Here is a 55,306-nt window from a genome sequence, read left to right as displayed (position 1 = left end):
TCCAGCTGGCCGGAAAGCGCTCCGTTTCGATTGATGCGAAAAAGATTTCGTGTTTTGGCTTGCGCCAAAAAGAGTCCCTATTTTGGCTAGCGCCAAAAAGGGGAGGTGCCCGGCGAGGACGCATTCGGGGCTGGGGTTTAGTCGATGCGCCCCGGCCGGGCCGTTTGGCGCGGCGGCGCCAAACGGCCCTCTATACTTCCTGTAAATTAGGCGTCCTTTTGACTGAAATGCGGCGCTGTCGAGATGCTTTCAGGCGCGGGAAAAAAATTGTGAGCTGTCAGCCGTCTTGCAATTTGGTGTGGCTGAGGCAAACTGTCATTCTCCTGTCATGAGATAACCGCTGGGGGATTGATGACTGATCAGCCGGATTTGCGACACGGCGAAAGCCGTTCCGTCGATACGAATTCCTCCGTTGTCGTCGATCTCAAGGAGTACAAGCAGAGCAAGGACCCGCTACCGGTCACCTTCCAACGCCGCGAACTGGATGCGATTCTCTGGATCTACGGCCGCATGGTCGGCGAGGGTGAGTGGCGCGACTACGCCATCGACCATCTCAAGGACAAGGCGGTTTTCTCCGTCTTCAAGCGTTCCGGCGAGATGCCGCTCTTTCGCATCGAAAAGAACCCGAAATTGTCAGCCAAGCAGGGCGCCTTTTCGGTCATCAACACCAACGGCATGACCTTGAAACGCGGACATGACCTGAGCCAAGTGCTGAAGGTCTTCGACAAGCAGCTGAAGCTGGTGGAGAAGTAAGTCTTTTAAAGCTGGCCGTGTAGCATGAGGGGGTGCCACAGGCTCAAAACGACAGCAGATCTACCCTCCAAACAACGTCCCCGGATAAACAGACGGATCCGGATCGGTGCCGTCTCCTTCGCCCAGCGACTTCTGCATCAACATGGTATCCAGCCATCGGCCATGCTTGTAACCGGCGCCCTTCAGCAACCCGAGCTCGGAAAAGCCCGCCGCGCGATGCACGGCGACGGAGGCCGGATGCGCGCCGCCGATGACGGCCACCATCTGGCGGAAGCCCAATGTCTGGCAGGTCTCGATCAAGGCGCTCAGCAATAGCCGGCCGACGCCGCGTCCGCGGGCCTCCGGTGCCAGATAGATCGAATCCTCCACCATCCAGCGATAGGCGGGCCGTGTGCGAAACGACGAGGCATAGGCATAACCAAGGAACGCGCCGGCCTCGTCTTCGGCGACGAGATAGGGGTAGCCCTTGTCACGGATCGCTTGAAAGCGGCCTGCCATCTCCTCTTCGCCCGGTGGCGTGATCTCGTAGCTTGCCGTGCCGTTCAGCACGGAATCGCGGTAGACGGCGGTGATGTGGGGAAGGTCGTTCAGAGTAGCGCTGCGAAGGCTGACGGACATTGTTTTCATTGCCTGATCTGCGGTTTGCGGACGTCGCTATCAAATAGCAGGGTTGGCCACCAGGCAAACGAAAAAGGCGGCCGAAGCCGCCTTCCGATATCTCGTTCAAACCGTGCTGTTAACGGCGGTCGCCGAGGAATTGCAGCAGGAACATGAACATGTTGATGAAGTCCAGGTAGAGCGACAGGGCGCCCATGATCGCCTTGCGGCCGGCTACCGCCACGTCGTCGGCATCAAAGTACATTTCCTTGATCCGCTGCGTATCATAGGCGGTGAGGCCTGCGAAGATCAGGACGCCGATCACCGAGATCGCGAACTGCACGGCGGACGACGCCAGGAAGATGTTGACCAGCGAGGCGATGATCAGGCCGAAGAGACCCATCATCATGAACGAGCCCATCGCGGAGAGATCACGCTTCGTGACGTAGCCGTAGAGCGACAGCGCGCCGAACGAGGCGGCGGTCACGAAGAAGGTCTGCACGACGCTCTGGCCGGTGTAGATGATGAAGATCGACGACAGCGACAGGCCCACCAGCGCGGCGTAGACCCAGAAGGTCGTCGTCGCGGCGGCCACGCTCATGCGGTTGATCCTGAAGCTCAGGAAGAAGACCATTGCGAGCGGGGCGAAGATAACCACCCACTTCAGCGGGCTCAGGTAGATCGCCTGGCCGAAGGCCGTCAGATGTCCGTTAGCGAAAGCGAGCGAGAAGGAGAGATAGGCGGCAACACCCGTGATCGCCAGACCCAGCGCCATCAGGTTATAGACCTTGAGCATGTAGGCTCGAAGGCCCTCATCTATCATCGCACCGGATTGCGCGCCGCTCTGCGCCCGGTTTTGGTAGTTGCGAAAGTCAGCCATGTTTTCCTCTTTTAAGCTCCGATGTGAATACGGTGTCGGGCCGTTCAGGCCCAGGCGCCGCTGCGGAGCTCCAGCATGCCTGTAGAGAATATGAGGCTTTCGAGCCTTGTACACAAGGGTCCAGCGGGCGGACCCATGTTAAATCGATGTAATATCGGGCCGTTTTCGCGGCATTCGGTTAATTTGCAGAAGGGCTCACAGCTCGCGCAGAACGGGAGCCGCTTTCTGGCCGAGGATGCGCCAGGTGCCGATGAGACCTATTCCGACCGTCAGTATCAGGGCGATGACGAGGGTGGAGATGGCGACGTCGGGCAGGAAGGCCGAAGGCAGGTGCATGATGCGGCTGACGATGTACCAGGCGGAAGCGGAGCCGGCGATGAGCGCGAAGACGGCGGTTGCCGCGCCCAGGATCAGATATTCATAGCTGAAGGCGCGAATCAACGTCGCCCGCGTTGCGCCGAGCGTCTTGAGGATGACGGCATCATGCGTGCGGGCGCGATTGCCGGCTGCCAATGCGCCCGCCAGTACCAGCACAGAGGCAATCAACGCCACCGAAGCGGCGGCGCGGATCGCAGCGGCGAGCTGTCCTACAAGCGTGTTGACGACATCGAGCGCATCCTTGACGCGGACGCTGGTAATGGTCGGGTAGGCATTGCTGACCTTCCGCAGGATCGCAGCCTCCTGCTCCGAGGAGGCGGAAGCATCCGTCAGGGTCGCGAGCCAGGCATGCGGCGCGCCCTTGAAGCTATTGGGCGAGAAGATCATCACGAAATTGATCGACAGCGATTGCCATTGCACCTTGCGGAAGCTGGCGATCTTGGCGGTGACGTTGCGGCCAAGCACGTTGACGGTGACCTTGTCGCCGAGCTTCAGGCCGAGCGCCTTGCCCTCCTCATCGGAAAACGACACCAGCGGTTCGCCGCCATAGTCTTTGTCCCACCATTTGCCTTCCGTGACCGAGGCGTTTTCCGGCATTGTATCGGCATAGGTGATGCCGCGATCGCCGCGCAGGACCCATTGACCTGCGGCCGGCACCTTCATCTTGGTGACATCCTCGCCGTTGAAGGCGATGATACGGCCGCGCAGCATCGGTGCCTCGACGAGTTTGCCCTTGGGGTCGATGTCGAGGACGATCTTGCGGAAGCCTTCGAGCTCCGGTCCCTGGATGTCGACGAAGAAGAAGTTCGGTGCCTGTTCGCTCATACGGCCCATCAATTCGCGGCGCATATTGCCGTCGATCAGCGTCAGGGTGACCAGCAGCGCGAGACCGAGGCCGAGCGACAGCACGACGGACGAGGTGAGCGCACCCGGTCGGTGGATATTGCCGATCGCCAGCCGCAGCGCCGGCGATCGCACGCGCGGGCTGCGGCGGGCAAGCCAGGAGAGCAGGGCGGCCACCAGGCGCAGCACGACGAAGGCTCCGGCGATCGACACGACGAAGACGACTGCGATGAAGCGGTCATAGGCGGTGACGATCGCCAGAGCCGCAAGTGCCGCCATCAGCAAGGCGGCGGCAAGCAGATAGGGCCAGCCGGGCAGGCGGCGCGCTTCGAAGCCTTGTTCCCGGAACAGTGCCGTCGCCGGCACCTCGCGGGCGTGGCCGAGCGGCGGAATAGCAAAGGCAAGCGTCGTCAGCAGGCCGAAGAGGGCAGCCAGCATCAGCGCGCCGGGATAGAGCCGTGGCGCGGTCGAAATCGGCAGGAATTCGGCCATGAACTGCGAGGCGATGATCGGCGCAATAGCGCCGAGAACAAGGCCGATCGCAATGCCAGCCAGCGCAATGACAGAGATCTGGATGAGATAGATCAACACCACGACGAAGGCCGGTGCGCCGAGGCATTTGAAGGTGGCGATGGTGGTGCGTTTCGAATCGAGAAAGGCCCGCACCGCATTGGCGACGCCGACGCCGCCGACGATGAGCGCGGCGAGGCCGACGAGCGTCAGGAACTGCGAGAAGCGGGTGACGTTGTCGGCAAGTTCGGGGGCGGCACGCGCACTGGTGCGGATCGACCAGCCCGCCTGCGGGAAGGCGGCATTGGCGCGATCGCCGATGTTGCGCAGGCCGGCTGCGGGATCGTCCATACGGAGCCGATAGGCCTGCTCGACGAGGCTGCCCGTTGCAATCAGGCCGGAGGAGGAGAGCGCGTCGCGGCTGGTGATCAGGCGGGGCGCAAAGCCGAAGCCTTCCGAGACGGCATCCGGTTCGGTCTTTATGGTGCCGGTGATCCGCAGTTTCGTATTGCCCAGCAGCAACTCGCCGCCGACCTTGAGGTTCAGGCGCTCGAGCAGCAGCGGCGCGACGATGGCGCCATAGCTACCATCCTTTCCGGCAAGCAGGGTCGACAGCGGCTGATTGGGCTCGGCTTCGAAGGTGCCGTAGAGCGGGTAGGCGCCATCGACCGCCTTGACCTCGACCAGCGCCTGATCGGAGCCGTCGGGCAGGCGAGCCATGGAACGCAGGCTCGTCGAGCGAGAGAGTTTGCCGAGACCCTGGAGATAGGTGAGCTCCTCGGGAGTGGCCTCGCGATTGCGCAGCACGAAACGGGCGTCTCCGGAGAGTAGCGACTGGCCCTGCGTCGAGATGGCGTCGGTGATCGAGCGGGAAACGGAATTGACGGCGGCGATCGCGCCGGTGCCGAGCGCGATGCAGGCGAGGAAGATGTAGAAGCCGCCAAGGCCGCCGCGCAGCTCGCGCAAGGCGAGGCGGAAGGCGAGTGTCAGGCGCATTCGCGCCGCGCTTGTCATGCGATTGCCGCCTGATTGACTCGCGTCCGAGCACTGTCATTCTCGATCTCGCCGGAGCGAACGCGGATCTGCCGCGAGCAGCGGGCGGCAAGCGCCGGATCATGGGTGACGAGCAGCATGGTGGTGCCGCGCTCGGCCTGCTGGGCAAAGAGCAGGTCGGCGATCTGCCGGCCGGTATCCGTATCCAGATTGCCGGTGGGTTCGTCGGCGATCAGGACGGCAGGCGAAGGCGCCAGCGCGCGGGCGATCGCCACCCGCTGCTGTTCGCCGCCGGAAAGCTGTCCGGGATAGTGGGTGAGCCTTTCGCCCAGCCCCACCGCTTCCAGTTCGCGCCGGGCGATGTCGAAGGCGTCGCGCACATTGGCAAGTTCCAGCGGCACGGCGACGTTTTCCAAAGCCGTCATATTGGCGATCAAATGGAATGACTGGAAAACGATGCCGATATTGCGGCCGCGAAAATCGGCGATGCGATCTTCGCTCAGGCTATGCAGCGGTGTGTCGCGGATCAAGAGTTCGCCGCTATCGAGCTTTTCGAGGCCGGCCAGCACCATCAGCAGGGTGGACTTGCCGGAGCCGGACGGGCCGACGATACCAACGGCTTCACCCTCCATGACGGTGAGGTCGATGCTCTTCAGCACATGGACCGACGCAGCGGCATTGCCGAGGGTCAAATCCGCCTTCTTCAGCTCGATGATGGTTTTTGCCAATGCGAACGCCCTATATATCAGAGAACATCAGAGACAATGGCGGGCGATGAGCCCGAGCAGCGAATCTAGGGAATGGATCATGGGTTTTAAAGTTGCTGCGTTTCAATTCGCTGTCATCACTTTCGGTCTTTTGTTTGGCGCGGTGGGCGCTGCCGAGGCGCGGACGATCCAGCTCGTCGGTTTCGGCGACAGCCTGATGGCGGGCTATCAGCTGCCACCCGGCGACGGATTTCCCGCCAAGCTGGAGGCGGCACTGAAGGCCAAGGGATTGGATGTGGCGGTCGCCGATGCCGGCGTTTCCGGCGACACGACCTCCGGCGGGCTGTCGCGCATAGACTGGTCGGTGCCCGACGGCACCGACGGCGTGATCCTGGAGCTTGGCGCCAACGACGCGCTTCGCGGCATCCCGTCGGAAGAAACGGAAAAGAACCTCGAGACGATGATCGAGCGGTTGAAGGGCAGAAAGATCCCGATCTTCTTCGTCGGCATGCTGGCGCCACCGAATATGGGGCAGGACTATGCCGACAAGTTCAACCCGATCTACAAGCGCCTGGCCGACCAATACCAGCTTGCGCTCTATCCGTTCTTCCTCGACGGCGTCGCCACGCATGCGGATTTGCAGCTCTCGGACGGCATGCATCCGAACCCCAAGGGCGTCGATCTAATGGTCGAGCGCATCTTACCGGCCGTTATAAGTTTTGTAGGGATGATTGACGCAGGTGCGAAATAGATGCTTGCACCGACTGCAAATGCGTGATTCCCTACGTATTACCTGCAAGAGATTCGGGGAGTGCTCGTCATGCCGAGACTTTTTACCGCCCTCGAAATTCCGCGCAACGCGGCCATGAGCCTGTCATTGTTGCGCGGTGGTCTCCCGGGAGCCAGGTGGATCGACGTTGAAAATTATCACATCACTTTGCGCTTCATCGGCGATGTCGATGGCCGCACTGCGGATGAGATCGTCGACCGGCTGGACCGGATAGATCGCCCTGAGTTCCAGCTTCGGCTGGAGGGCATAGGTTCCTTCGGGTCCAAGAAGCCGCATTCGGTTTGGGCCGGTGTTTCGCAGACGCCGGACATGTTCGCGCTGCAAGGCGAGATCGAGCGTATCTGCCAGCGCATCGGCCTGCAGCCCGATCCCCGCAAATTCACGCCGCATGTCACGCTCGCCAGGCTGAAGTCCTCGCGGGTCGACGATGTCGTGCACTATCTTTCCGGTCGCGGCAACTTCTATACTGCGCCGTTCACGGTCGGGCGTTTCGTGCTTCTGTCCTCGCGCGAATCGGTCGGCGGTGGTCCCTATCTCACCGAAGAGATATTCCCCCTTCACGAACCGCGCAGCACCTTCCCGACCTTGGGTAAAAGTGCCATGCAGCCAGCCAAGAGCATGGTATAAACAGCCTCGAAATCCTCGCGGTCGCCATAATAGGGGTCTGGAACGTCCCTGTTGTCGCCGCGCGCAAGGGCATTGAAGAGGTGCAGCCTGCCGAGAGCATCGGCAGGCGCGGCCTTGCGCAAGTTCTTCAAATTGTCTTGATCCATCGCCAGGATCAGATCGAACCGGCCGAAATCGGCTGGTTCGATGCGGCGGGCGCGCTGGCCTGAAATGTCGATTCCATGTCCGGCCGCAACGGCGATCGAGCGTCGATCGGGCCGCTCGCCCTGATGCCAGCCGCCGGTGCCGGCCGAATTGATTTCAAACTCCGCCGAACGGCCAGCCTGTGCAACCAGGTGCCTGAAGATGCCTTCGGCAAGGGGCGACCGGCAGATATTGCCGGCGCAGACGAAAAGAACCCTGTGACGATCCATGCTATCGTTCAACCGCTAGAGAGCAATTCCAGGAAAAGTGCGTAGCGGTTTTCCGTCCGGAATTGCGTGAAAATAATAAAGTAGAGCGGTTCGGAGATTCCGTGAAGAGTTGAACCGCCCCGGAGAGGAGTGACGTGTCATGAAATACGAGAAGCTGGACCGTGCGGCAATCGATCAAAACCTGTCGGAACTCGGTGGCTGGACGCTTGCGGCTGACGGGCTTTCGATTTCGAAGACCTTCAAGTTCCGCAATTTCGTCGAGGCCTTCGGCTTCATGACGGAAGCCGCACTTGCCGCCGAAAAATACAACCATCACCCGGAATGGTTCAATGTTTATTCCCGCGTCGACGTGAAGCTGACGACGCACGACGCCGGCGGCCTGACCGATCATGACATCAAGCTGGCAAAGGCGATGGAGAAGGCTGCTGCCCACAGGCTCGATTGAATAGCGTCAAGCGATCACCATATGTTTACACGGTCCGGGCGACGGGTCTCGATAGAGGTGAACGGAATGGATGACATCAAGTACGGGGAAATCCTGATGCCTGGTGACGAAGAAACCCAAAAAGAGCAGGAGACATCGGTGCGGCGGAAATTCTGGCCGACCTTGCGAAAGGCGGCTCGTCATATTCCGTTTTCGCGCGATGTCGTGGCCGCCTTCTATTGTGCGCTCGACCCGCAGACGCCGACCCGCGTTCGCGGCATCCTGCTGGCGGCGCTCGGCTATTTCGTCATGCCCGTCGATATCATCCCCGATTTTTTTGCCGTCATCGGCTATACGGACGACGTCGCGGTGCTGACGCTCGCCTTCAGCATGATCAGGGGCCATATCCGCCAGGAGCACTATGATGCCGCCGACCGGGCTTTGGAGAATGAGCCCGAAGCCATGAAGACCGCCTGATGGCCGCTTTGTGCGGTTGATCTGAATCCTCTCGGCTTTCCAGAGCTTTATGAGGCTTCCCTGATTTAAGCGAGGTCAAATTCTTGCCTGAATCTTTCTGTCTTAAATCGAATCCGTAGGGTGGTATTTCGCCATCCGGGTTTTCCAACTCCTTCTGATGCGTTTCAAACTCCGTTCGATACCTGGATTGAAATGGAACGGAGCCAAGAGTGGTCAGCGCTCCGTTGACGGTTTGGTAACCTGAATAAAGTCAAAATAGAGCAGCTCACGAGCACGGGCGTGCGTCAATCGAATCGCCATGAGCTCTGGACCGCAAGAAATCGGCAGGAAACCATGTTTGTAAAAAGCTTCGCAATCGCCCTCTCGCTCGTTCTGGCCGGAACCGGCATCGCGTCCGCGCAGACCAAGAAGCAGAAGCAGCCGCAGGCACCTGCAGCAACAGCAGCAGCGCCGGCCGCTCCTTCGCGTATCCAGCAGTTCGATGCCTGGGGCGCCTATTCATACCAGTCCGCCGGTGGCAAGGTCTGCTACGTTCTTTCGGTGCCGACGGCCAAGGCACCGCCGTCGGGCATCGACCATGGTGAGAATTTCTTCATCGTGTCTCAGCGTCCAGGCCAGAACATCTCCTATGAACCGCAGGCGATGATGGGCTATCCGCTCAAGGAGAACTCCAAGGTCAACGTTGTCATCGACAACAAGACCTTCGTGATGTTCACGAAGGAAAAGGCCGCCTGGGTCGAGAATGCCGCGCAGGAGCCTGCACTGGTTGCCGCCCTGAAGTCCGGCCACTCGCTGAAGGTTACGGCGACGTCGAAGAAGGGGACGGCGACGTCCTATACCTATTCGCTTAAGGGCGTCAGCGCCGCGCTGAAGCAGATCGAGAACTGCAAGTAAGATCGAGGACCGCGGGATCACGCTACTGCATAATTCCTTAAATCGACATCGATTTAAGGGAAAATTATGCAGCACTTTAAGGCGCTACAGCGTCCTTGGCGCGTCTCAAAAGACGCGTGGCGCTGTAATGTGATCCTCCCGTTGCCGCGACCGCGATGAACAAGGCCGGCCAAGACGACCGGCCTTTTGCTTTTGAGGGCCAATCCTCGCTTTTAAGGGAAAGGGATGACGCGAGCGGAAATTAATGCTAAAGGCCGCGCCAACAGCAGGTGTCCGGCAGACCGCGTGTCCCGCCACCGCGCGAATCTTCAGATTTCCGTGCCTTGCCCGCATCCGCGGCTTTCGTCAGCTTTTGCGGCATCGCCGATGTGAACCGTTGGAATGATCCCATGTCCGCCACTGATGTCATGACCCCCTCCAAGCTTAAGCCGATGCCCGTATCGCAGCCGGTCGAGCTTGCGCCGAAACCGTCGCTGATCGGCCTGACGCGCGAGGAAATGGGCGCCGCTCTCAAGGAGAAGGGCGTCGCCGACAAGCAGATCAAGATGCGTGTCAGCCAGCTCTGGAACTGGATCTATGTGCGCGGCGTCTCCGATTTCGATGCCATGGTGAATGTCTCGAAGGACATGCGCGAGATGCTGAAGACGCATTTCACCATCGCTCGTCCTGAGATCGTCGAGGAGCAGGTCTCCAACGACGGCACCCGCAAATGGCTGCTGCGCTTCCCGCCGCGCGGCGCTGGCCGTCCGGTCGAGATCGAGGCCGTCTATATTCCGGAAGAGGGCCGAGGCACGCTTTGCATTTCGAGCCAGGTCGGCTGCTCGCTCACCTGTTCCTTCTGTCATACCGGCACGCAGCGGCTGGTGCGCAATCTGACGGCAGAAGAGATCCTGTCGCAGCTGCTGCTGGCGCGCGATCGGCTCGGTGATTTCCCGGATCGCGAAGCGCCGCAGGGCACCGTCATGCCGGCTGAGGGACGCAAGGTCAGCAACATCGTCATGATGGGCATGGGCGAGCCGCTCTATAATTTCGACAGCGTCAAGACGGCCCTGCTTATCGCCTCCGACGGCGACGGCCTGTCCCTGTCGAAGCGCCGCATCACGCTTTCGACCTCCGGCGTCGTGCCGGAAATCTATCGCACCGGCGATGAGATTGGCGTCATGCTGGCGATCTCGCTGCATGCGGTGCGTGACGATCTGCGCGACATGCTCGTGCCGATCAACAAGAAATATCCGCTGAAGGAGCTGATGGACGCCTGCCGCGCCTATCCCGGTCTCTCGAATGCGCGCCGCATCACCTTCGAATATGTGATGCTGAAGGGCGTCAACGACAGCCTCGAGGACGCCAAGGGGTTGATCCAGCTCCTGAAAGGCGTTCCGGCCAAGATCAACCTCATCCCCTTCAACCCCTGGCCCGGCACGAACTACCAGTGTTCGGACTGGGAGCAGATCGAGAAGTTCGCCGATTTCATCAATTCGGCCGGTTACGCCTCGCCGATCCGCACGCCGCGCGGGCGGGATATTCTCGCCGCCTGCGGCCAGTTGAAGTCGGAGTCGGAGCGCATGCGCAAGACGGAGCGATTGGCTTTCGAAGCCATGATGATCGCCAATCATGGCGAGGATTGAGATTGATGCTCGTCGGACTGCGCAAGCCGATACGCCTCTTGTGGGGCTATGTCGCCGCTTGCGCTCTGATGGGGTTCGTGCTCGCCTGTGTTGCCGCGTGGACGATGCCGGATACGGCGGCGCCTGAGCTTTTCGCACTGACGATCGCGCTGACTAAACTCGCCATGATCGTCAGCATTCTGCCATCCATCGTGATCATCCCGATCCTGGAATGGCGCGGCATGCGCCGCTGGTACGGTTACGCGATCTACGGCGCCGTCCTGTCGGCCGTGGCTTCCATTTTGATTTCAGGCAGCATGGAGGGGCCGCGGACCCTCAATGTGATCACCATCGTGGTCTGCTTTGCTTTCCTGGGCGCCGTCAGCGCCACCGTCTACTGGTGGATCGCCGGACGCTTTGCCGGGCGTAGCACTGCTCTCAGCGAGCCTGGGTGAAGAAGATCTTCACTGCGAAGATCGAGAAGACGCTGGCAAAGGTGTAATCCAGGCCGCGCATCACACCGCGGTTTCTCTGCAGCCAGGACGACAGGCCGTCGGCGGCGAGAACGACGAGCATGTTCACCGGCATGCCGATCACGATGAAGAAGAAGCCGAGAAAGAGCAGTTTGTGCGTGACGGCGGGGTCGCCGGCGGTGACGAACTGCGGCAGGAAGGTCATGAAGAAGATGATGACCTTCGGGTTCAGCAGATTGACCCAGAAGCCGTTGGAGACGTTGGCGAGTGGCGTTCCGCCGACCGCATCGACCTTCTTGACCGACAGGCTGGAGCCGAAGCGGATCGCCTGGATCGCCAGCCAGAGCAGATAGGCAGCGCCGCCCGTCTTCAGGATGGTAAAGGCAACCGGCGAGGCCGTGATCAGCGCGGAAATGCCGAAGGCCACCAGGCAGGTGTGAACGATAACGCCGAGCGTGGTGCCAAGCACGACGAAAAGTGCTGCCTTTTTGCCCTGCGCCAGCGCGCGGCTGATCGACAGTGTCATGTCGGGGCCAGGCGTCATCGCCAGCAGCAGGCTCGCTGCAGAAAAGGCAAGAAGAGTCGGCAGGCTAGGTATGAAGTCCACGAGAATGCTCCGAAAGCCGGAAGGGGGTTGGCTTTTTCTATCCGGCTTTCGGTGGATTGCAAATCAATCCTTCTTTTCGAGGAATGCCTTGAATTGATCGGTGTAATCGGGGTGCCAGCGCGACAGCGGCGGGCGGTTCTCGACGATGTCGCCGGCCGCCCAGAGCATGCGGCGTTCGTCGACTGGGCGCGCCACGTCATTATCTGGGCAGAGAATGTAGAAATCGCCGCGCTTCAGGCTTTCCACCATGAAATCGACCGTCTGCTCCGGCGTCCAGGCGCCGGCGGGTTTTTCCTTGCGCTCGCCTTTGGTCAGGCTGGTGAAGACGAAGCCGGGAATGAGGAGATGGGCCGATATTTTCGCACCTTCCGTATTGCGCAGCTCATGCTGCAGCGCTTCGGTAAACACTTTTACGCCGGCCTTCGAGACATTGTAGGCGGGATTGCCGGGAGGTGTGGTGATGCCCTGCTTCGAGCCGGTATTGATGATGACGCCCGGTTCGCCATGCGCAATCATGCCGGGTCCGAAAGCGCGCGTGCCGTTGATGACGCCAAGCAGGTTGACGCCGAGGATCGCGTCCCATCCCGCCTGGGCGCTGAAGATCGAGGTTTCCGGGCCGATGCCGGCATTGTTCATCAGCACGTGTACGCGGCCGAAGCGCTGCAGGACGGTGCGCTCCAGCGCTTCCAGCGCCTCCTTGCTGCCGACATCGGTCTCGACGGCCATGACATACTCTTCGCCAGTGATCGTCTTGAGATCGGCGGCCGCTTGCGCCAGCCGGTCGCCGCCGAGGTCGGCAATGACGACGCTCATGCCGAGCGAGGCGAAATATTTCGCAGCGGCAAAGCCGATGCCGGATGCGCCGCCGGTGACGACGGCAACATTGGATTTCTTGAAAATGTCTTGAATATCGGTCACGAGCGGCGCCCTCCTCAGGCATTGTTCGGTCGCCGCCGAATATGGTACTTTCGGGAGGCAAGTCAAACGGCCGGAGGTCGCGCCAATGACAAAACATGTGTCCGTAGAAATCGACGAGCAGATGGATGCGTTCATCGGCGAGCAGATCAGCCACGGCAACTACGGTTCGCCCAGCGAGGTCATTGACGCAGCGTTGAAATTATTGCGCAGCCGGGCGGAAATAGAGGCGATTGCTGAGGCGATTGCCGAGGGCGAGGCCTCAGGCGAGGCGGAGGAGTTTGACGGTGAAGCGTTTCTGACGGAGCTGCATCGCAAATATGTCCGTTAAAAGCCGATCCTGTAAGCTCTTGCCGAAAGCACGACAGGATCTGGAGGCTATTTGGCGATATACATTTGAGACTTGGTCTCTTCAGCAGGCAAATACCTACTACAGCGAGCTGATTGGTTGTTTTCCGGAACTGGCAGCCGGGACCGCGCGCGGTCGCAAGGTCAGCGGTATCAAACCAGATTATCTCGCTCTCGCCTGCGGCTCTCATTTCATCATTTACAAAGGCGATGCTCAAACGCTCACAATTATCCGTATCCTGCATCGGCGTATGAATATCGCTGCGCATCTTTGATGCTGCCCTGGGAAACAGCTGCCCGCGCGCTTCCCCTTGCGCCTTACGATAATCTCGCTAAAAGTTCCGCGATACAGGTTTGTGGGCCTCTCCCCTGGCTCGCCTTGAAACGGAACTCATCATGGCATCACATAAAGACGTGAAGAAAGTCGTTCTCGCCTATTCCGGCGGCCTCGACACCTCGATTATCCTGAAGTGGCTGCAGACGGAGCTGGGCGCCGAAGTCGTCACCTTCACCGCCGATCTCGGTCAGGGCGAAGAGCTGGAGCCGGCGCGCAAGAAGGCCGAACTGCTCGGCATCAAGGAAATCTACATCGAGGACGTGCGCGAAGAATTCGTGCGCGATTTCGTCTTCCCGATGTTCCGCGCCAATGCCGTGTACGAAGGCGTCTATCTGCTCGGCACATCGATCGCTCGTCCGCTGATCTCCAAGCATCTGATCGAGATCGCCAAGAAGACCGGCGCCGACGCCATCGCGCATGGCGCGACCGGCAAGGGCAACGACCAGGTTCGCTTTGAACTGTCGGCCTATGCGCTGAACCCGGACATCAAGATCATCGCTCCCTGGCGTGACTGGTCGTTCAAGAGCCGTACCGACCTGCTCGAATTCGCCGAGAAGCACCAGATTCCGGTCGCCAAGGACAAGAAGGGCGAAGCGCCGTTCTCCGTCGACGCCAACCTGCTGCATTCCTCCTCCGAAGGCAAGGTTTTGGAAGATCCGGCCCAAGAAGCACCGGAATACGTGCATATGCGCACCATTTCCCCGGAAGCTGCGCCCGACAAGGCCACCGTCATCAAGGTCGGCTTCGAAAAGGGCGATGCCGTTTCGATCAATGGCCAGCGCCTGAGCCCGGCAACCCTGCTTGCGAAGCTGAACGAGTATGGACGCGACAACGGCATCGGCCGTCTCGACCTCGTCGAAAACCGCTTCGTCGGCATGAAGTCGCGCGGCGTCTACGAGACCCCCGGCGGCACGATCCTGCTCGCAGCCCACCGCGCCATCGAATCCATCACGCTTGACCGCGGTGCCGCGCACCTCAAGGACGAGCTGATGCCGCGCTATGCCGAGCTGATCTATTACGGCTTCTGGTTCTCGCCGGAGCGCGAAATGCTGCAGGCCCTGATCGACAAGAGCCAAGAGCACGTCGAAGGCGAAGTGACGCTGAAGCTCTACAAGGGCAATGTCATGGTCACCGGCCGCGAAAGCCCGAAGTCGCTCTATTCCGACAAGCTCGTCACCTTCGAGGACGACCAGGGCGCCTACGACCAGAAGGATGCGGCCGGCTTCATCAAGCTCAATGCATTGCGCCTGCGCACCCTCGCCAAGCGCAACCTGTCGAAGTAACCGATATCCGGATACAGAAGAGTCCGCTTTCGGTCGCCGGAAGCGGGCTTTTCTTTTGCAAGCGCTGCCGCTGGAATTAATCCACCGGCCTCAATTCGCGTTCGACTTCTGCAGGCGCTTCGGCTTTTTGAAGATTGCTGCGGAAAGCGCAGAGCGCGTCATGCAACTGAGTTTGACGATCCTTGTCGAAGCCCTGCGTCGCATTGCGCTCGACTTCGCAGACTTCTCTGTCGATCTGCGTCAGTTTGGCTTCCGCCGATTCCGAAAGTACGATCCGCTTGGCGCGGCGGTCGAGCGGATCGGGTTGACGTTCGATCAAGCCCCGTGCTTGCAGTTTGTCCAGAAAGGCGCTGACTGTCATCGGCTCCAACCCCATCCTGGAGGCGATATCAAGCTGGCGACTTCCATTGATGGCGGCAACCTGCATCAGAGTTCTTGCTTCTCCCGCCGTCAGGCCGAGCCCAGCGACAAGAATGCGTCGCTCAAAGGCCGTTCTGATCAAACGGGCGCAATCGCTCACAAGAAAAGCGAGCGAATCCGTATTAATCCTGCTGTTCATAAGCGTTTCCCTACCTACGCTTTTTCAGTTTTAGGCCCCACCCATGTTCATATTGGTTTAGACCTATGAACACAACGCCTTCTTGGGCCATAAATAAGCGGCAGCTTGACCGGAATCGGGATATTGCTACTCTTGCGCGATCAGCAGCAGGGACCTCCAATCATGACGCAATCGCTTGTTGTCGGCGCTTTTCTGGCGGCGCTTTTCTATGTGCTGATTCCCGGCCCTGCCTTCCTGGCGCTGCTCGGCATCGGTGCTGGACAGGGACGCAAGGCGGGGGCGTTTTTCGTCAGCGGCCATCTCTTGGGCGATCTCGTCTGGTCGACGCTTGCGCTTGTTGCCATTGTCGGCGCCAAGACCATCGGCACCTTCGTCTTCGACCTTTTGGGATTGCTGTGCGGCTTCTATCTGGCCTGGATCGGCTGGAGCGCCGTCACTGCCAAGCCGAAGGGCGATGGTAAATCGCTCGTCACTGTCGACCGGCCCTTCCGCCGCGGCCTGATCTTCGGTGTGACCAATCCAAAGGGATATCCCGTCGCGCTGGCGACCTTCACTGCCCTTGTCGCCGGCTCGGCGAGTGCGCTGACGTTCAGCGCCTTGCCGCTGCTGCTCATCGTTTCCTTCGTTGGCTTCATCACGGCGGATCTCATCCTGATCAGCATCATCGGCGCGAGCGCCGTGCGGCGCTTCTACCGGTCGCATGAGCGGCTGATCGTGCGTTGCTCGGGCGTGCTCTTCATGGGTTTTGCCGTGCAGGCGCTTTGGCACGCCACTCCGGGCCTGCTTGGCTGGCGCAAGGCCTGATTGCCCCTCTCTGAATTTGTTCGGCTTGCGCCATACCAATTCGGCGGGGGTCGTCTTATATCGTGCTTCGATCAGATGTCTGTCGAAAGGATGCCCTGAATGTCTTCTCTTGCCGCCGTCAATCCCGCCCTTATCGAATGGACCGGACATCAGGGGCTGCCGCGTTTCGATGCGGTGAAGGATACGGATTTTGCCGTTGCTTTCGATGCAGCGCTCGCGTCGCATGAGGCGGAGATCGATGCGATCGCCGGCGATAGCGAGGCACCGACTTTCGCCAATACGGTGGTTGCGCTCGAACTCGCCGGCGACGAGCTGTCGCGCATCTCGGCGCTGTTCTGGAACAAGGCCGGCGCTCACACCAACGAGACCATCCAGGCGCTGGAGCGCGAGATTGCGCCGAAGATGGCGCGGCACTATTCGAAGATCGGCACGAATGCCGCGCTCTTTGCGCGCATCGACACCCTCTGGGAGGGCCGTGACAAACTTGGCCTGACGCTGGAAGAGACCCGCGTGCTGGAGCGGCACTGGAAGGGTTTCGTCAAGGCGGGTGCCAAGCTGCCGAAGGCGGAGCAGGAGCGGCTTTCCGCCATCAACGAAAAGCTCGCCGGTCTCGGCGCGCAATTCGGCCAGAACGTGCTTGCCGATGAAAAGAGCTGGGCGCTTCTACTGTCGGAAGAGGCCGATCTTGCCGGTCTCCCGGACTATCTGCGCGATGCGATGGCGGCCGCAGCGCGCGAGCGCGGCGAAGAGGGCAAATATGCCGTGACGCTGTCGCGCTCGATCATCGAGCCGTTCCTGACGTCGTCCGAACGCCGCGACCTGCGCGAACAGGCCTTCAACGCCTGGGTGGCGCGCGGCGCCAACGGCGGCAAGACCGACAACCGCGAGATCATCCGCGAGACGCTGGCGCTGCGGGGGGAGAAGGCCAGCCTGCTCGGCTATGCCAACTTCGCGGAGCTGAAGCTCGACAACACCATGGCGAAGACGCCGACGGCGGCGAACGATCTGCTGATGGCCGTATGGTCCAAGGCGGCGGCCCGTGCCGGTGAGGAAGAAAAGGATATTGCCGCGCTGATCACAGAGGAAGGCCGCAATCACGAGGTCATGCCCTGGGACTGGCGGCATTACGCCGAGAAGATCCGCACACGGAAATTCGATTTCTCCGAAACCGAGCTGAAGCCTTATTTGCAGCTCGAAAAGATCATCGCCGCCTGCTTCGACGTCGCCGGCCGCCTCTTCGGCATCAAGGCTGTCGAGCAGAAGGGCATTCCCGCCTATCATCCCGACGTGCGCGTCTTCGAGATCCGCGACCGCTCAGACAAGCTCGTCGCCTTGTTCCTCGGCGATTATTTCGCCCGCAGCTCGAAGCGCTCCGGCGCCTGGATGAGCTCGTTTCAGTCGCAGCACAAGTTGACGCTGAAAAACGGTCACGTCGGCGAACTGCCGATCATTTACAATGTCTGCAATTTCGCCAAGCCGGCCGAAGGCAAGCCGGCGCTGCTGTCGCTCGACGATGCCCGCACGCTGTTCCATGAGTTCGGCCATGCGCTGCATGGAATGCTCTCGAACGTGACCTATCCTTCCGTTTCCGGCACCGGCGTTTCCCGCGATTTCGTCGAACTGCCGTCGCAGCTCTACGAACACTGGCTGACGGTGCCCGCCATTCTCAAGGAATATGCCGTCCACTATGAGACCGGCGCGCCGATCCCGCAGGCGCTGCTCGACAAGGTTCTGGCGGCCCGCACCTTCAATGCCGGGTTCAACACCGTCGAGTTCACTTCCTCGGCCCTAGTCGACATGGCTTTCCATACCCGTGGCGTCGTCGAAGACCCGATGGCGGTGCAGGGCGAAGTGCTTGCCGAGATCGGCATGCCGAAGTCGATCGTCATGCGCCATGCGACGCCGCATTTCCAGCATGTGTTTTCAGGCGACGGCTATTCGGCCGGCTATTATTCCTACATGTGGTCGGAAGTGCTCGATGCCGATGCCTTCGCCGCTTTCGAGGAAACCGGCGATGCCTTCAATTCGGACATGGCCGCAAAACTGAAGGCCAATATCTATTCCGTCGGCGGCTCGATCGACCCGGAAGAAACCTACAAGGCCTTCCGCGGCAAGCTGCCGAGCCCGGATGCGATGCTGAAGAAGAAGGGTCTGGCTGCCTGATCTTCGCGCTCGGGTTCAGCAGTTCCGGCCCTGTATCTATGGGACGGAGAGGCGCGTAAGCGAGCTTTCGCGCCTCCCCCCTTTCGCATTCGCGAAAAAAAGGGTATGAGCGCGCCAAATGCAATTGGCGTGTTTACTAGACACTGCGCCCCAGCCTCAGAGATTAAGACATATGGCACTTCGCAACATCGCGATCATCGCGCACGTTGACCATGGGAAAACCACCCTCGTCGACGAGCTCCTAAAGCAGTCCGGCTCCTTCCGCGAGAACCAGCGCGTTGCCGAACGCGTCATGGACTCGAACGACCTCGAAAAGGAACGCGGCATCACCATTCTCGCCAAGGCGACCTCGGTCGTCTGGAAGGATACCCGCATCAACATCGTCGACACTCCCGGCCACGCCGACTTCGGCGGTGAAGTTGAGCGCATTCTCTCGATGGTGGATGGCGCAATCGTTCTCGTCGACGCTGCCGAAGGCCCGATGCCGCAGACCAAGTTCGTCGTCGGCAAGGCATTGAAGGTCGGCCTGCGCCCGATCGTTGCGATCAACAAGATCGACCGTCCGGACGCCCGTGCCGACGAAGTCATCAACGAAGTCTTCGACCTCTTCGCCAATCTCGACGCCACCGACGAGCAGCTCGACTTCCCGATCCTTTACGGTTCCGGCCGTAACGGCTGGATGAACTATTCGCCTGATGGCCCGAAGGAAGAGGGCCTCGGCCCGCTTCTCGATCTCGTCGTCAAGCATGTTCCCGAGCCGACCGTCGGCGAAGGCCCGTTCCGCATGATCGGCACGATCCTGGAAGCCAACCCCTTCCTTGGCCGCATCATCACCGGCCGCATCCATTCCGGCTCGATCAAGCCGAACCAGGCCGTCAAGGTTCTGGGTGCCGACGGCAACCTCATCGAAACCGGCCGTATCTCCAAGATCCTCGCTTTCCGCGGCATCGAGCGCCAGCCGATCGAAGAAGCGCAGGCAGGCGACATCGTCGCTATCGCCGGCCTTTCCAAGGGCACCGTCGCCGACACCTTCTGCGATCCGCAGGTCTCCGAGCCGCTGATCGCGCAGCCGATCGACCCGCCGACCGTCACCATGTCCTTCATCGTCAACGACAGCCCCTATGCAGGCACCGAGGGCGACAAAGTCACCTCGCGCGTCATCCGCGACCGTCTGTTCAAGGAAGCCGAAGGCAACGTCGCGCTGAAGATCGAAGAAGCCGAAGGCAAGGATTCGTTCTACGTTTCCGGCCGTGGCGAATTGCAGCTCGCAGTTCTGATCGAAACCATGCGCCGCGAAGGCTTCGAGCTTGCCGTTTCGCGTCCGCGCGTCGTCATGCACAAGGACGAGAGCGGCCAGCTGCTCGAACCGATCGAAGAAGTCGTCATCGACGTCGATGAGGAGCATTCCGGCATCGTCGTGCAGAAGATGTCCGAGCGTAAGGCTGAAATGTCCGAGCTGCGTCCTTCGGGCGGCAATCGCGTTCGTCTCGTCTTCCTGGCGCCGACCCGCGGCCTCATCGGCTACCAGTCGGAACTTCTGACCGACACGCGCGGCACGGCCGTCATGAACCGTCTTTTCCATGACTACCAGCCGTACAAGGGCGAAATCGGCGGCCGTGTGAACGGCGTGCTGCTCGCCAACGAAGCCGGCGAAGCCGTCGCCTACGCCCTGTTCAACCTGGAAGACCGCGGCCCGATGATCATCGACGCCGGCGAGAAGGTCTATGCCGGCATGATCATCGGCATCCACTCGCGTGACAACGACCTCGAAGTCAACGTGCTGAAGGGCAAGAAGCTCACCAACATCCGCGCCGCCGGCAAGGACGAAGCCGTGAAGCTGACGCCGCCGATCCGCATGACCCTTGACCGCGCGCTTTCCTGGATCCAGGACGACGAACTGGTCGAAGTCACGCCGAAGTCGATCCGTCTGCGCAAGATGTATCTGGACCCCAACGAGCGCAAGCGCTTCGAGAAGGCCCGTCTGGCCTGATAGCCATACCGCCTTGAATCAAGCGACCCCGGCCATCGTGCCGGGGTTTTTATTTTGTGTGTTCGGTTTTTGAGCCCTTGTCCTAAAGGTTAAAAAGTCGTTAATTTTTAATGATGATCCACGGATAAAGCCTGTGGGCAAGTCCGCCATCTTTATGAATGAGGATGGTTAATTCGCGTTCGCGAGACCAGAGTAGACGTTATGAAGACGTTGTCGATTGATGTTCGGCGGGCAGAACCCCATGATGCCCGAGCCATTTCGGAGGTGCACCGCCAAGCGTGGCAGTATACCTATGCCGGCATCATTCCGCATCGCGCCCTTGGCCAGATGATCGAGCGCCGCGGCGAAGGCTGGTGGCGCAAGGCGACCAGCGGGCCAGCCACGCTTCTGGTCCTCGATGTGGCCGGCGAGATTGCCGGTTACGCCACGCTCGGGCTCAACCGCGCCCGCGCGCTTCCGCAGGAAGGCGAGATCTACGAACTTTATCTGCGCCCGCAATATCAAGGCCTGGGGCTGGGGCGCATGCTGTTCGGCGAGGCACGCCGGCTTTTGAAGTCGCTCGGCTGCAAGGGACTGGTCGTCTGGTGCCTCGAGGAAAACGAGAACGCGGATCGCTTCTATCGCGGCCAGGGCGGCGTCGATTTCTGCGAAGGCATCGAGACCTTCGACCATAGACAGCTGAAGAAGATCGGCTTCGTCTGGCCTTAAGCGCCAACTAAATCAGCCGCTTTTCCGATGCGTTGTTGCGTTGCGGCATGAATCCTATTATTTGGCGGGCGGCAACCATCCTTATTAGGGGACATGTATGCGTATCGACGCGATTTCCATTGGCAAGAACCCGCCCGAAGACGTCAACGTCATCGTTGAAGTGCCGGTCGGCGGTCATCCGATCAAGTACGAAATGGACAAAGAGGCCGGCACGCTGGTCGTCGACCGTTTCCTCTACACGCCGATGACCTATCCGGGCAATTACGGCTTCGTTCCTCACACGCTCTCCGAAGACGGTGACCCGATCGACGTGCTGATCGCCAGCACCCGTCCGCTGGTTCCGGGCTGCGTCATCAATGTTCGCCCGATCGGCGTGCTGAAGATGGAAGACAATTCCGGCAAGGACGAGAAGATCATCGCCGTTCCCTCGCCGAAGCTGACGCTGCGCTACGAGAAGGTCAAGGAATATACCGATCTTCCGGAGATCACGGTGAAGCAGATCGAGCACTTCTTCGAGCACTACAAGGATCTGGAACCCGGCAAATGGGTCAAGATCTTCGGCTGGGGCGGTTCCAAGGAAGCTGGCGAGCTCATCATCGAAGCCATCGCCCGCGTCAAGAAGGCAAAGGCCTGATCAGCCCTTCGCAATAGCGCTTAATCTTTCTGCCAAATCCTCCGGGTCGCCATCGATCCGGAGGATTTTTTTACGAGCGGTGTCGCCGCTGAGCAGCTCAAGCGAGGATTTTGGGATGCCGAGGCTCTTGGCAAGCAGCGCGATCAGCGCCTTGTTGGCCTTGCCCTTCTCTGGCGCGACCGAGACACGCGCCTTCAGATAGCACTCGCCATCGCTGCCGGTCTCGATGCCGTCGATCGCGTCACGCCCGCCATTGGGCGTGAGACGCACGGATAGTCGCAGATGATCCGAAGAGGCCTGCCAGGGCCTGTTCACCGCAGGAACAGAGGAACCAGCGAGTTCCACATCAGCGAGCGGACGAAGAAGATGATCAGCAGCAGGATGACGGGCGAGATGTCGATGCCGCCGAGATCGGGCAGGATGCGGCGGATCGGGCGCAATGCCGGCTCGGTGACCGCGTAGAGGAAGCTGCCGACGGAGTTGACGAACTGATTGCTCGAATTGATGACGTTGAAAGCATAGAGCCAGGAAAAGATGGCACTGCCGATCAGCACCCAGGTGTAAAGATTCAAAGCCAGATCAATGGTTTGAAATAAGGCGAGCATGTCCGTCTCCATTTCGCGGTTGACAGACATGTAGACATTGGCGACTAAACGGGCAAGTCCCATGCTCCGAAGCATGTTGAATCATGTTTAAAAGGCCGGTTCGTGCGCTTGCGCCGGCTGCCGCGCCGGAAAGTCTCGCCCCATGTCGTTCGCCGCCAGCGGAGACCGGTTTGCCGCCTTCAGGCACATTGCCTATACCTATTTCTTCTTCGCTCGGTTTTTGACGGCTTTTGCCACCCAGATCGTCAGCGTCTCGGTCGGCTGGCAGATGTATGACCATACCGGAAATCCCGCTTATCTCGGCCTGATCGGCCTTGTACAATTCCTTCCTTCTCTGTTGTTGATCCTGGTCACGGGTACGGTGGCCGATCGCTACAACAGGCGCAGGGTCGCGGCGATCTGCATCTTCGTCGGCATGCTCTGCACGGCGGCACTCCTCTTCCTCACCGTCAGCGGTACGTTTGCGCCTCTGCCGGTTTTCATGATCCTCGCCGTTTTCGGCGTCGAGCGTGCCTTCATGACGCCGTCGATGCAGTCGCTTGCGCCCAATCTCATACCGCCGCAGGATCTGTCCAATGCGGTGACGTGGAACTCGATGTCCTGGGATGCCGCCGCCGTTCTCGGCCCTGTCGCCGGCGGTTTGCTCTATGGCGTCAGCGCCGGCGCATCCTATACGGTGGCCGTGATCTTCCTGGCCGCCGGCTCTATCCTGACTTTCCTGATCCCGAAGCCGCATCAGCGTGCCGCGCAGCAATCGAAAAGCATGAACGAGATCCTCGCAGGCTTTAGGTTCATCTGGTCGGAGAAAGTGGTGCTTGGGGCCGTTTCGCTCGATCTCTTCGCCGTACTGCTCGGTGGTGCGGTGGCGCTGATGCCGGTCTATGCGCGCGACGTCCTGACACTTGGGCCGTGGGGGCTCGGCCTCCTGCGCGCTGCCCCGAGCTTCGGCGCGATCGCCATGGGCCTGTTTCTGGCGACATATCCGATCCGGCACCGCGCCGGCGTCTACATGTTCGCCGGTGTCGCCATGTTCGGCCTGGGCACGCTGGTCTTCGGCGTCTCGCATACGCCATGGCTGTCGATAACGGCTCTTGCCGTCATGGGGGCATCCGACCTGATCTCGGTCTATGTCCGCGAAACCCTGATCACGCTCTGGACGCCGGATCATGTCCGCGGCCGCGTCAATGCCGTCAACATGGTCTTCGTCGGGGCGTCGAACGAGCTCGGCGAGTTTCGGGCCGGCATTATGGCGCATTATTTCGGCGCCATCCCCGCCGTCGTCATCGGTGGTCTCGGCACGCTTACGGTCGCTATTCTCTGGGCGGCCGGGTTCCCGCAGCTCCGCCAGATCGACAGCCTGAACGCACCCGACCGCAAGAGTGAGCCGCAGCCGGCTTGAGGGGTGCCGGAAGCCGGCACAGCGCTCTTTCGATTCAAGGGTTCCGTCGTCTCAGGCAGCTATCGCCTGCTTGCCCTCGAAGACGAGATCGAGGAATTGCGATAGCCAGGCCTTGAGCGCGGCATCGAAGATCATCCGGCCTTCCAGGTGCTCGCGGCCCTGCTGGGCGTTCGGCATGCAGAAGCGATGCTCGCCGTGCACGACCCAGCGCTGCATCATGGCGCGGGTGAGTTCGGCATGGAACTGCAGGCCCCAGGCGTTGGCGCCGTAGCGATAGGCCTGGTTGGGATAGGTCTCGGCCGTAGCCAGCAGCTCGGCTCCGTGTGGCAGCTCGAAGCCTTCGCGATGGAAATGATAAACCATTTGCGGCCAGTGCATCAGCAGCCGGCCCCTTTCCGTCGGCTGCAGCCCATACCAGCCGATCTCGGTTTTGCCGTCGTCGCGCGCCTTCACCTTGGCGCCGAGATGGCGGGCGAGCAGCTGCGCCCCGAGGCAGATGCCGAGATAGGGCCGGTTCTCCTTGAGAGGAACCTTCAGCCAATCCGTCTCCGCCTTGATGAATTCCTCCGGGTCGTTGGCGCTCATCGGCCCGCCGAAGATGACGGCGCCGGCATGGGCGGCAAGCGTCGAAGGCAGGCGGTCGCCGAGAACCGGGCGGCGGATATCGAGATCGTAGCCCTTCTCCAGCAGCATCTGGCCGACACGGCCGGGGCTGGAGCGCTCCTGGTGCAGGACGATCAATATCGGTCGGCCGCCACGCCTCGGCGCTTCAATCATCATTGCCTGTCTCCGCCCTCGAACCGGGCACGCGCGCGGCTGCTTCCTGGCGCTTCATGATGCGCTCGCGATCGGAAATGCCCATGAGGTCGGCGATGCGCCAGATCGCATGGTCTTCCATCTCGCTGCGCTCGCCGTCGGCATAGACGATATCCCAGAGTATGCCGAGCAGCTCCAGCCGCTGGGTACTGTCGAGATGGCGCTTCAGATCCGAGGTGAAGCGATAGTAATCGACGGCCTCGCTTTCGGCTTCCTCGCCGGCGGCGATCAGTGCATCGAGCTGGCGGCCTTCGAGGCCATATTGGCTCTTGAGAAGCTTGCGCAGCCTCTTCTTTTCGCTGCTCTCGATCTTGCCGTCCGCTTCCATGACCTGGATACAGAGCGCTGCCACCGCGACGCGCGGGTCGTCGGGCGCAAAGCCGGATTTGGGGTGGTCCTGGGTCAGGTTATGAAGGAATTCCTGAAAACGTTCGAACATCCGTATCCATTCTCAAAGCAAGCCGAGCGGGGTTCTAGGGGGGCCACGCTCCATCTTTTTGTTTTCACGCAATTGCGGACGCAAAACCGCTTCGCACTTTCGCTGGAATTGCTCTAGAACAACCTGAGCCGCGTCTTGGATTCCGGTTCAAGCTTCATGTTTTTCACACCGGGGTCGTCGGGCGCGCCGCCGAAGAAGGGCCGTAGTTCCGGTTCCCTCTGCGCCGGCTGCGGTGATGCAGCAGATGCGCTCGGGGCGGGCTTCGCTGCCGTCGGTTCCAATTCCATGACATAAGCATTGGTTGCGGGCGATGCAACTTTCGGTGAACTCGGAGCATCGGCCATGGTTGCGGAAGGGGCTTCGCGCACTGGCGGGAGCGACTTCAGCGCCGCATCGATGGAAAGGACGCTGCCCTCTTCGACAGGCCCCTCGACTTGGTCGAAGGGCGCCTTCCATTCGAAGGCGTCGAGCCTGCCGGTGACGGGCGAAAGCGGCAGCCACTTTTCGGAGACGAAGCCGTCGGCGACCCAGGCCGGATCGCGCGGCGCGCGCAATGCCTGTGCCATCCAGTGGCGCATGCGCCCCTGATCGCCGGTCTCGGCCTCTTCGATATCGGCCAGAAGCAGGAAGGCGCCCTCGCGCGCATCGATCCTGGCTGCGGCTTCGGCCTTGGCGCGCGCCTTGCCGAAATCGGTGGCATCCAGCGCCGCCTTTGCCGTCAGCAGCAATGCCTCGACATTGTTAGGGCGGATAGTCTCCAGCCGTTCGGCGCGTTTCAGGCGGTCGGTGACGGAATCGCCGCTGCGGGCCCGCACATAGGCTCTGCCGATCTCGGGATGCGGATGCGACTTCCAGACCTGCTCGAGCATGGATGCGGCCTTACGCACCTTGTCTTCGCGGAACAGGGCCTTGGCCGCGACCAGCGCCGCCGGCACGAAATCAGCCACCAGCTTCAAAGCTGCGAGCGCATCGTCGCGGGCACCGGCCGGATCGCTCTCCAGCCTGTCATCGGCGCGTGCCGCCAAAAGCACGGCGCGCTGGCGGTTGGCCGTGGTCTTGTCGACGACATGAGCTGCCTTCTGCTGGTCGAGAAGCTTGATGGCATCATCCCAGCGGCCGGCCTGGCTGCGATATTCCAGCGTCGCTTGCGCTGCCCAGGGCAGGTACGGAGCCTGATCAGCGGCCTTTTCGGCATATTGCCGTGCAGCCTCATGCGCACCGAGGCGCTTGGCTTCGAGGTAGAGGCCGCGCAAGCCGAGTTCCCGCGTTTCTGGGTCGTTGGCCATCAGCTCGAATTTCTGGCGCGCCTCGTCATGCTTGCCTTCGATCAATGCCGCCTGCGCCTCAAGCAGATTGATGAGCGGCTCCTGATCGGCGCGGATGAGCCCGCGCGTGCGCGCCGCCATCTTGCGGGCGAGCAGCGCATTGCCGGCACCGGCGGCAATCAGGCCGGTGGACAGCGCCTGATAGCCGCGATCGCGCTTGCGGGCGCGGAAATAGCGGGTGACGGAATGCGGCGAGGTCCAGATCAGCCGTATGAACCACCAGACGATCATGACGGCGGCGATCAAGGCGATCAGGATGGCTGCGGCCACGATCAGCCTGGTCCGATAAAGCTGGCCTTCCCAGACCAGCGAAAGGTCACCCGGCCGATCCGCCAGCCAGGAAAAACCATAGCCGAGAGCGAGGACGAGAATGGCGAAGATAATCAGTCTGATCATTGCTGCGCTCCGTCCTTAGTTCTGCTTCCCGGTATTGGCGATTGCCTTCGACAGCGCATCGCTCACCAGATCCTCGACGCGGATGCGGGCTTCCAGCGACTGCTTGAAGGCGGCGGAGGTCGACTTGGCCGCGTCGGGCAAGCTGTTCCACTCGGTCACAGCGCCCGGCAGGTCGCCATTCTTCACCTTGTCTTCGAAGCGCGCGGCGATCGCATCGATGCCGTCGCCCGGGACGTTGCCGACCGGGCGCACCTGTACCAGGGATTTGGCGCTCGACATCAGCCGGTCACTCCAGCTCTGGTTCGGATTGTCGTTCTGCGTGGTGGCGACGATGGCGGTCGCCACATCCGTGACCTGGCGGATCAGGTCGGCGCGCGAGGGAACGCCGGTCTGGGCGAAGTTCTTAAGATCGGCGACGGCCGGGTCGTCGGGCGCGACATTGGCGAAGGTATCGAGTTCAGGCCGGAACGGGCCGCCGCGATCGATCGCAGCCTTCAGCGCCGCAGCCGCGATCGCGCGGGCAACCGCACTTTCCTGGCTCGGTCCGCTCAGTTTCCTTTCGGCATTGTCGAGACGTTTGCCGACCGCCGCATCGGCCGTCGCCTGGCTCTGCGTCGCCTTGCCGAGATCCGCCTTCAGCTGATCGACTTCGGCGGTCAGCGCGGCGATTTTCTGATCGGTATCGGTGCCCGCTGAACCTGTCGATCCGCCTGACGACATGCCGTTGGCGGTTGCCGTTTCGAGCGCGGCAACACGGGCCGCGAGTGCGCTATCCGGTTTTGCAGCAGGGGCCGGGGTCGCGGCAAGATTGGCGATGCTCTGCTTCAGCCCGTCGATTTCGGCGTTGAGAGCGGCGATATCGGCCGAATTGTCCTTGGCCGAGCCTCGGCCGGGCAACAGGCCGGCATATTGAATCGCGCCCGCGCAAATAAGCGCAATCAAGCCACCGACGATGCCGGCGGCGATCAGGCCGGAGATTGCGCCTTCCCGTCTCTGTTGCTGCGGGTAGGAAGGTGCAGGGTCAGGCTTGTGTTCCGCAGCAGCTCTCGGTTCCTCCGGGAGGGGATCGGGAATGTGCTCCCGATTTTCCTCGTGCAGCGGCTCATTGCTCGCTTCCAGCGGCATTTCCACTTCATTGGCGGAGGATGAGCCGGGCTCGCCGTGGCTGCGTTCCGTCATATCCTCGGGCGCTGCGTCCTGCGCAGTTTTTTCGGCTTCCAGATCGATCGTGACCGGCTCGTTGTTGGGCTTCGAATGGTTAGGCGGTTTTCCCGGTACCATGAGGTCCTCTTTTCATGCGCTGCAACGAAGTTAGACAGACAAGGCGATTATGGAAAGACCTTAGATCAAAATTGCGGCCTTACCCTGCGACAAGCAGCGCCAGAAGTCGGTCTTCATCCGGCGTTTCGGCGATCGCGACGTGTGGACGCATGTCGGCCGGAACCGCTTCGGCAATGGTCTCGCTCAGGCAGAGAAAGCGCGTCCCGGCGAAGATCGCCGGGTTTTCCCGCACGAAGGGCAAGCCGAAGAAGCGCTGCGCCGTCTGCTGGGAATAAAGCAATACCGCATCTGCCCGCGGGTCGGCGAAAAGCCGGCGAAGGACACCATCTTCGGGGATGACATCGCGCATCCGGTAGCATTCCACCGTGCGGAACGGTCGCCGCAGCCTGGTCAGTCCCGCTTCGAAACCGGCAGCGCGGGGATGGCCCGCGAGATAGAGAAGGGGGCTTTCGGTAAGATTGGTCGCATGACCGGAAATCAGAGCCGCGAGCTCGGTGCCGCCGCCTTCCGATGCGGCAATATCGATAAAGCCGAGGGCGGCCGCCTCCTTGGCGGTTGCCTTGCCGACGGCAAAAAGCGGGCGGCCGAGATGAGGTGCAAGATCGGCGCCCAACGCGGCCAGAACCCGAACCGCTTCGGCACTGGTGACGGCGATGGCGCCATGGGTTTCCAAGAGCGCGCGTCTCGCATCGTCGGCATGATGGATCGGCTCCGCCAATGGCAGCAGCAATGCTTCGTGGCCCATCCGCGCCAATCGCCCGATGGTGCGTTCACCCGAATGCTGGGGGCGGGTGACGACGACGCGCATCGGATGTCAGACCCAGTCTTCGAAAAAGGTGCTGCCCGCTTCGGCACGAATTGCCTGACCCGCATTGATGCCGAGCGCTTCGGCATCGCGGCGATGGCCTTCGATGGTGGTGGTGTGCACCTGCTTGCCATCCGGCGTCAGGATCATGCCGAAGAACCGCAGATGATCCCCCTCGCAGATCGCGTAGCCGGCAATGGGCGTGCGGCAGGAGCCGTCGAGTGCCGCCAGGAAGGCGCGCTCGCAGGATACCGCATCGAAGGTCTGTCCATCGTTGATGGCGACGAGCAGGTCGCTCGTCCTCTTGTCGTCGATGCGGCTTTCGATGGCGATTGCGCCCTGTGCCGGTGCCGGCGGGAATTCGTCCGGATCGAGGATTTCGGTGATGACCTCGACATTGCCGAGCCGCTTCAGGCCGGCAACGGCAAGCAGCGTCGCATCCGCCTGTCCCTCTTCGAGCTTGCGAAGGCGGGTCTGGACCGAGCCTCGGAAGGTGATGACATTGATATCCGGGCGCAGGCGGCGGACTAGCGCCTGGCGGCGCAGCGAGGCTGAGCCGACGGTTGCGCCATACGGCAGCTCGATCAATTTCGGTGCTGTGCGGCCGATGACGGAATCGCGAATGTCTTCGCGGGGCAGGTAGGCGTTCAGCGCCAGCCCCTCGGGCAGCTTCGTCGCCATGTCCTTGGCTGAGTGCACCGCGAAGTCGAGTTCGCCGGAGGTCAGCTTTTCTTCGAGCTCCTCCGTGAACAGGCCCTTGCCGCCGATTGCCGCCAATGAGCGGTCGGTGATGCGGTCGCCCTTGGTACTCAGAACGACGATTTCGAACATCTCCTCCGGAAGGCCATGCGCCGCCATCAGGCGGTCGCGTGCCTCGTGCGCCTGGGCGAGCGCCAGCGGGCTGCCCCGCGTGCCGATCCGGAAAGGTTTTGTTTGCATCCGCTTTGATCCGTTGTTACCGACAGTTCCCGTAACCATATTTCCGCTTTATCGCAATCGACCTGTAGGCAACGAACTTTCTCCATGGCGTCCATTCTTCGTATTCTCGGCATCGAAACAAGCTGTGACGAAACCGCTGCAGCCATTGTCGAGCGCCGGAATGACGGCACGCCCACGGTTTGTTCCGATGTTGTCCTCAGTCAGTTGGACGAGCATAGCGCCTATGGCGGCGTCGTGCCGGAAATCGCTGCGCGGGCGCATGTCGAGGCGCTGGATACGCTGATCGACGAAGCATTGAAACGCGCCAATGTGTCGCTCTCGGACGTCGATGCCATCGCTGCCACGTCCGGGCCGGGCCTCATCGGCGGTCTGCTCGTCGGCTTGATGACCGGCAAGGCGATCTCGCGTGCGACAGGCAAGCCATTATACGCCATCAACCATCTGGAAGGCCATGCCCTGACGGCGCGGCTTACCGACGGACTTGCTTTTCCCTATCTGATGCTGCTCGTTTCCGGTGGTCATACGCAGCTCATCCTGGTGCGCGGCGTCGGCCAATATGAGCGCTGGGGCACGACCATCGACGACGCGCTGGGCGAAGCCTTCGACAAGACGGCCAAGCTTCTGGGGCTGCCCTATCCCGGCGGCCCGGCCGTGGAGGCAGCCGCGAAAAAAGGTAATCCGGATCGCTTCGATCTTCCGCGGCCGCTGGTCGGCGAGACGCGCCTCGATTTTTCCTTCTCCGGCTTGAAGACGGCGGTACGGCAGGCGGCGACGGCGATCGCGCCCGTGACCGAGCAGGATATCGCCGATATCTGCGCCTCCTTCCAGAAAGCTATTTCGCGCACCTTGAAGGATCGGATCGGCCGCGGCCTGCAGCGCTTCAAGACGGAATTTCCGAAGGCAAAGGAAACGCCGTCGCTTGTCGTGGCCGGCGGCGTTGCTGCCAATCTCGAGCTGCGCCGCACGCTGCAGGAGCTTTGCGATGCCAATGGCTTTCGTTTCATCGCGCCGCCATTGAGATTGTGTACTGACAATGCCGTCATGATCGCCTGGGCAGGACTGGAGCGCATGGCGACGGGTGTTGCCCCTGACGATCTCGATGTGCAGCCGCGTTCGCGCTGGCCGCTGGATCAGAAGGCGGAAACTCTTCTGGGATACGGCAAACGGGGAGCGAAGGCATGAGCGGCAATGAGCAAATCGCAGTCATCGGCGCAGGTGCTTTCGGCACGGCGCTCGCAGCCGTCATCGCGCTGACCGGCCGTAGCGACGTGACGCTCGTCGGGCGCAATGCGGGGCTGATGACGGATCTTGCCGCTGATCGCATGCATGATGCCGCCCTGCCTGGGATCGAGCTTCCGGATTCGCTGCGGTTTTCGGCCGAGGCGGATGCCGTTTCCAATGCTGGCATCGTCCTTTTCGCCATGCCGTCGCAGGCGCAGGCGGACGCTGCTCGCCACTATGGGCCTTACCTCGCCAAGGACGCGATTGTCGTCACCTGCGCCAAGGGTATCGACAAGGTTTCAGGCGACCTTCTGACCGATATGCTCGAGCGGGAGCTGCCGCAGCATGCCATCGCCGTGCTTTCCGGGCCTGGCTTTGCCGCCGATATCGCCAAAGGCCTGCCGACGGCCATGGCGATCGCTGCCGCAGACATGGCCGTCGCCGAAAGGCTCGCGCAGGCGATTTCCGGCCCGACCTTCCGCCTCTATGCATCGGATGACCGCATCGGCGTGCAGCTTGGCGGCGCGCTGAAGAATGTTCTCGCCATCGCCTGCGGCATTGTCGAGGGCCGGGGCATTGGTGATTCCGCACGCGCGGCGTTGATCAGCCGCGGTCTCGCCGAAATGTCGCGCTTCGTCGCGGCCAAGGGCGGTAAGGCTGAAACCGTGCGCGGGCTCTCGGGTCTCGGCGATCTCGTGCTGACGGCGACCAGTCATCAATCCCGCAATCTCAGATTCGGTATCGCGCTTGGTCAAGGCGAAACAGCCGATCCGGCGCACGGTACGCTGGTCGAGGGCGCCTATGCCGCTTCCATCGCGGCGCGGCTCGCCGGCGAACTCGGCGTCGACATGCCGATTACCGACGCCGTGTCCGCTATCATTGACGGCAAACTCGACATAACGGCCGCCATCGGGCAGCTGATGACGCGGCCGATCACCACGGAATAGCTTGAATATCAGTGCTGCCCTGGATATATTACTGGATATACAGGGAGCGGCTATGAGTAACTCGCAAAAGCGCGCAATTCAGAACTACCGTTCTCGTCTCGGAGAGCGCGGTCTCGCTCGCTTCGAGGTGCTCGGGCTTGATGCCGACCGTACTCTTATTAGAGAGATGGCACGACGATTGGCAGAAGGCGGAACTGAAGCGGCCCGACTTCGCGATGTACTGACCAAGACCGTTTCAGGAGATCCGCCGAAAAAAGGCGGTGTTTACGCCTGGCTACGCAGCTCGCCCCTTGTCGGGACCGATATCGATCTTGAAAGGGTTAAAGGCAAAGTGCGCGAGATCGATCTTTGACCCGCTACTTGCTGGATACCAATATCATCAGCAACACGATCAAACCCGAACCGTCGCCTCACCTCGTGCGATGGCTCGAGGCCCAATTGGATGATGATCTCTACATCACAGCCTCTACGATCGCTGAAATTCAGCGTGGCATCCTGATCATGTCGGCGGGACGCAAGCGTGATGATCTTGAGGCATGGTTTCTCGGCGGTCAGGGACCTCAAGCCTATTTTGCAGGGCGCATTCTTCCCTTTGACGAGAATGCCGCTTTGATTTGGGCGCAGCTTATGGCCGAGGGCAGGGCGGCGGGAAGGCAGCGTGACCCGATGGACATGTTGATCGCCTCCGCGGCAATCACGAACGAATGCATTATCGCCACGGATAATGAAGCCGACTTCTGGGGCCTCGATATCATCAACCCCCTTCGCGCAGAAATGTGATGACCTGGGGCGATTGAAGCTTTATCCGTCATCGCCAATAGATTTCGATTTCCTTGGGAGAATTAAGTCATGCTGTTTGCCTTTGTCTGCAAGGACAAGCCCGGTTACCTGAATGTCCGCATGGAGACACGCCCGGCGCATCTGGAGTATCTGAACAAGCTCAATGCCGAAGGCACGCTGAAGATGGCAGGTCCGTTCCTCGATGCCGAAGGCAAGCCGAACGGCAGTCTGGTGGTCGTCAAGGCCGAGAACGTCGAAGCGGCGGTCGCGATCGCGGATGCGGACCCTTATGCTAAGGCCGGTCTGTTCGAGAGCGTCGAGATCAAGCCGTTCAACTGGGTCTTCAACAATCCGGAGGCATGAGACATGGCGCACTGGCTTTATAAATCCGAGCCGTCCTCCTGGTCGTGGCAGCAGCAGAAGGATGCCGGCGAAAAGGGGACCGAGTGGACCGGCGTGCGCAACTATCTCGCCCGCAACAACATGCGGGCCATGCAGATCGGCGACAAGGGTTTCTTCTATCACTCCAATGACGGGCTCGAGGTGGTCGGCATTGTCGAAGTCTGCGCGCTGGCGCATCCGGATTCGACCGCCAAGGACGATCTTCGCTGGGAATGCGTCGACATCCGCGCCGTCCGCGACATACCGAAGCCTGTGTCCTTGAAGGACGTCAAGGCCAATCCGAAGCTTTCGCAAATGGCGCTCGTCACCTCCATGCGGCTTTCCGTGCAGCCGGTGACGGATGAGGAATGGCTCGAAGTCTGCCGCATGGGCGGTCTGGACAATCCGCCGGTCTGATCCGGCTGAAGGACCTCGTGAAAACCGATCCGGAAAGTTTCATCCTTGCCAATACCAGTCTGATGGCGCCGCCGCATGTGCCGGAAATCCGGCTGCACCTTGCAAGCGAGGCCCATGAACTGTGGTTGAAGACCGAGGAGGAACTGGAGGACATCGGTCTGCCGCCGCCATTCTGGGCCTTTGCCTGGGCAGGCGGGCAGGGTTTGGCGCGCTACATCCTCGATCATCCGGCAATTGTTGCCGGCAGAACCGTGCTGGATTTTGCCAGCGGTTCCGGGCTCGTTGCCATCGCGGCCGGGCTTGCAGGCGCGAGTCATGTGCTTGCCGTCGATATCGATCCCTGGGCGGCCACGGCGATCCGGTTGAATGGCGTCGAAAATGGCGTTGCCCTGGATTTCTCCGGCGAGGATATCATCGGCCGTGCTGTGAATGCGGAGGTCATTCTCGCCGGCGATGTCTTCTACGATCGCGATTTTGCGGCAGGCCTTGTTCCCTGGCTACACCAACTGGCGGGCGAGGGACGGACTGTCCTGGTCGGCGATCCCGGCAGAGCCTATCTTCCCAAGGATAGCCTTGAGGCACAGGCGACGTATCAGGTGCCGGTGACGCGTGCGCTGGAGGATAGCGAGGTCAAGAAGACGACCGTCTGGCGATTTCTCGCCGGGTAGAGCGATCAACCGCCGCGCAATCATTTTCGCGGCATTCCGGGTGGAAAGCCGCGATGCATCTTTCCTGACTTGATCCGGAGGCCGTCAGGGCCGAATCACGCAGACGCCGGCTTCATGCGAGCAGGGATCGGCGGCGTAGCGGACATTGATGACCTTGGCGCGCGGCCTTGGCTGTGCCGCGACAGGGCGCGCATAAGGATTGTAGCCGCCATAGCCGACAACATAGGTGCCGCTATCGGCCTGGTAGACGTCCGCCGTGCCGGCATAGGTGCCGGCGCTCGCGGCCTCTTGCCGTTGCATGAGGATGATTCTGGCCGGCTGCTGCTGCCCGAATCCCTGCGAAGACGATATCTGGGGCAGGCGCACGAGGCCCGAATGATGGTGAGGGCGCCAGCGATGAAATTCGTTCGCGAACGCCGATGTCGAGGAAAAGGCGGCGGCTGCCGTCAAAACGAGCGCTGCTGCCTTGAAAAGATGCGGCCTCATGATTCGTTCCGTTTCCATCCGTTAAAAAAGTCTTAACGGCAGATTGCCCCAAGACCGGCGCGAAGTCCACGTCAGGGTTGATGAAATGGTAAACAGCCCGGAATGAGGAGTCCGTCTTTGCATGCTCGCTAAAGTGCAAAGCGATCCCAATCGATTAAATTCGATGCAGGCATCAATTGGGCTTGTCGATAGGCATTTCCGCGATTAATGGTCGCAATGATGCAACGCACACTGCACGTCCCCGTGCGCGCGTTGCCCCGGAGATCCGGGTTCTAAGCGTATCGTAACGCCGCGAGGTTCTGATGGCGAACGTCACACAAAACCGGCCCCTGTCGCCGCACCTGCAAATCTACAAACCCATTCCCACCATGGTCATGTCGATCGTCCACCGCATCACCGGCGGTGCGCTCTACTTCGGCACGGTGCTGGTTGCCTGGTGGTTGATCGCCGCTGCGACCGGTCAGGGCTATTTCGACCTGGTCAACTGGATCATGGGCTCGATCATCGGCCGCATCATCCTGCTCGGCTACACCTGGGCGCTGCTGCATCACCTCATCGGCGGTCTGCGCCATTTCGTCTGGGATCTGGGCTACGGTTTCGACCCTGCCGTCTCGACGAAGATGGCCAAGTTCACGCTCATCGCCTCGATCTGTCTGACCGCGCTGGTCTGGATCATCGGCATCGCCATCCGGCTGGGTTGAATTGGCGTGATCGTTCCTGAAAGCGCTCGGGCGTTTTTCGGGATCATGCTTTAAAGGATATTTCTCATGGATATGCGCACCCCTCTGGGCAAAGTTCGCGGTCTCGGTTCCGCCAAGGAAGGCACCGATCATTTCTGGCGCCAGCGCCTGACCGCCGTTGCCAACGTTCCCCTCTTTCTCTTCTTCGTCATCTTCCTGATGATCTATGCTGGAGCGCCCTACGCGGAAGTCGTGCATGCGCTGTCGAATCCGCTCGTCGCGGTCATCATGGGCCTGATGGTGATCTCCGGCATCATTCATATGAAGCTCGGCATGCAGGTCATCATCGAGGACTATGTGCACGGTGAATTCGGCAAGATCGTCCTTCTCATGCTCAACACGTTTTTCTCGGTCATTCTGGCGGGGCTCTGTCTTTTCGCCATTCTGAAGATCGCGTTCGTAGGATAAATGCATCATGGCACCGAACTCATCCGCTCAGAATGGGCCTGCTCAAAATGGGAAAGCCTATAAGTACGTCGACCACTCCTATGACGTGATCGTCGTCGGCGCCGGCGGCGCCGGCCTGCGCGCCACGCTCGGCATGGCCGAGCAGGGCTTCCGCACCGCCTGCATCACCAAGGTCTTCCCGACCCGCTCACACACCGTTGCCGCCCAGGGCGGCATTGCCGCTTCGCTGCGCAACATGACGCCCGACAGCTGGCAGTGGCACCTCTACGACACCGTCAAGGGTTCCGACTGGCTCGGCGACGTCGATGCCATGCAGTACATGGTCATGGAAGCGCCGAAAGCCGTCTACGAACTCGAGCACTACGGCGTGCCTTTCTCGCGTAACGAGGAAGGCAAGATCTATCAGCGTCCGTTCGGCGGGCACATGCAGAATTACGGCGAGGGACCGCCGGTGCAGCGCACCTGTGCTGCCGCCGACCGTACCGGCCATGCCATCCTGCACACGCTTTATGGCCAGTCGCTGCGCAACAACGCCGAATTCTTCATCGAATATTTCGCGCTCGACCTCATCATGTCCGACGACGGCAGCCGCTGCACCGGCGTCGTCGCCTGGTGCCTCGATGACGGCACGATCCATCGCTTCGCCGCCAAGATGGTGGTGCTGGCGACCGGCGGCTACGGCCGCGCCTATTTCTCGGCAACCTCTGCCCATACCTGCACCGGCGACGGTGGCGGTATGGTGGCCCGTGCCGGCCTGCCGCTGCAGGACATGGAATTCGTTCAGTTCCACCCGACCGGCATCTACGGTTCGGGCTGCCTGATCACCGAAGGCGCCCGCGGCGAAGGCGGCTATCTCGTCAATTCCGAGGGCGAGCGCTTCATGGAACGCTATGCTCCCTCGGCGAAGGACCTTGCCTCGCGTGACGTTGTTTCGCGCTGCATGACGCTTGAGATCCGCGAGGGCCGCGGCGTCGGCAAGAACAAGGACCACATCTTCCTGCACCTCGACCATCTCGACCCGGCTGTGCTGCACGAGCGCCTGCCGGGCATTTCCGAGAGCGCCCGCATCTTCGCCGGCGTCGACGTGACCCGGGATCCGATCCCGGTTCTGCCGACCGTTCACTACAATATGGGCGGCATTCCGACGAACTACTGGGGCGAAGTGCTGAATGCCGACAGCAACAATCCCGAGCGCGTGCTGCCGGGCCTGATGGCCGTCGGCGAAGCCGGCTGTGCTTCGGTGCATGGCGCCAACCGCCTCGGCTCCAACTCGCTGATCGACCTTGTCGTCTTCGGCCGCGCCGCCGCTATCCGCGCCGGTCAGGTCATCGACCGCGATGGCCCGGTTCCGGCGCTCAACGTTGCGGCCTGCGACAAGATCATGGATCGCTTCGATCGCCTGCGTCACGCCGGCGGCTCGACGCCGACGGCAGCGCTGCGCGAGAAGATGCAGCGCGCCATGCAGGAAGACGCCGCCGTGTTCCGCACGCAGGAATCGCTGGAGTCCGGCTGCCGCCGCCTGTCGGAGATCTGGAAGGAGCTGCCGGACATCAAGGTCACCGACCGTTCGCTGATCTGGAACTCCGACCTCGTCGAGACACTCGAACTGCACAATCTGATGGCCAACGCCATCACGACGATCTACGGCGCCGAGGCCCGCAAGGAAAGCCGCGGCTCGCATGCCCGCGAGGATTACACCGAGGGCAAGTTTGCCGGTCGCGACGACGAGAACTGGCGCAAGCATACGCTTGCCTGGGTCAACGACGCCGGCGACGTGAAGCTCGACTATCGTCCCGTTCACACCGACCTGATCGCCGAAGGCATCGATCCGCACAAGATCGAGCCGAAGGCACGCGTATACTGATCTGAGAGGAACTGACCATGGTTGAACTCGCTCTCCCCAAGAACTCTCAGATGCGCGAAGGCAAGGTCTGGCCGAAGCCGGTCGGCGCCAAGAACACGCGCGAATTCCGTGTCTATCGCTGGAGCCCGGATGACGGCCAGAACCCGAGCATCGATACCTACTATATCGATGTCGACGATTGCGGCCCGATGGTGCTCGACGGTCTGCTCTACATCAAGAACAAGATCGACCCGACGCTGACGCTGCGCCGCTCCTGTCGCGAAGGCATTTGCGGTTCCTGCGCGATGAACATCGACGGCACCAACACGCTCGCCTGCACCAAGGGCCTGGACGAGATCAAGGGCACGGTGAAGGTCTATCCGCTGCCGCATATGCCCGTCGTCAAGGACCTCGTACCGGATCTGACGAACTTTTACGCCCAGCACCGCTCGATCGAGCCCTGGCTGAAAACGGTATCGCCGCCGCCTGCCAAGGAATGGAAGCAGAGCCACGAGGATCGCCTGAAGCTCGACGGCCTCTACGAGTGCATCCTGTGTGCCTGCTGCTCGACCTCCTGTCCGAGCTATTGGTGGAACGGCGACCGCTATCTCGGCCCCGCCGTGCTGCTGCAGGCCTATCGCTGGCTGATCGACTCCAGAGACGAAGCCAAGGGCGAGCGCCTCGACAACCTTGAGGATCCTTTCCGCCTCTATCGCTGCCACACGATTATGAACTGCGCCCAGACCTGCCCGAAGGGTCTGAATCCGGCCAAGGCAATCGCCGAAATCAAGAAGATGATGGTCGAGCGGCGGGTCTAACCCGCCGTTTTGGCATTTTGCCTCGCTTTCGGGTCCGGCTGCGAGGCAAGGCTGGATCGCAGTCCCGCGACATTGGCCGGGACGATCGCAAGATGCTGAAATTCGTCTTCTGGTTTTGTTTGCGTAAGGTTTGCCGAATCAAGCCTTGAAACTACCCGATTCTTGTCCAGCTATGGCTTTGCGGCGATTTATGGCGGTATCGACTTGATTAACCAAAGTGAAATACGGTAATTCCCTCGTCATTGAGCATCACTTTGCAAATGTCAGCGGTGGACAAATAATTAGGAGTGTGATGATGCAGTTCAGATATGCAGTGACGGCTGCGGCGATAGGTCTGTCGCTTGCCGGTTGCCAGCGCACGGCATACAACGACAGTTATTCAGCCCCGCCACTGCAGGCCCAGCCTGTCAATCCCGTACAATCCAGCCAGCTTCCACCCGCAGGCGGCGCCAACGGTTCGCAATTCCCGGCCGCACCGACGGGCGCGCCGAGCGCAGCCAATCCGCAGCAGCAGCAGGCGATGGCCGCTTCCGCCATGGACGTTACCAAGGAATCGATGGTCGGCAGCTGGAAAGTGAGCAATGCCGGGGCGAGCTGCGACATGTTCCTGACGCTTACCAATCTCGGCAGCGGTTCGCGCGGCGGTACGCGCGGTTGCTCCGGTGAACTCACCTCGATGGGTTCGTGGGAAGTTTCCGGCAAGCAGGTTCTCCTGAAAAATCGCGACGGCTCCACGATCGGCACGGTCTACAAGACGGCCGATTCGCGCTTTGACGGCTCGACCGCGTCCGGTCAACCGCTCAGCCTCAGCCGATAAGCTTATTTGACGGGGCTGCACCGCTTGAGTGCGCCCCTTTTTGCACAGGCGGATATTTCCCCATGCAGCCCATGCCAGACTACTCGATCAGCGTCTGCGAACAGCTGAAGGCGCTGACGGCATCCGGATCCCTACAGGTGGATTCGGCGCAGATGGATGTGGCGAAAATGCTCGATCGCGTGCTTGCCGATCTCAAGCGGAAGCGGCCTGCTGCCAAATCCAGCGCGCTTGGCTGGATGTTTGCTGCGCGCAAGAAGTCGGTCGAGCCTACTAAAGGCCTCTACATTCACGGCAGCGTCGGGCGCGGCAAGACCATGTTGATGGACATGTTCTTCTCCATGGCGCCCTGCGAGAAGAAGCGCCGGGCACATTTCTTCGAATTCATGAGCGATGCGCACAATCGCATCGCCGCACAGCGGCTGAAATTCAAGAACGGCGAAACGAAGCAGGCCGATCCCATACCACCCGTCGCCGCCGATCTCTACGCCGAAGCCGAATTGCTGTGCTTCGACGAATTCACCGTCACCGACATTGCCGATGCAATGATCCTGTCGCGGCTGTTTTCCGAGCTGTTTTCGCTCGGCTGCGTGCTGATCGCCACGTCGAATGTCGAGCCGGACAATCTCTATCGCGACGGGCTCAATCGCGGCCTCTTTCTGCCCTTCATCGATCTCTTGAAGAAGCATGTCGATATCGTCACGCTGGATTCGCCGACCGATTACCGCATGGAGAAGCTGAACAGCCAGCCGGTCTATCTGACGCCGCTCGATCAGCGTATCGATATGGCGATGGATGCATCCTGGGTGCAGGCGCTGCATGGACGCAAGGCGCAGCCGATGGAGATCCCGATGAAGGGGCGCTCCATTCATGTGCCGCTTGCGGTCGAGCGCATGGCGCGCTTCTCCTTTGCCGATCTCTGCGAGGCGGCGCTGGGGCCTGCCGATTTCTTCGCCATCGCCGAACGTTTCGATACGATCTTTCTCGACCGGGTGCCGATGCTCGGGCCGGAAAAGCGCAATCAGACGAAGCGTTTCATCATTCTCATCGACACGCTCTACGATCACAACATCCGCCTTTACGTGTCGGCGGCCGCCATGCCGGAGCATCTCTTGGAGGTGCGGCGTGGGACGGAAGGTTTCGAATTTGACCGCACGGCATCGCGGCTTTTCGAGATGCGCAGTGCCGAGTATCTTGCCCAGACTCCGGCGAGGCGAGCCGCCGAATAACAATTCGGTGACATGATGACTTACGTTTACGTAAGAATTTTTCGATCTAACCGATTGAAATTGCTGATCCAAAAATAATCAATTGCCAATTTCCCCCTTTGGGTCTATGCGATTGGCGGCTATTGTGGATGCCTTGCTCGGCGTCCCGCCACGGATTTTGATCGCAAAGGATACACCGAAATGGCGCGCAACAAGATCGCACTTATTGGTTCTGGCATGATTGGTGGCACGCTGGCGCATCTCGCCGGCCTGAAGGAACTGGGCGACATCGTCCTGTTCGACATCGCGGACGGCATCCCCCAGGGCAAGGGTCTCGACATCGCCCAGTCTTCGCCGGTCGAAGGCTTTGACGCTAATCTCACCGGCGCCAGCGACTATTCCGCGATCGAAGGCGCTGACGTCTGCATCGTCACGGCAGGCGTTCCCCGCAAGCCGGGCATGAGCCGCGACGACCTTCTCGGCATCAACCTCAAGGTCATGGAGCAGGTCGGCGCCGGCATCAAGAAGTATGCCCCGAATGCTTTCGTGATCTGCATCACCAACCCGCTCGACGCCATGGTCTGGGCGCTGCAGAAGTTCTCGGGCCTGCCGGCCAACAAGGTTGTCGGCATGGCAGGCGTGCTTGACAGCTCGCGCTTCCGCCTCTTCCTTGCCAAGGAATTCAACGTTTCCGTCCAGGACGTCACCGCTTTCGTTCTTGGTGGCCACGGCGACTCGATGGTTCCGCTTGCTCGCTACTCCACCGTTGCCGGCATTCCGCTCACCGATCTCGTCAAGATGGGCTGGCTCACCGCCGAGCGCCTCGAAGAAATCATCCAGCGCACCCGTGACGGCGGCGCCGAAATCGTCGGCCTGCTGAAGACCGGCTCTGCCTATTACGCTCCGGCTGCCTCGGCCATTGAGATGGCTGAAGCCTACCTCAAGGACAAGAAGCGCGTTCTGCCTTGCGCCGCTCACCTCGACGGCCAGTATGGCGTCAAGGACATGTATGTCGGCGTTCCCACCGTCATCGGTGCAGGCGGTATCGAGCGCGTCATCGAAATCGATCTCAACAAGGCCGAGAAGGAAGCTTTCGACAAGTCGGTCGCTGCCGTTGCCGGCCTCTGCGACGCTTGCGCCACGATCGCGCCTTCGCTGAAGTAATTTCCGCGTCATAACAGGGATAAGTCCATGAACATTCATGAATATCAGGCCAAGGCTCTGCTGAAGAGCTATGGCGCACCCGTCGCGGACGGCGTTGCCATCTTCTCCGCCGACGAAGCCGCCGCTGCCGCCAAGCAGCTTCCGGGCCCGCTTTACGTCGTCAAGAGCCAGATCCACGCCGGTGGCCGCGGCAAGGGCAAGTTCAAGGAACTCGGCCCGGACGCCAAGGGTGGCGTTCGCCTTGCCAAGTCGGTTGACGATGTCGTCGCCAACGCCAAGGATATGCTCGGCAACACGCTGGTGACCAAGCAGACCGGCCCGGCCGGCAAGCAGGTCAACCGTCTCTACATCGAAGACGGCGCCGACATCGACCGCGAACTCTATCTCTCGATCCTCGTCGACCGTTCCGTCGGTCAGGTTGCTTTCGTCGTTTCGACCGAAGGCGGCATGGACATCGAGACCGTCGCGCACGATACGCCGGAAAAGATCATCACCGTCGCCATCGATCCGTCGACGGGCGTCACGGCTGCCAACACGGTTTCTCTTTCCGACGCGCTGAAGCTCGAAGGGGCCGCCCGCGAAGACGCTGCCACGCTCTTCCCGATCCTCTACAAGGCCTTCGTCGAGAAGGACATGGCGCTGCTCGAGGTCAACCCGCTGATCGTCATGACCAACGGCCACCTGCGGGTCCTCGACGCCAAGGTTTCCTTCGACGGCAACGCCCTCTTCCGTCATGAAGACGTCCGCGCCCTGCGCGACACGTCGGAAGAAGACGAGAAGGAAATCCAGGCGCACGAATATGACCTGGCCTATGTCGCCCTCGACGGCAACATCGGCTGCATGGTCAACGGCGCCGGTCTTGCCATGGCAACCATGGACATCATCAAGCTCTACGGCGCAGAGCCGGCGAACTTCCTCGATGTCGGCGGTGGCGCGACCAAGGAAAAGGTTACGGCCGCTTTCAAGATCATCACTGCCGATCCGGCTGTCCAGGGCATTCTGGTCAACATCTTCGGCGGCATCATGAAGTGCGACGTCATTGCCGAAGGCGTGCTTGCAGCCGTCAAGGAAGTCGGTCTGAAGGTTCCGCTCGTCGTTCGCCTCGAAGGCACCAATGTCGAGCTCGGCAAGAAGATCATCAACGAATCCGGTCTCAACGTCATCTCCGCAGATGACCTGGACGATGCCGCCCAGAAGATCGTGAAGGCAGTCAAGGGCTGATCGGGATGGCTGCTTCCTTCGCTCCAACGGCTGCTCATCTCCGCCTCGGTGCTTTTGCCGGCGCCTGGGAAGGGGAAGAGCGCGTCGCGGCTTCGGCCTGGACGAAGGAAGGCACGGCAACCGCGCAGCTCACGGCCGAGTGTCTGTTCGGCGGATTTTTCGTCGAACAGCGCTACGTGCAGACGCGGGACGGCAGCACATCGTTCGAAGCCCGGAACATTCTCGGCTTCGATGCGACGGACCAGGCTTACAAGCTCTATCAGTTCGATACCGTAGGCTTCGTGCCCGCCTCGCCGGCTTCCGGCGAGTGGATCGACGACAAGCTCGTCCTGACCAAGGTCTCGCCGCGCGGTGCGCAGCGCACTTTCTTTCAGTTCGAAAATGAAGACTGCTACCGCATGGGCGTCACTTTCTCGCCCACCGGCAGCGATACATGGCAGGAGGTCGTCAGCGGCGTCTATCGTCGCGTTGCCTCCGCGTCTTCCAACCTCTCGTAACAAAGGCCTCGCATGTCTATTCTCATCAACAAAGACACCAAGGTTCTGGTTCAGGGCCTGACCGGCAAGACCGGCACCTTCCACACTGAACAGGCTCTTGCCTATCACGGCACGAAGATGGTCGGCGGTATCCACCCTTCCAAGGGTGGTGAAACCTGGACCGGCAAGGACGGCGAAAAGCTGCCGATCTTCAAGTCCGTTGCCGAGGGCAAGGACGCCACCGGCGCCAACGCTTCGGTCATCTACGTGCCGCCGGCAGGCGCTGCGGCTGCGATCCTCGAAGCGATCGAAGCCGAAATCCCGCTCATCGTCTGCATCACGGAAGGCATTCCGGTCGCCGACATGGTCAAGGTCAAGGATCGTCTGATCAAGTCGAAGTCGCGCCTGATCGGGCCGAACTGCCCGGGCGTTCTGACCCCGAACGAATGCAAGATCGGCATCATGCCGGGCTCCATCTTCAAGAAGGGCTCCGTCGGCGTTCTCTCGCGTTCCGGCACGCTGACCTATGAAGCCGTGTTCCAGACCACCAATGAAGGTCTCGGCCAGACGACGGCTGTCGGCATCGGCGGCGACCCGGTCAAGGGCACCGAATTCATCGACGTCCTGGAAATGTTCCTTGCCGACGACGAAACCAAGTCGATCATCATGATCGGCGAGATCGGCGGTTCGGCCGAAGAAGACGCGGCACAGTTCCTCAAGGACGAAGCCAAGAAGGGCCGCAAGAAGCCGATGGTCGGCTTCATCGCCGGCCGCACGGCACCTCCCGGCCGCACGATGGGCCATGCCGGCGCCGTCATCTCCGGCGGCAAGGGCGGCGCGGAAGACAAGATCGCAGCGATGGAATCGGCAGGCATCCGCGTGTCGCCGTCGCCGGCACGTCTCGGCAAGACGCTGGTGGAAGTCCTCAAGGGCTGAACCTACCTATGACAAGGCCGGACGGGGCGGCATCAGCCCTGTCCCGTCCGGTTTCGGAATTCGCAAGTGCATGCCGACGGCCTTGATGGCCTCAAACGAAATACGGTCGCCGGGGACCCGAAAACCGGCAATGCAAACAAGTTGGGAGACGGGCGAAGGCGCCCGCGGATTCACCATGGCAAGGCAAGAAGCCAACGAGCAATTTCAGATCACCTCGTTCCTGGATGGCGCCAATGCTGCCTATATCGAGCAGCTTTACGCGCGTTACGAGGACGATCCTTCATCGGTTTCCGACGAATGGCGGTCTTTCTTCAAGGCGCTCGAGGATAACCCCGACGATGTGAAGAAGGCAGCCAAGGGCGCCTCCTGGCAGCGCAAGAACTGGCCGATCGCTGCGAAGGGCGACCTGGTTTCCGCGCTCGACGGCGACTGGGGCATTGTCGAAAAGGTCATCGAGACCAAGCTGAAGGCGAAGGCCGAAGTCGCCGGCACGCCGGCCGATACGACCGATGTCCTGCGGGCAACGCGCGACAGCGTCCGCGCCATCATGATGATCCGCGCCTATCGCATGCGTGGCCACCTGCATGCCAAGCTCGACCCGCTCGGCATCGCTGCTCCGGTCGAAGACTACAAGGAGCTGTCGCCGGAAGCCTATGGCTTCACCGAGGCGGACCTCGACCGCAAGATCTTCATCGACAACGTGCTCGGCCTCGAATTCGCGACCATTCGCGAGATGATCGAGATCCTCGAGCGCACCTATTGCTCCACCCTCGGCGTCGAATTCATGCACATCTCCAACCCGGAGGAAAAGGCGTGGATTCAGGAACGCATCGAAGGGCCGGACAAGGGCATCGCGTTCAATCCCGAGCGCAAGAAGGCCATTCTGCAGAAGGTCATCGAAGCAGAAGGCTACGAGCAGTTCCTCGACGTCAAATTCAAGGGCACCAAGCGTTTCGGCCTCGACGGCGGTGAATCGCTGATCCCGGCGCTCGAGCAGATCCTCAAGAGCGGCAGCCACCTTGGTCTGAGAGAAGCCGTGTTCGGCATGGCCCATCGCGGCCGTCTGAACGTGCTGTCCCAGGTCATGGGCAAGCCGCACCGCGCCATCTTCCACGAGTTCAAGGGCGGCTCCTATGCGCCCGACGAAGTCGAAGGTTCGGGCGACGTCAAGTACCATCTCGGTGCCTCCTCGGACCGCGATTTCGACGGCGCCAAGGTGCATGTGTCGCTGACGGCAAACCCGTCGCATCTGGAAATCGTCAACCCGGTCGTCATGGGCAAGGCCCGCGCCAAGCAGGACATGGGTGCCACCGTCTGGGATGGCGACATCATTCCGCTATCCGAACGCGCCAAGGTCGTGCCGCTGCTGATCCATGGTGACGCGGCTTTCGCAGGCCAGGGCGTCGTTGCGGAAATCCTTGGTCTCTCCGGTCTGCGCGGCCACCGCGTTGCCGGCACGATGCACGTCATCATCAACAACCAGATCGGTTTCACCACCAATCCGGCCTTCTCGCGTTCGTCGCCCTATCCGTCCGACGTCGCCAAGATGATCGAGGCGCCGATTTTCCACGTCAACGGCGATGATCCGGAAGCGGTCGTCTACGCGGCGAAGATCGCGACCGAATTCCGCATGAAGTTCCACAAGCCTGTCGTCCTCGACATGTTCTGCTACCGCCGTTACGGCCACAACGAGGGCGACGAGCCGTCCTTCACGCAGCCGAACATGTACAAGGTTATCCGTGCTCACAAGACGGTGCTGCAGATCTATTCGCAGCGGCTGATCGGTGAAGGCGTGCTGACCGAAGGCGAAGTCGAGAAGATGAAGGCCGACTGGCGCGCCCATCTCGAGCAGGAATTCGAGGCCGGCCAGTCCTACAAGCCGAACAAGGCCGATTGGCTCGACGGCGAGTGGTCCGGTCTGCACGCGGCCGACAATGCCGACGAGCAGCGCCGCGGCAAGACCGCCGTGCCGATGAAGTCGCTGAAGGACATCGGCCGCAAGCTGTCGGAAATCCCGGCTGGCTTCCATGCCCATCGTACCATCCAGCGCTTCATGGAAAACCGTGCCAACATGGTCCAGACCGGCGAGGGCATCGATTGGGCCATGGCGGAAGCCCTTGCATTCGGTTCACTCGTCGTCGATGGCCACAAGATCCGCCTGTCCGGTCAGGATTGCGAACGCGGCACCTTCTCGCAGCGTCATTCGGTTCTCTACGATCAGGAGACCGAAGAGCGCTATATTCCGCTCGCCAACCTGTCGCCGAACCAGGCCCGCTACGAAGTCATCAATTCGATGCTTTCGGAAGAAGCGGTTCTCGGCTTCGAATACGGCTATTCGCTCGCCCGTCCGAACGCGCTGACGCTGTGGGAAGCTCAGTTCGGCGATTTCGCCAACGGTGCGCAGGTCATCTTCGACCAGTTCATCTCGTCAGGCGAACGCAAGTGGCTGCGCATGTCCGGCCTCGTTTGCCTGCTGCCGCATGGCTATGAAGGCCAGGGTCCGGAACACTCTTCCGCCCGCCTGGAACGCTATCTGCAGCTCTGCGCCGAGGACAACATGCAGGTCGCCAACGTCACGACGCCGGCGAACTACTTCCACATCCTGCGCCGTCAGCTGAAGCGCGACTTCCGCAAGCCGCTGATCCTGATGACGCCGAAGTCGCTGCTGCGCCACAAGCGCGCCGTGTCGACCCTTACGGAGATGGCGGGCGAAAGCTCGTTCCATCGCCTGCTGTGGGACGATGCGGAAGTGATCAAGGATGGCCCGATCAAGCTGCAGAAGGACAACAAGATCCGTCGCGTCGTCATCTGCTCGGGCAAGGTCTATTACGATCTCCTGGAAGAGCGCGAGAAGCGCGGCATCGACGATGTCTACCTGCTGCGCATCGAACAGCTCTATCCGTTCCCGGCCAAGGCGCTCATCAACGAGCTCAGCCGCTTCCGCAACGCGGAGATGGTCTGGTGCCAGGAAGAGCCGAAGAACATGGGCGCATGGTCCTTCATCGATCCTTATCTGGAATGGGTGCTCGCCCATATCGATGCCAAGTACCAGCGCGTTCGCTACACCGGCCGTCCGGCCGCCGCCTCTCCGGCGACGGGCCTGATGTCCAAGCATCTGTCGCAGCTTGCGGCGTTCCTCGAGGATGCGCTCGGCGGTTGAGGGGTTGCGCGATGGCCTATTTTCATCTGAAACTTGTGCCACCGCGCCCCAGCTTCCCGCATGACGCCACGGAGGAGGAGATGGCCGCCATGCAGCGACACGCCGCCTATTGGCGAGAACATGCGAGTGCCGGGACGGCAGTTGTCGTCGGCCCGGTCTTCGCGGCCGATGGTGCTTTCGGCATGGCTGTCGTCGACGTAGAGCATGCCGATGCGGCCAGGTCGCTTGGTGATGCCGATCCCGTCCTTCTCGCCGGGCTCGGTTTTCGTATCGAAATCTCGCCGATGCCCTCACTCATTCTCCGGCCGTCCGTCGCCGGTAATTCTATCTAAGTCATAACGACGAAAAATCAGGATCTGAACAATGGCCACTGAAATCCGCGTTCCTACCCTCGGCGAATCCGTCAGCGAAGCGACTGTCGGAACCTGGTTCAAGAAAGTCGGCGATGCCATCAAGGCCGATGAGCCGCTTCTCGAACTTGAAACCGACAAGGTGACGATCGAAGTCCCCGCACCGTCGGCCGGCACCCTGTCCGAAATCGTTGCCCAGGCCGGCGAAACCGTAGGCCTCGGCGCGCTGCTCGGCCAGATCTCCGCCGGCAACGGCGCTGCCGCTGCTCCGGCACAGGCTGCCGCGCCTGCAGCGGCCCCGGCCGCTGCTGCTCCGGTTGCAGCTCCCGCCGTCTCCGCCCCGGCTTCTTCCATGCCGCCGGCACCGGCTGCTGGAAAGCTGCTTGCTGAAAACAATCTCTCCGCCGATCAGGTCGATGGCAGCGGCAAGCGCGGCCAGGTGCTGAAGGGCGATGTTATCGCCGCTGTCGCCAAGGCCGCTTCGGCTCCGGCCGCCGCACCGGCCGCTCCTGTTGCCGCCCGCGCCCCGACTGCCGTCGAGGATGCCGGCCGCGAAGAGCGTGTGAAGATGACGCGCCTGCGCCAGACGATCGCCAAGCGCCTCAAGGATGCACAGAACACCGCCGCCATGCTCACCACCTACAACGAGGTGGACATGAAGGCTGTGATGGACCTGCGCAACCGCTACAAGGACATCTTCGAGAAGAAGCATGGCGTGAAGCTCGGCTTCATGGGCTTCTTCACCAAGGCCGTCACGCACGCGCTGAAGGAACTGCCGGCCGTTAACGCCGAGATCGACGGCACCGACATCATCTACAAGAACTACTGCCACATCGGCGTTGCCGTCGGCACGGACAAGGGCCTGGTCGTTCCGATCGTGCGCGATGCCGACCAGATGTCGATCGCCGAGATCGAGAAGGAAATCGGCCGCCTCGGCAAGGCAGCCCGCGACGGTCAGCTTTCGATGGCCGACATGCAGGGCGGCACCTTCACCATCTCGAACGGCGGCGTCTACGGTTCGCTGATGTCCTCGCCGATTCTGAATGCGCCGCAGTCGGGCATTCTCGGCATGCACAAGATCCAGGAGCGTCCGGTCGCCATCGGCGGCCAGGTCGTCATCCGCCCGATGATGTATCTGGCGCTCTCCTACGATCACCGCATCGTCGACGGCAAGGAAGCGGTCACCTTCCTCGTGCGCGTCAAGGAAAGCCTGGAAGATCCGGAACGTCTCGTTCTCGATCTCTAAGGGGAGCGTTGGATCATGTCGACATGGCCCATGCGGACGCTGCGCGGATTGTTGTGCGCCGTCGCCGCATGGGTTTCATCGTCCGCCGGTGCGGACGACTTCGACACTTCTAAACTCAGCAGCAATTTCGATCTGGCGTCGCTTAGCGACGCCGATCTTGACGCCCGCTCGATCAAGGTTCTTCGCATCGGCAAGGTGGAGCTGACCTCCGGGCGCATCGTCGCCAGCGATCCGCTGGTTGGGCCTGACCGCGCAGCGCTCGTCCGGAAGGTTGCCCCCGGTGACTATCCCGTGACGCTTTATGAAGCCTTCGGCCGCATCGCTGCGGCCAGCATGCGTTTTGCAGAGGGCAAGCCGGTACGTTGGGAACTGGCGCTGATCCCGGGCCAGGATATCAATTCGCTGAAGGGCGACGAGTTTTTCGGCTATCCGGTCGATGCCGGTCTCGGCTGCTACATGGATGCCGATACCTATGCCTTGATCCAGCAGCGCGAAAAGCGGGTTCAGGCGGAGAAGGCATCGTCAGATATCAATTATTATGACGACGTCCTGGCGCCGGAGCTGCAGACAAACGGCGACAAATATGCCATGCACCGGCCGATAGCAGGCAAGCGCGGCAATGTCGCGATTTTCTGGAGCGGCTGGGGCGATGGTTTCTATCCGGTTTTCTGGGGGCTCGACGCTAGCGGCCTGCCTCTCGTTCTGCTTACTGATTTCGGCGTAACCGAGAATGCCAACGGCCGGCGCGAGCCGGGAGGCGAATGATCATGCCGGCAATGTCGACGATGGTAAAACAGACGCCTCTGTACGGGGCGATGTTGATTTTCGCGGTCAACCCGCTGCCTGCCTTTGCGGCTGAATGTGCGCAGGAAAAGGCCGTCTATGTCGATATGGACAATGCCTACGAGTTGCGCTTCGAGCCCATGGGGTCGGAATCATCCGTCAGCAACAGATTCAAACTTGCCGTGCGCAATACCGCGATCGTGGCCGAGGGCGTCGTCATGCGCACCGACGATCAGTTGCGCGCCGATGGCCGGATCATGTTCGAATGCCCCGAGGGCGATGTGACCGGGGCGGATCTCAGAGCATGCACCGTCTGGCAAGGCATGGTTTACGCCTCCGACCTGAAAGGCCATATTCGTGCGCTGCCAGCCGAAGGCGAGAGCGCGGCGGACCGGCTTTTCCTGCCGGCGCTCGGTCCCTCCATCCGGAAGTCTTCCCTCTGGGGTAAAGGCAAGGCGACCGTCGCGCCCTGGGATGTCCTCAGCTTGAAAGGATGCAATCAATGACCGATGATGCGCCTGTTCTCCTTGTAACCGGCGGTAGCCGCGGCATCGGTGCTGCGATTTGCCTGGCCGCCGCCCAGCACGGCTGGGCCGTGGCAGTCAACTACGCGTCGAGCGAGGAAGCCGCCGAGGCTGTGGTGGGGACGATCCGCGATGCCGGCGGCAAGGCGATTGCGATCGCGGGCGATGTCGGCAAGGCCGAGGATATCAAATCCGTCTTCGCCAAAATCGATGCGCATTTCGGCCGTATCGACGGGCTTGTCAACAATGCCGGCATCGTCGACGCCATGCAGCGCCTGGACGAGATGACGCCGGAGCGGATCGACCGCATGTTCCGCATCAACATCACCGGCTCGATGCTGGCGGCAGCGGAAGCCGTGCGCCGCATGTCGACCCGGCATGGCGGCAAGGGCGGGGTGATCATCAACGTCTCGTCCATGGCTGCCACGCTTGGCGGTGGCGGACAATATGTCGATTATGCCGCATCGAAGGGAGCGATCGATACTTTCACGGTCGGTCTTGCACGCGAAGTGGCGGCCGAAAGCATCCGCGTCAATGCCGTCCGGCCCGGCATCATCGATACGGATATCCATGCCGCCGCCGGCTTGCCGGACCGGGCTCGCGACATCGCACCGCAATTGCCGATGAAGCGTGCGGGAACCTCCGACGAGGTGGCGGACGCGGTCCTCTACCTGCTTAGCCCCCACGCATCCTACATAACGGGCGCCCTGCTCGATGTAAGCGGCGGCCGCTGATGGGAGTGGGTAGATAACATGCAGTATATTTTCGAATTTCTCGGCCTGATGGCGGTGTTCTCGATCTTCATCGTCGTTCCCGGCGCCGATTTTGCCGTCATCCTACGGCAGAGCATCGTGCATGGCCGCCGCGCTGCCGTCATGACAGGGCTTGGCATGGGCTTCTCGCTGCTGTTTCACATCAGCTACACCATCCTCGGTCTTGGCCTGATCGTGTCGCAGTCGCTCATGCTGTTCAGCATGATCAAATGGGCCGGCGTGCTCTATCTCGTTTATCTCGGCATCAAGTCCTTCCGCGAGCCGGGCTTTAAGATCAACGAAATCGAGATCACGGATGCGGATCGCAAGCCGGTCTCGGTCTGGCGCTGCCTGGCGACGGGCTTCATCACCAATGCGCTGAACCCGAAGGCGGTGGTGTTCTTCCTGTCGCTGTTTTCGACGCTCATCCATCACGACACGCCGGGGCTGATCCAGTTCGGCTACGGCATCGGCATGGCGACGGCGCTCGTCGCCTGGTTCGCCGGCGTCTCGACCTTCTTCACCGTCAAGCCGGTTCGCGATCGTTTCATCGCCTCAGGAAAATGGTTCAACCGCATCACCGGAGCGGCGCTCGTTGGCTTCGGCATCCGCCTCGCCCTGGCGCGGGCGGCCGATTAGAGCCGGATGATTTTAGGTCGAAACGACCTAAAATCTGAATCCGCTCTAGAATCAAAGAAGTAGAGCATGATGTCGTCCGAAAACCGCTCACACTTTTCGGCATCATGCTCTAACAGAGATACAAAACAAGGAAATTAAGACATGTCCTACGATGTGATCATTATCGGAACCGGCCCTGGCGGCTATGTCTGCGCAGTCAAGGCAGCGCAGCTCGGCCTGAAGGTCGCGGTCGTCGAAAAGCGCGCGACCTTTGGCGGCACCTGCCTCAACGTCGGCTGCATTCCGTCCAAGGCGCTGCTGCATGCTTCCGAGATGTTTCACCACGCCGGTCATGGCATGGATGCGCTTGGCATCGAGGTCGCTGCACCGACGCTGAACCTCGGCAAGATGCTGGCGCACAAGGATGCGACGGTGAAGTCGAATGTCGACGGCGTCGCCTTCCTGTTCAAGAAGAACAAGATCGATGCTTTCCAGGGCACCGGCAAGATTGTCTCCGCCGGCAAGGTTTCCGTGACCGCCGATGACGGCAAGGTCACCGAGATCGAGGGCAAGAACATCGTCATCGCCACCGGTTCCGACGTTGCCGGCATTCCGGGCGTTCCGCTCGAGATCGACGAGAAGGTCATCATCTCGTCGACCGGCGGCATCGCGCTCGACAAGGTGCCGGGCAAGATGATCGTGGTCGGCGGCGGCGTCATCGGCCTCGAGCTCGGCTCGGTCTGGTCACGCCTCGGCGCCAAGGTCACCGTCGTCGAATATCTCGACACCATCCTCGGCGGCATGGATGGCGAAGTCTCCAAGCAGTTCCAGCGCATGCTCGCCAAGCAGGGCATCGAATTCCATCTCGGCGCCAAGGTTACCGGCGTCGAGAAGTCCGGTAATGGCGCGAAGGTTACGTTCGAACCGGTCAAGGGCGGCGACAAGGTCGTGCTCGATGCGGATGTCGTTCTCGTCGCCACCGGCCGCAAGCCGTACACGGCGGGCCTCGGGCTGGAAGAAGCCGGCGTCGTGCTCGACAATCGCGGCCGCGTCGAGATCGACGGTCACTTCAAGACCAATGTCGCCGGCATCTATGCCATCGGCGACGTCGTGAAAGGCCCGATGCTCGCCCATAAGGCGGAAGACGAGGGTGTGGCGCTTGCCGAAATCCTCGCCGGCCAGGCCGGCCATGTGAACTATGACGTCATCCCGAGCGTGGTCTATACGCAGCCGGAAGTCGCCTCCGTCGGCAAGACCGAGGAAGAGCTGAAGGCTGCAGGTATCGCCTATAAGGTCGGCAAGTTCCCGTTCTCCGCCAACGGCCGTGCCCGCGCCATGCTGGCGACGGACGGCTTCGTCAAGATCCTGGCCGACAAGGAAACGGATCGCGTTCTCGGCGGCCATATCGTCGGCTTCGGTGCCGGCGAAATGATCCACGAAATTACCGTGCTGATGGAGTTCGGCGGTTCGTCGGAAGATCTCGGCCGTACCTGCCATGCGCATCCCACAATGTCGGAAGCTGTGAAGGAAGCAGCGCTCGCGACCTTCTTCAAGCCGATCCATATGTAAACGGCATCCCAGCGCAGCGGGGTGCTGGGATTGCAATGCTTGGCTGATGATGCGATGAACAAGGCTCCCCTGCATCGCATCATCGAAGCTCTCCCATTCACCGAAGTCAGCATGTTACGCCAAATCCCCGCTGTTTCCGCATTCCTACAACTTTTCATTGTCGCGGCCTTCACGCTCCTGCTGAATGGTGTGCTTCCGGCTCGTGCCGAAACGCCCGTCGTCGGCTGGCCGCAGGCCAGCAGCGATCTGCTGGCGGAGTCCGGCATCCGCTTTGGCACGCTGCCCAACGGCATGCGCTTTGCGATCATGCACAATGCGACGCCGGCGGGGCAGGTGGCGATCCGCTTCCGCATTGGCGCCGGCTCGCTGCAGGAACGCGATGACCAGCAGGGTCTGGCGCATTTCCTTGAGCATATGGCGTTCAAGGGTTCGACCCACGTTCCTGAAGGCGAGATGATCCGCACTCTCCAGCGCCTCGGCCTGGCCTTTGGCGCGGATACCAATGCCTCGACGAGCTACGGCGAAACCGTCTATTCGCTGGATCTGCCGGAAGCCAATGCCGAGACGGTGTCCACCGGCCTGATGCTGATGCGCGAGACGGCGAGCGAACTGACGCTCGATGCCGGCGCCTTCGACCGCGAGCGCGGCGTCATCCTTTCCGAAGAGAAGCTGCGCGACACCCCGCAATATCGGGGCGGGATCGGCTTCCTCAATCGGCTGCTGCCGGGCCAACGGGCGACGCAGCGGCCGCCCATCGGCAAGACCGACATCATCAGCAATGCCCCGGTCGATCTGGTTCGGGACTATTATCGCGCCAACTATCGGCCGGAGAGCTCGACGCTGATCGTGGTCGGCGATATCGATGCGGCTGATATCGAAGCCGATATCCGCAACCGTTTCGGCAATTGGACATCGAATACGCCAGCGCCGGCCGCAACCGATCTGGGCGTTCTCGAAAAACACGGTGAGCGTGTCGGAACCGTCGTCGTGCCCGGCGGCGCGACCCGCGTGCAGATCGCCTGGACCCGACCATATGACACCTCTGAGGATACGGTTGCCAAGCGCCGCGAGCAGGTGGTCGAAGGGATCGGTCTTGCCGTCCTTAACAGGCGCATCTCCGTTTTGGCGCAGCTGCCCGATGCGCCCTTCGTCACCGCGCAGGCCGGTGCGCAGAATGTCCTGAAATCCGCGCGCGTCACGATGATTGCTGCCGATACCAATCCGGACAAATGGCAGGAAGCCCTTGCCGCCATCGATCGCGAACAGCGCCGGATTGCAGAGTTCGGTGTCGCGCAAAGCGAGATCGACCGCGAAATTACCGAATACCGCTCGATGCTGCAGGCCGCTGCGGGCGGTGCGGCGACGCGCACAAGCCCCGATATCGCAGGGTCCCTGGTCTGGAGCGTCGGCGAGAATGTCGTTTTCACGTCGCCGGCGGACGACCTTTCATTGTTCGATGCCGCGATGAAAGGTCTGACTGCGACCGAGGCCAACGAAAGTCTTCAGCGCGCCTTTGCAGGCAATGGTCCGCAGCTGGTGCTGCAGATTCCGCAAATGCCCGAAGGCGGCCTCGCTGCTGTGGAAAAGGCCTATGCCGACTCGCGTGCCATGCCGGTTACTGCGCCATCGCAAACGGCAGCCGTCGAATGGCCCTATACCGATTTCGGAACGGCGGGAGCCGTCGTCGAGCGGCGTGTGGTCGATGACCTTGGCGTTACGATGGTGCGCTTTGCCAATGGTGTGCGCTTGACCGTCAAGCCGACCAAGCTTCGCGCCGACGAAATATTGGTCCGCGCCAATATCGGCCATGGTCGGCTCGAACTGCCGCATGACCGGCCGCTGCCGATTTGGGCGTCGTCGTCGGTCCCGCTCTCCGGTCTGAAGGCCATCGGCTACGAGGACATGCAGAAGGCTTTGGCTGGAAAGGTCGTCGGCAGTGATTTCTCCATCCGGGATGACGCCTTCCGGTTCGAAGGGGCCACGCGGCCGAGCGACCTGGCGACGCAGTTGCAGCTTCTGACGGCCTACGCGTCCGATCCGGTCTATCGCCCCGACGTCTT

Annotated in this window: 60 protein-coding genes (1 of these 60 running past the window's edge); 43 read left to right on the top strand and 17 right to left on the bottom strand. The window is 61.2% G+C overall.

The features are described 5' to 3' along the window. The first annotated feature begins 351 nt into the window (after positions 1-351). A complete protein-coding gene (locus RHSP_RS01980) occupies positions 352-753 on the top strand; it encodes a DUF2794 domain-containing protein (RefSeq protein ID WP_004107930.1) in 402 nt (133 codons plus the stop codon). Between the two features lie 60 nt (positions 754-813). Here RHSP_RS01980 and RHSP_RS01975 read toward each other — a convergent pair whose 3' ends face one another. From RHSP_RS01975 to RHSP_RS01960, 4 genes are all read right to left on the bottom strand, one after another. Then, the gene (locus RHSP_RS01975) at positions 814-1,371 is read right to left on the bottom strand and encodes a GNAT family N-acetyltransferase (RefSeq protein WP_004107928.1); all 558 of its coding nucleotides are present in this window, start codon (positions 1,369-1,371) and stop codon (positions 814-816) included. A 118-nt stretch (positions 1,372-1,489) separates the two neighbouring features. Further along, the gene (locus RHSP_RS01970; RefSeq protein ID WP_004107926.1) at positions 1,490-2,230 is read right to left on the bottom strand and encodes a Bax inhibitor-1/YccA family protein; all 741 of its coding nucleotides are present in this window, start codon (positions 2,228-2,230) and stop codon (positions 1,490-1,492) included. Between the two features lie 195 nt (positions 2,231-2,425). Further along, positions 2,426-4,975: an ABC transporter permease gene (locus RHSP_RS01965; protein WP_004107925.1), complete on the bottom strand. Its 2,550-nt coding sequence runs from the start codon at positions 4,973-4,975 to the stop codon at positions 2,426-2,428. Continuing rightward, positions 4,972-5,682, bottom strand: coding sequence for an ABC transporter ATP-binding protein (locus RHSP_RS01960; RefSeq protein WP_004107923.1), 711 nt, complete (start codon positions 5,680-5,682; stop codon positions 4,972-4,974). Before RHSP_RS01960 ends, RHSP_RS01965 begins: the two co-directional genes overlap by 4 nt. A 79-nt stretch (positions 5,683-5,761) precedes the next feature. On the opposite strand from RHSP_RS01960, the gene RHSP_RS01955 reads away from it, so the two are divergent. Next, positions 5,762-6,412, top strand: a complete 651-nt coding sequence (locus tag RHSP_RS01955; protein ID WP_037149027.1) for an arylesterase — start codon at positions 5,762-5,764, stop codon at positions 6,410-6,412. Between the two features lie 69 nt (positions 6,413-6,481). Then, positions 6,482-7,078, top strand: coding sequence for an RNA 2',3'-cyclic phosphodiesterase (thpR, locus tag RHSP_RS33305; RefSeq protein WP_081615278.1), 597 nt, complete (start codon positions 6,482-6,484; stop codon positions 7,076-7,078). Here the strand turns inward: thpR and RHSP_RS01945 are convergent. Continuing rightward, positions 7,009-7,491 carry a low molecular weight protein-tyrosine-phosphatase gene (locus tag RHSP_RS01945; protein WP_004107919.1) on the bottom strand — a complete coding sequence of 161 codons (483 nt, stop codon included), beginning with the start codon at positions 7,489-7,491 and terminating at the stop codon, positions 7,009-7,011. The genes thpR and RHSP_RS01945 overlap by 70 nt on opposite strands. A gap of 139 nt (positions 7,492-7,630) precedes the next feature. On the opposite strand from RHSP_RS01945, the gene RHSP_RS01940 reads away from it, so the two are divergent. The 5 genes from RHSP_RS01940 to RHSP_RS01920 all read left to right on the top strand — a co-directional run bounded on the left by RHSP_RS01940 (position 7,631) and on the right by RHSP_RS01920 (position 11,345). Continuing rightward, on the top strand, positions 7,631-7,936 hold the full coding sequence (locus RHSP_RS01940) for a 4a-hydroxytetrahydrobiopterin dehydratase (RefSeq protein ID WP_004107918.1): 306 nt from the start codon (positions 7,631-7,633) through the stop codon (positions 7,934-7,936). 66 nt (positions 7,937-8,002) lie between these two features. Continuing rightward, the gene (locus RHSP_RS01935) at positions 8,003-8,392 is read left to right on the top strand and encodes a YkvA family protein (protein WP_004107917.1); all 390 of its coding nucleotides are present in this window, start codon (positions 8,003-8,005) and stop codon (positions 8,390-8,392) included. 333 nt (positions 8,393-8,725) lie between these two features. After that, entirely contained in the window at positions 8,726-9,286 is a 561-nt protein-coding gene (locus RHSP_RS01930) for an invasion associated locus B family protein (protein ID WP_004107916.1), read from the top strand. 389 nt (positions 9,287-9,675) lie between these two features. Then, entirely contained in the window at positions 9,676-10,911 is a 1,236-nt protein-coding gene (rlmN, locus tag RHSP_RS01925; protein WP_037149083.1) for a dual-specificity RNA methyltransferase RlmN, read from the top strand. Between the two features lie 5 nt (positions 10,912-10,916). Beyond that, the gene (locus tag RHSP_RS01920) at positions 10,917-11,345 is read left to right on the top strand and encodes a hypothetical protein (protein WP_037149081.1); all 429 of its coding nucleotides are present in this window, start codon (positions 10,917-10,919) and stop codon (positions 11,343-11,345) included. Here the strand turns inward: RHSP_RS01920 and RHSP_RS01915 are convergent. Further along, positions 11,329-11,970 (bottom strand): LysE family translocator, encoded by a 642-nt coding sequence (locus RHSP_RS01915; protein ID WP_037149023.1) that lies wholly within the window; start codon positions 11,968-11,970, stop codon positions 11,329-11,331. The genes RHSP_RS01920 and RHSP_RS01915 overlap by 17 nt on opposite strands. Before the next feature lie 63 nt (positions 11,971-12,033). After that, on the bottom strand, positions 12,034-12,888 hold the full coding sequence (locus tag RHSP_RS01910) for an SDR family NAD(P)-dependent oxidoreductase (RefSeq protein WP_037149020.1): 855 nt from the start codon (positions 12,886-12,888) through the stop codon (positions 12,034-12,036). Positions 12,889-12,973: 85 nt separating this feature from the next. Here RHSP_RS01910 and RHSP_RS01905 point away from each other — a divergent pair, with 85 nt between their 5' ends. From RHSP_RS01905 to RHSP_RS01895, 3 genes are all read left to right on the top strand, one after another. Next, positions 12,974-13,216 (top strand): type II toxin-antitoxin system ParD family antitoxin, encoded by a 243-nt coding sequence (locus RHSP_RS01905; RefSeq protein ID WP_037149018.1) that lies wholly within the window; start codon positions 12,974-12,976, stop codon positions 13,214-13,216. Further along, complete coding sequence (locus RHSP_RS01900) at positions 13,206-13,508, top strand: type II toxin-antitoxin system RelE/ParE family toxin (protein ID WP_004107906.1); 303 nt, start codon at positions 13,206-13,208, stop codon at positions 13,506-13,508. The genes RHSP_RS01905 and RHSP_RS01900 overlap by 11 nt, the downstream gene beginning before the upstream one ends. A gap of 121 nt (positions 13,509-13,629) precedes the next feature. Then, positions 13,630-14,853, top strand: coding sequence for an argininosuccinate synthase (locus RHSP_RS01895; RefSeq protein WP_004107904.1), 1,224 nt, complete (start codon positions 13,630-13,632; stop codon positions 14,851-14,853). A gap of 76 nt (positions 14,854-14,929) precedes the next feature. Here the strand turns inward: RHSP_RS01895 and RHSP_RS01890 are convergent, their stop codons facing one another. Beyond that, positions 14,930-15,412 (bottom strand): MarR family winged helix-turn-helix transcriptional regulator, encoded by a 483-nt coding sequence (locus tag RHSP_RS01890; RefSeq protein ID WP_004107901.1) that lies wholly within the window; start codon positions 15,410-15,412, stop codon positions 14,930-14,932. Between the two features lie 162 nt (positions 15,413-15,574). Between RHSP_RS01890 and RHSP_RS01885 the strand changes: the two genes are divergently transcribed. The 5 genes from RHSP_RS01885 (at position 15,575) to ppa (ending at position 21,711) form a co-directional block, all read left to right on the top strand. Next, positions 15,575-16,216 (top strand): LysE family translocator, encoded by a 642-nt coding sequence (locus tag RHSP_RS01885; protein ID WP_037149078.1) that lies wholly within the window; start codon positions 15,575-15,577, stop codon positions 16,214-16,216. Positions 16,217-16,315: 99 nt separating this feature from the next. Beyond that, a complete protein-coding gene (locus RHSP_RS01880; protein WP_037149001.1) occupies positions 16,316-18,379 on the top strand; it encodes a M3 family metallopeptidase in 2,064 nt (687 codons plus the stop codon). Positions 18,380-18,551: 172 nt separating this feature from the next. Next, complete coding sequence (gene typA, locus RHSP_RS01875; protein ID WP_037148999.1) at positions 18,552-20,369, top strand: translational GTPase TypA; 1,818 nt, start codon at positions 18,552-18,554, stop codon at positions 20,367-20,369. Between the two features lie 201 nt (positions 20,370-20,570). After that, positions 20,571-21,077 carry a GNAT family N-acetyltransferase gene (locus RHSP_RS01870; protein ID WP_004107893.1) on the top strand — a complete coding sequence of 169 codons (507 nt, stop codon included), beginning with the start codon at positions 20,571-20,573 and terminating at the stop codon, positions 21,075-21,077. A gap of 97 nt (positions 21,078-21,174) precedes the next feature. Next, a complete protein-coding gene (ppa, locus tag RHSP_RS01865) occupies positions 21,175-21,711 on the top strand; it encodes an inorganic diphosphatase (protein ID WP_004107891.1) in 537 nt (178 codons plus the stop codon). Here ppa and RHSP_RS01860 read toward each other — a convergent pair whose 3' ends face one another. Both RHSP_RS01860 and RHSP_RS01855 read right to left on the bottom strand, forming a co-directional pair. Beyond that, complete coding sequence (locus tag RHSP_RS01860) at positions 21,712-22,026, bottom strand: DUF167 domain-containing protein (RefSeq protein ID WP_037148997.1); 315 nt, start codon at positions 22,024-22,026, stop codon at positions 21,712-21,714. It lies immediately after the preceding gene. Further along, positions 22,023-22,346, bottom strand: a complete 324-nt coding sequence (locus RHSP_RS01855) for a YggT family protein (RefSeq protein WP_086005329.1) — start codon at positions 22,344-22,346, stop codon at positions 22,023-22,025. Before RHSP_RS01855 ends, RHSP_RS01860 begins: the two co-directional genes overlap by 4 nt. 112 nt (positions 22,347-22,458) lie before the next feature. Between RHSP_RS01855 and RHSP_RS01850 the strand changes: the two genes are divergently transcribed. Continuing rightward, on the top strand, positions 22,459-23,715 hold the full coding sequence (locus RHSP_RS01850) for an MFS transporter (protein ID WP_004107885.1): 1,257 nt from the start codon (positions 22,459-22,461) through the stop codon (positions 23,713-23,715). A gap of 51 nt (positions 23,716-23,766) precedes the next feature. Here RHSP_RS01850 and RHSP_RS01845 read toward each other — a convergent pair whose 3' ends face one another. From RHSP_RS01845 to hemC, 6 genes are all read right to left on the bottom strand, one after another. After that, positions 23,767-24,492: a glutamine amidotransferase gene (locus RHSP_RS01845; protein WP_037149075.1), complete on the bottom strand. Its 726-nt coding sequence runs from the start codon at positions 24,490-24,492 to the stop codon at positions 23,767-23,769. Continuing rightward, positions 24,485-24,970, bottom strand: a complete 486-nt coding sequence (locus tag RHSP_RS01840; protein WP_004107882.1) for a tellurite resistance TerB family protein — start codon at positions 24,968-24,970, stop codon at positions 24,485-24,487. The genes RHSP_RS01845 and RHSP_RS01840 overlap by 8 nt, the downstream gene beginning before the upstream one ends. A 113-nt stretch (positions 24,971-25,083) precedes the next feature. Further along, a complete protein-coding gene (locus tag RHSP_RS01835; RefSeq protein WP_004107880.1) occupies positions 25,084-26,691 on the bottom strand; it encodes a heme biosynthesis protein HemY in 1,608 nt (535 codons plus the stop codon). A gap of 15 nt (positions 26,692-26,706) precedes the next feature. Beyond that, the gene (locus tag RHSP_RS01830) at positions 26,707-27,972 is read right to left on the bottom strand and encodes a COG4223 family protein (RefSeq protein ID WP_004107879.1); all 1,266 of its coding nucleotides are present in this window, start codon (positions 27,970-27,972) and stop codon (positions 26,707-26,709) included. A 79-nt stretch (positions 27,973-28,051) separates the two neighbouring features. Beyond that, positions 28,052-28,780 (bottom strand): uroporphyrinogen-III synthase, encoded by a 729-nt coding sequence (locus tag RHSP_RS01825; protein WP_004107877.1) that lies wholly within the window; start codon positions 28,778-28,780, stop codon positions 28,052-28,054. Positions 28,781-28,786: 6 nt separating this feature from the next. Further along, complete coding sequence (gene hemC, locus RHSP_RS01820; protein ID WP_004107876.1) at positions 28,787-29,716, bottom strand: hydroxymethylbilane synthase; 930 nt, start codon at positions 29,714-29,716, stop codon at positions 28,787-28,789. An 84-nt stretch (positions 29,717-29,800) separates the two neighbouring features. Between hemC and tsaD the strand changes: the two genes are divergently transcribed. The 7 genes from tsaD (at position 29,801) to RHSP_RS01785 (ending at position 34,130) form a co-directional block, all read left to right on the top strand. Further along, positions 29,801-30,898 carry a tRNA (adenosine(37)-N6)-threonylcarbamoyltransferase complex transferase subunit TsaD gene (tsaD, locus tag RHSP_RS01815; RefSeq protein WP_004107875.1) on the top strand — a complete coding sequence of 366 codons (1,098 nt, stop codon included), beginning with the start codon at positions 29,801-29,803 and terminating at the stop codon, positions 30,896-30,898. Beyond that, positions 30,895-31,884 carry an NAD(P)H-dependent glycerol-3-phosphate dehydrogenase gene (locus tag RHSP_RS01810; RefSeq protein ID WP_004107874.1) on the top strand — a complete coding sequence of 330 codons (990 nt, stop codon included), beginning with the start codon at positions 30,895-30,897 and terminating at the stop codon, positions 31,882-31,884. The genes tsaD and RHSP_RS01810 overlap by 4 nt, the downstream gene beginning before the upstream one ends. Before the next feature lie 52 nt (positions 31,885-31,936). Beyond that, on the top strand, positions 31,937-32,236 hold the full coding sequence (locus tag RHSP_RS01805; protein WP_004107873.1) for a hypothetical protein: 300 nt from the start codon (positions 31,937-31,939) through the stop codon (positions 32,234-32,236). Continuing rightward, a complete protein-coding gene (locus RHSP_RS01800) occupies positions 32,233-32,664 on the top strand; it encodes a PIN domain-containing protein (protein ID WP_004107872.1) in 432 nt (143 codons plus the stop codon). The genes RHSP_RS01805 and RHSP_RS01800 overlap by 4 nt, the downstream gene beginning before the upstream one ends. A 69-nt stretch (positions 32,665-32,733) precedes the next feature. Further along, complete coding sequence (locus RHSP_RS01795; RefSeq protein WP_004107871.1) at positions 32,734-33,027, top strand: YciI-like protein; 294 nt, start codon at positions 32,734-32,736, stop codon at positions 33,025-33,027. Between the two features lie 3 nt (positions 33,028-33,030). Beyond that, positions 33,031-33,462 (top strand): EVE domain-containing protein, encoded by a 432-nt coding sequence (locus RHSP_RS01790; RefSeq protein ID WP_004107869.1) that lies wholly within the window; start codon positions 33,031-33,033, stop codon positions 33,460-33,462. Positions 33,463-33,479: 17 nt separating this feature from the next. Then, positions 33,480-34,130: a class I SAM-dependent methyltransferase gene (locus tag RHSP_RS01785; RefSeq protein ID WP_004107867.1), complete on the top strand. Its 651-nt coding sequence runs from the start codon at positions 33,480-33,482 to the stop codon at positions 34,128-34,130. A gap of 84 nt (positions 34,131-34,214) precedes the next feature. Here the strand turns inward: RHSP_RS01785 and RHSP_RS01780 are convergent, their stop codons facing one another. Continuing rightward, positions 34,215-34,616 carry a hypothetical protein gene (locus RHSP_RS01780; RefSeq protein WP_037149072.1) on the bottom strand — a complete coding sequence of 134 codons (402 nt, stop codon included), beginning with the start codon at positions 34,614-34,616 and terminating at the stop codon, positions 34,215-34,217. Between the two features lie 302 nt (positions 34,617-34,918). Between RHSP_RS01780 and sdhC the strand changes: the two genes are divergently transcribed. The 19 genes from sdhC to RHSP_RS01685 all read left to right on the top strand — a co-directional run. After that, positions 34,919-35,317, top strand: coding sequence for a succinate dehydrogenase, cytochrome b556 subunit (gene sdhC, locus RHSP_RS01775; protein WP_004107865.1), 399 nt, complete (start codon positions 34,919-34,921; stop codon positions 35,315-35,317). A gap of 66 nt (positions 35,318-35,383) precedes the next feature. Next, positions 35,384-35,764 carry a succinate dehydrogenase, hydrophobic membrane anchor protein gene (sdhD, locus tag RHSP_RS01770; protein WP_004107864.1) on the top strand — a complete coding sequence of 127 codons (381 nt, stop codon included), beginning with the start codon at positions 35,384-35,386 and terminating at the stop codon, positions 35,762-35,764. 7 nt (positions 35,765-35,771) lie between these two features. Next, positions 35,772-37,628: a succinate dehydrogenase flavoprotein subunit gene (gene sdhA, locus RHSP_RS01765; protein WP_004107863.1), complete on the top strand. Its 1,857-nt coding sequence runs from the start codon at positions 35,772-35,774 to the stop codon at positions 37,626-37,628. A 17-nt stretch (positions 37,629-37,645) separates the two neighbouring features. Beyond that, entirely contained in the window at positions 37,646-38,425 is a 780-nt protein-coding gene (locus tag RHSP_RS01760) for a succinate dehydrogenase iron-sulfur subunit (RefSeq protein WP_004107862.1), read from the top strand. A gap of 295 nt (positions 38,426-38,720) precedes the next feature. Beyond that, positions 38,721-39,242, top strand: coding sequence for a protease inhibitor Inh/omp19 family protein (locus RHSP_RS01755; RefSeq protein ID WP_004107861.1), 522 nt, complete (start codon positions 38,721-38,723; stop codon positions 39,240-39,242). A gap of 62 nt (positions 39,243-39,304) precedes the next feature. Beyond that, positions 39,305-40,468: a cell division protein ZapE gene (gene zapE, locus RHSP_RS01750; protein WP_037148986.1), complete on the top strand. Its 1,164-nt coding sequence runs from the start codon at positions 39,305-39,307 to the stop codon at positions 40,466-40,468. 180 nt (positions 40,469-40,648) lie between these two features. After that, positions 40,649-41,611, top strand: coding sequence for a malate dehydrogenase (gene mdh / locus RHSP_RS01745; RefSeq protein ID WP_037148983.1), 963 nt, complete (start codon positions 40,649-40,651; stop codon positions 41,609-41,611). Between the two features lie 27 nt (positions 41,612-41,638). Beyond that, complete coding sequence (sucC, locus tag RHSP_RS01740) at positions 41,639-42,832, top strand: ADP-forming succinate--CoA ligase subunit beta (RefSeq protein ID WP_037148981.1); 1,194 nt, start codon at positions 41,639-41,641, stop codon at positions 42,830-42,832. 5 nt (positions 42,833-42,837) lie between these two features. Next, positions 42,838-43,329: a DUF1579 family protein gene (locus RHSP_RS01735; RefSeq protein ID WP_037148979.1), complete on the top strand. Its 492-nt coding sequence runs from the start codon at positions 42,838-42,840 to the stop codon at positions 43,327-43,329. A 12-nt stretch (positions 43,330-43,341) separates the two neighbouring features. After that, positions 43,342-44,244: a succinate--CoA ligase subunit alpha gene (gene sucD / locus RHSP_RS01730; RefSeq protein WP_037148977.1), complete on the top strand. Its 903-nt coding sequence runs from the start codon at positions 43,342-43,344 to the stop codon at positions 44,242-44,244. 175 nt (positions 44,245-44,419) lie between these two features. Further along, the gene (locus tag RHSP_RS01725) at positions 44,420-47,404 is read left to right on the top strand and encodes a 2-oxoglutarate dehydrogenase E1 component (protein ID WP_037149070.1); all 2,985 of its coding nucleotides are present in this window, start codon (positions 44,420-44,422) and stop codon (positions 47,402-47,404) included. An 11-nt stretch (positions 47,405-47,415) separates the two neighbouring features. Then, positions 47,416-47,736, top strand: a complete 321-nt coding sequence (locus tag RHSP_RS01720) for a YciI family protein (protein WP_004107856.1) — start codon at positions 47,416-47,418, stop codon at positions 47,734-47,736. A gap of 31 nt (positions 47,737-47,767) precedes the next feature. Continuing rightward, the gene (gene odhB / locus RHSP_RS01715; RefSeq protein WP_037148971.1) at positions 47,768-49,000 is read left to right on the top strand and encodes a 2-oxoglutarate dehydrogenase complex dihydrolipoyllysine-residue succinyltransferase; all 1,233 of its coding nucleotides are present in this window, start codon (positions 47,768-47,770) and stop codon (positions 48,998-49,000) included. A gap of 15 nt (positions 49,001-49,015) precedes the next feature. Then, complete coding sequence (locus tag RHSP_RS01710; protein ID WP_004107853.1) at positions 49,016-49,765, top strand: DUF4241 domain-containing protein; 750 nt, start codon at positions 49,016-49,018, stop codon at positions 49,763-49,765. After that, complete coding sequence (locus RHSP_RS01705; protein ID WP_004107852.1) at positions 49,762-50,289, top strand: hypothetical protein; 528 nt, start codon at positions 49,762-49,764, stop codon at positions 50,287-50,289. The genes RHSP_RS01710 and RHSP_RS01705 overlap by 4 nt, the downstream gene beginning before the upstream one ends. Then, positions 50,286-51,041: an SDR family oxidoreductase gene (locus tag RHSP_RS01700; RefSeq protein ID WP_004107851.1), complete on the top strand. Its 756-nt coding sequence runs from the start codon at positions 50,286-50,288 to the stop codon at positions 51,039-51,041. The genes RHSP_RS01705 and RHSP_RS01700 overlap by 4 nt, the downstream gene beginning before the upstream one ends. An 18-nt stretch (positions 51,042-51,059) precedes the next feature. Further along, entirely contained in the window at positions 51,060-51,698 is a 639-nt protein-coding gene (locus RHSP_RS01695; protein ID WP_004107850.1) for a LysE family transporter, read from the top strand. Positions 51,699-51,839: 141 nt separating this feature from the next. Then, a complete protein-coding gene (lpdA, locus tag RHSP_RS01690) occupies positions 51,840-53,246 on the top strand; it encodes a dihydrolipoyl dehydrogenase (RefSeq protein WP_004107849.1) in 1,407 nt (468 codons plus the stop codon). Positions 53,247-53,357: 111 nt separating this feature from the next. Then, positions 53,358-55,306 carry the 5' portion of a M16 family metallopeptidase gene (locus RHSP_RS01685; RefSeq protein ID WP_200863235.1) on the top strand. The gene runs 913 nt beyond the window's last position, so the window shows 1,949 of its 2,862 coding nt (coding positions 1-1,949); the start codon lies at positions 53,358-53,360; its stop codon lies off the right edge, out of view.

The sequence above is a fragment of the Rhizobium freirei PRF 81 genome (assembly GCF_000359745.1).
Classification (GTDB): Bacteria; Pseudomonadota; Alphaproteobacteria; order Rhizobiales; family Rhizobiaceae; genus Rhizobium; species Rhizobium freirei.
This window is presented reverse-complemented; position numbering and strand designations above follow the sequence as displayed.

Coding starts and splice junctions, on each gene's coding strand:
- RHSP_RS01720 (WP_004107856.1), top strand. CDS start 47,416: ATGGCCTATTTTCATCTGAAACTTGTGCCACCGCGCCCCAGCTTCCCG.
- RHSP_RS01795 (WP_004107871.1), top strand. CDS start 32,734: ATGCTGTTTGCCTTTGTCTGCAAGGACAAGCCCGGTTACCTGAATGTC.
- sdhD (WP_004107864.1), top strand. CDS start 35,384: ATGGATATGCGCACCCCTCTGGGCAAAGTTCGCGGTCTCGGTTCCGCC.
- sucD (WP_037148977.1), top strand. CDS start 43,342: ATGTCTATTCTCATCAACAAAGACACCAAGGTTCTGGTTCAGGGCCTG.
- RHSP_RS01760 (WP_004107862.1), top strand. CDS start 37,646: ATGGTTGAACTCGCTCTCCCCAAGAACTCTCAGATGCGCGAAGGCAAG.
- RHSP_RS01780 (WP_037149072.1), bottom strand. CDS start 34,616: ATGAGGCCGCATCTTTTCAAGGCAGCAGCGCTCGTTTTGACGGCAGCC.
- RHSP_RS01725 (WP_037149070.1), top strand. CDS start 44,420: ATGGCAAGGCAAGAAGCCAACGAGCAATTTCAGATCACCTCGTTCCTG.
- typA (WP_037148999.1), top strand. CDS start 18,552: ATGGCACTTCGCAACATCGCGATCATCGCGCACGTTGACCATGGGAAA.
- RHSP_RS01810 (WP_004107874.1), top strand. CDS start 30,895: ATGAGCGGCAATGAGCAAATCGCAGTCATCGGCGCAGGTGCTTTCGGC.
- odhB (WP_037148971.1), top strand. CDS start 47,768: ATGGCCACTGAAATCCGCGTTCCTACCCTCGGCGAATCCGTCAGCGAA.
- sdhC (WP_004107865.1), top strand. CDS start 34,919: ATGGCGAACGTCACACAAAACCGGCCCCTGTCGCCGCACCTGCAAATC.
- RHSP_RS01830 (WP_004107879.1), bottom strand. CDS start 27,972: ATGGTACCGGGAAAACCGCCTAACCATTCGAAGCCCAACAACGAGCCG.
- RHSP_RS01900 (WP_004107906.1), top strand. CDS start 13,206: ATGTCCGTTAAAAGCCGATCCTGTAAGCTCTTGCCGAAAGCACGACAG.
- lpdA (WP_004107849.1), top strand. CDS start 51,840: ATGTCCTACGATGTGATCATTATCGGAACCGGCCCTGGCGGCTATGTC.
- RHSP_RS01920 (WP_037149081.1), top strand. CDS start 10,917: ATGCTCGTCGGACTGCGCAAGCCGATACGCCTCTTGTGGGGCTATGTC.
- RHSP_RS01825 (WP_004107877.1), bottom strand. CDS start 28,780: ATGCGCGTCGTCGTCACCCGCCCCCAGCATTCGGGTGAACGCACCATC.
- RHSP_RS01880 (WP_037149001.1), top strand. CDS start 16,316: ATGTCTTCTCTTGCCGCCGTCAATCCCGCCCTTATCGAATGGACCGGA.
- RHSP_RS01695 (WP_004107850.1), top strand. CDS start 51,060: ATGCAGTATATTTTCGAATTTCTCGGCCTGATGGCGGTGTTCTCGATC.
- RHSP_RS01855 (WP_086005329.1), bottom strand. CDS start 22,346: ATGTCTGTCAACCGCGAAATGGAGACGGACATGCTCGCCTTATTTCAA.
- ppa (WP_004107891.1), top strand. CDS start 21,175: ATGCGTATCGACGCGATTTCCATTGGCAAGAACCCGCCCGAAGACGTC.
- RHSP_RS01700 (WP_004107851.1), top strand. CDS start 50,286: ATGACCGATGATGCGCCTGTTCTCCTTGTAACCGGCGGTAGCCGCGGC.
- RHSP_RS01905 (WP_037149018.1), top strand. CDS start 12,974: ATGACAAAACATGTGTCCGTAGAAATCGACGAGCAGATGGATGCGTTC.
- RHSP_RS01790 (WP_004107869.1), top strand. CDS start 33,031: ATGGCGCACTGGCTTTATAAATCCGAGCCGTCCTCCTGGTCGTGGCAG.
- RHSP_RS01710 (WP_004107853.1), top strand. CDS start 49,016: ATGTCGACATGGCCCATGCGGACGCTGCGCGGATTGTTGTGCGCCGTC.
- RHSP_RS01940 (WP_004107918.1), top strand. CDS start 7,631: ATGAAATACGAGAAGCTGGACCGTGCGGCAATCGATCAAAACCTGTCG.
- RHSP_RS01965 (WP_004107925.1), bottom strand. CDS start 4,975: ATGACAAGCGCGGCGCGAATGCGCCTGACACTCGCCTTCCGCCTCGCC.
- RHSP_RS01955 (WP_037149027.1), top strand. CDS start 5,762: ATGGGTTTTAAAGTTGCTGCGTTTCAATTCGCTGTCATCACTTTCGGT.
- RHSP_RS01895 (WP_004107904.1), top strand. CDS start 13,630: ATGGCATCACATAAAGACGTGAAGAAAGTCGTTCTCGCCTATTCCGGC.
- mdh (WP_037148983.1), top strand. CDS start 40,649: ATGGCGCGCAACAAGATCGCACTTATTGGTTCTGGCATGATTGGTGGC.
- RHSP_RS01945 (WP_004107919.1), bottom strand. CDS start 7,491: ATGGATCGTCACAGGGTTCTTTTCGTCTGCGCCGGCAATATCTGCCGG.
- RHSP_RS01805 (WP_004107873.1), top strand. CDS start 31,937: ATGAGTAACTCGCAAAAGCGCGCAATTCAGAACTACCGTTCTCGTCTC.
- RHSP_RS01890 (WP_004107901.1), bottom strand. CDS start 15,412: ATGAACAGCAGGATTAATACGGATTCGCTCGCTTTTCTTGTGAGCGAT.
- RHSP_RS01840 (WP_004107882.1), bottom strand. CDS start 24,970: ATGTTCGAACGTTTTCAGGAATTCCTTCATAACCTGACCCAGGACCAC.
- RHSP_RS01870 (WP_004107893.1), top strand. CDS start 20,571: ATGAAGACGTTGTCGATTGATGTTCGGCGGGCAGAACCCCATGATGCC.
- sdhA (WP_004107863.1), top strand. CDS start 35,772: ATGGCACCGAACTCATCCGCTCAGAATGGGCCTGCTCAAAATGGGAAA.
- RHSP_RS01970 (WP_004107926.1), bottom strand. CDS start 2,230: ATGGCTGACTTTCGCAACTACCAAAACCGGGCGCAGAGCGGCGCGCAA.
- RHSP_RS01845 (WP_037149075.1), bottom strand. CDS start 24,492: ATGATTGAAGCGCCGAGGCGTGGCGGCCGACCGATATTGATCGTCCTG.
- RHSP_RS01930 (WP_004107916.1), top strand. CDS start 8,726: ATGTTTGTAAAAAGCTTCGCAATCGCCCTCTCGCTCGTTCTGGCCGGA.
- zapE (WP_037148986.1), top strand. CDS start 39,305: ATGCAGCCCATGCCAGACTACTCGATCAGCGTCTGCGAACAGCTGAAG.
- hemC (WP_004107876.1), bottom strand. CDS start 29,716: ATGCAAACAAAACCTTTCCGGATCGGCACGCGGGGCAGCCCGCTGGCG.
- thpR (WP_081615278.1), top strand. CDS start 6,482: ATGCCGAGACTTTTTACCGCCCTCGAAATTCCGCGCAACGCGGCCATG.
- RHSP_RS01980 (WP_004107930.1), top strand. CDS start 352: ATGACTGATCAGCCGGATTTGCGACACGGCGAAAGCCGTTCCGTCGAT.
- RHSP_RS01935 (WP_004107917.1), top strand. CDS start 8,003: ATGGATGACATCAAGTACGGGGAAATCCTGATGCCTGGTGACGAAGAA.
- RHSP_RS01835 (WP_004107880.1), bottom strand. CDS start 26,691: ATGATCAGACTGATTATCTTCGCCATTCTCGTCCTCGCTCTCGGCTAT.
- RHSP_RS01705 (WP_004107852.1), top strand. CDS start 49,762: ATGATCATGCCGGCAATGTCGACGATGGTAAAACAGACGCCTCTGTAC.
- sucC (WP_037148981.1), top strand. CDS start 41,639: ATGAACATTCATGAATATCAGGCCAAGGCTCTGCTGAAGAGCTATGGC.
- RHSP_RS01735 (WP_037148979.1), top strand. CDS start 42,838: ATGGCTGCTTCCTTCGCTCCAACGGCTGCTCATCTCCGCCTCGGTGCT.
- rlmN (WP_037149083.1), top strand. CDS start 9,676: ATGTCCGCCACTGATGTCATGACCCCCTCCAAGCTTAAGCCGATGCCC.
- RHSP_RS01755 (WP_004107861.1), top strand. CDS start 38,721: ATGCAGTTCAGATATGCAGTGACGGCTGCGGCGATAGGTCTGTCGCTT.
- RHSP_RS01885 (WP_037149078.1), top strand. CDS start 15,575: ATGACGCAATCGCTTGTTGTCGGCGCTTTTCTGGCGGCGCTTTTCTAT.
- RHSP_RS01850 (WP_004107885.1), top strand. CDS start 22,459: ATGTCGTTCGCCGCCAGCGGAGACCGGTTTGCCGCCTTCAGGCACATT.
- tsaD (WP_004107875.1), top strand. CDS start 29,801: ATGGCGTCCATTCTTCGTATTCTCGGCATCGAAACAAGCTGTGACGAA.
- RHSP_RS01975 (WP_004107928.1), bottom strand. CDS start 1,371: ATGTCCGTCAGCCTTCGCAGCGCTACTCTGAACGACCTTCCCCACATC.